This window comes from Mycobacterium aquaticum, assembly GCF_002086485.1.
GTDB classification, from domain to species: domain Bacteria; phylum Actinomycetota; class Actinomycetes; order Mycobacteriales; family Mycobacteriaceae; genus Mycobacterium; species Mycobacterium aquaticum.
Genome location: NZ_MVHF01000043.1, coordinates 1 through 57,671 on the forward strand (window position 1 = coordinate 1; position 57,671 = coordinate 57,671).

Genomic DNA, 57,671 nt, shown 5'->3' on the forward strand with positions numbered 1-57,671 from the left:
TTTATGTGTTACCCCCCCCGCCGCCCGCCATGTGCCCGGGGCCGAAATGCTCCCCCCCCTCAAACAGTTCCGAAGTTTAGGCCGAAAAAAAGGGCGATTCTCTGTCTGCTCGCGAGAGTCCGCGAGCGAAAAATCAGCCGGCGTTCTCCAGTGCCACCAGAGCGGCGGCGACGGCGAAGAACTTGTTGGCGCCCAGCTGGCGCACGGTCTTGATGTTGAACGCTTCCTCAAGGTGTTTGGCGTCGGCGTCGGTCACGCCGGCCAGCGCCGCGGGCGACGCATCCAGGATTTCCTTGAGGCTCTTCTCCTCATAGGCCTTGTCGAGCGATTTGGCCAGATCAACCGAGACTGCCATCGGGTTTCTCCCTAGGGTCGTTTGCTACAGATCGTCGAACGGGCGCCACCGTAGCCGGGCAACCTGGACATCGCCTGCCAGTTTCCTGGCAGGGTCACTACTCGGGTGTGTAACCGAACGGCAGCAGCACGCTCTTGGCCTGGCAGTACGCCTCGATGCCCTCCGGGCCGTTCTCCCGGCCGATGCCTGAATTCTTGTATCCGCCGAACGGCGCGCCCGGGTCGAAGGCGTACATGTTCACGCCGTAGGTGCCCGTGCGGATCTTGCTGGCGATCTCCATCGCCTTCGGGATGTTCGTCGTGTACACGCTGCCTGCCAGCCCGTAGACCGAGTCGTTGGCGATGCGGATGGCGTCCTCCTCGGTGTCGAACGGGATCACCACCAGCACCGGACCGAAGATCTCCTCCTGGGCGATGGTCATCGCGTTGTCGACGTCGGCGAACACCGTCGGCTGCACGAACCAGCCCGAATCCAGGCCCTCCGGCCTGCCGCCGCCCGTGACGATACGAGCGCCTTCCTCGACACCCTTCTGGATGTAGCCCTCGACCCGGTCGCGCTGCTTCTCGCTGATCAGCGGGCCGATCATGGCTGCCGGGTCGTCCGGCAGGCCGACCTTCATGGCCGCCACGCCCGCGGACACCTTCTCGACGACCTCGTCGTAACGCGACCGCGGTGCCAGGATGCGGGTTTGCCCCACGCAGGCCTGCCCGCAGTTCATGAGGCCAGAGAAGATGAGCATCGGCAGCGTCGAGTCCAGGTCGGCATCCTCCAGGATGATGGCCGCGGACTTGCCGCCGAGTTCCAGCGTGCACGGCTTGAGCCGTTCGGCGGCGACCTTGCCGATCTCCTTCCCGACGGCGCTGGAGCCGGTGAAGGTGAACTTGTCGATCTCGGGATTGGCGATCAGCGCGCGGCCGGTGTCCGGGCCACCCGGGACGACAGACAGCACGCCTTCGGGCAGTCCGGCCTCGGCGAACGCCCGGGCCATCGCGAAGACCGACAGCGGCGTCTCGGCGGCCGGCTTCAGCACGACCGTACAACCGGCCAGTAGCGCCGGGCCGAGCTTGTTGGCGGCCAAGAAGAACGGGACGTTCCAGGCCGCGACCGCGGCGACGACGCCGATCGGTTCCCGGGTCACCAGGGTCTGGCCGTAGATGCCGTCGCGGATCTCGCTCCAGCTGAATTTGTCGACCGCAGACGTGGCGTAGTAGTTGAACGACGACATCGCCGCGCCGTACTGCATCATGTCGACGATGCTGGCGGGCTGACCGGTCTCGGCGGCCAGCAGGAACTTCAGTTCGTCGGCGCGCTCTTCCAGGATCTTCACCGCGCGAGCGAGGATCGCGGCCCGCTCGGCCGGTTTCATCGTGGGCCAAGGGCCCTCGTCGAACGCGGTGCGGGCAGCGGCGCATGCGGCGTCCACATCGGCCTGGGTGGCCAGCGGTACCTTGCCGACCAGCTCACCGGTGGCGGGGGAGTGCACCTCGATCACCTCGGCCGTGGCCGGCTCGACCCACTGGCCGCCGATGAACAGCTTGTCCCACTCGGTCTGAAACGCGGTCGCGGATGAGCTCTGTGTCATGGAGGTCACATTACCCAGTTTCGGGAAAAACGAGAACATGTTCCAATCGGTGGATTCTCAGGGCTGCAGAACCAGCACCAGATTGCTCACCAGAAACTCTCGCAGCCGCGGTACCGACGTCATCCACCAGGCCCATCGTGGGTGGTAGCGGGGGAATGCGGCGACCAACGCCCCTGTGCTGGCCGCCCACTGCAGCCCGTCGGCGGCGGATACTGCGAACAACGACGACCCGTAGTCGTTCTTGGGCCGGTGGCCGTGTTTGCGGGTGTACCTCTCCGCGGCACGGGCCCCGCCGAGATAGTGCGTCAGCCCCATCTCGTGACCACCGAATGGACCGAGCCACACCGTGTAGGACAGCACCACCAACCCGCCCGGCCGGGTCACCCGCAGCATCTCGTTGCCCAACAGCCACGGTTGCGGCACATGCTCGGCCACATTGGAGGACAGGCAGATGTCCACGCTGCCGTCGGCGAAGGGCAGCGCCATCCCGGACGCACGCACGAACACACCGCCGTCGGCGTCCCCCGCGGGACCAGCATGCATTTCGCGGGGATCGGGTTCGACGCCGACGTAGTGCATCCTCGCGGCGTCGAACGCGGAGGCGAAGTAACCGGGCCCACCGCCGACGTCGACCACGGTCCGTCCTGCAGCGAGCTCACCGGTGCAACCGGTCCACAGATCGGTGACCATCGCGACCGTGTCCTCGGCCAGTGCGCCGTAGAACCTGGCCGGGTCGCTCTGCTCGAAGCGGAACTCGCTGAGCAGACGTACCGAGCGCCGCAGGCCGGCCCGGCGGGCAAAGAGTGCGGTGGGCTGCACCCGCCCAAACTACTCACCGGTACGCTCGACACGATGTCTGACCGTCCTGTCCGTTCTGTGCTCCTGCTGTGCTGGCGGGACACCGGACACCCACAAGGCGGTGGCAGCGAGGCCTACGTGCAGCGCATCGGCGCATACCTGGCCGCCCACGGTGTCGACGTCACATTGCGCACCGCCCGCTACCCGGGTGCGCCGCGCAACGAGGTCGTCGACGGCGTGCGGATCAGCCGCGCCGGCGGCCCCTACACGGTGTACATCTGGGCGGGATTGGCGATGGTGCTGGCGCGTATCGGTCTGGGACCGCTGCGACGGGTCCGGCCCGACGTCGTCGTCGATACCCAGAACGGCCTGCCGTTCCTGGCCCGCCTGGCCTTCGGCCGCCGGGTGGCGGTGCTGGTACACCACTGCCACCGCGAGCTGTGGCCGGTCGCGGGGCCGGTGATGGGCCGGATCGGGTGGTTCGTCGAATCGCGGCTGTCGCCGCGGCTGCACCGCCGCAATCAGTACGTCACGGTGTCGCTGCCCTCGGCGCGCGACCTCAACGAACTCGGTGTGGATTCCGGCCGAATTGCTGTGGTGCGCAACGGTCTTGACGAGGCTCCCGCGCAGAGTCTGGAATTGCCCCGCTCGGCCACCCCGCGCGTGGTGGTGTTGTCGCGGCTGGTGCCGCACAAGCAGATCGAGGATGCGCTGGAGGCGGTCGCGACCCTGCGGGCCGACATCCCGGACCTGCACCTGGACATCCTCGGCGGGGGCTGGTGGCAGCAGCGGCTGGTCGAGCATGCCGAGTTGCTCGGTATCGCCGACGCCGTGACATTCCACGGCCATGTCGATGACATGACCAAACACCTTGTGCTGCAACAGAGTTGGGTACACGTGCTGCCGTCCCGCAAAGAGGGCTGGGGACTTGCGGTGACCGAAGCGGCCCAGCACGGCGTGCCGACCATCGGCTACCGGGCCTCGGGCGGGCTGACCGACTCGATCGTCGACGGGGTGACCGGGTTGCTGGTCGAGGATCGGGACGGCCTGGTCGCCGGGCTCGGCCAGTTGCTCAGCGACGGTGTGCTGCGCGTGCAGCTGGGCAGCAAGGCGCAGGCCCGCAGCGACGAATTCTCCTGGGCGCAGAGCGCCGACGCGATGCGCACGGTGCTCGAGTCGGTGCACGACGGGCGCTACATCAACGGCCTGGTGTAGTCGGCGTCTACCCGAACGCCACGGCGGGGTAATCCGGCGGCGATGTCCGCTGGACGGCAGCCGTAGATGACGCACGCAATGCCCTCGGGTACCGGTGTCGGGCATCAGGGTTTGACCGCTTCGATCAGGTCGTGCGGGAGAGCGTGGCGCACTGCGCCGGTGGGGTGCAATCCCGCATCGGCCAGCAGGGCGGTGAGTTCGTCGGCCGAACGTTGCCGGCCACCATCGGTCAGGGCCAGCATCAACAGATCGGCGAAGGGCGCCAAAGGACTTGGTGTAGCGGGCTGTTGGAGGACCTCGACGAGGACGAGCCGGCCCCCGCTGGGCATGGCCGCGGCCACGGTGCTCAGGATCTTGCGGCAGTGTTCGTCGTCCCAATCGTGCAGGACGTCCTTGAGCAGGTAGACGTCGGCCGTTGCGGGGATCGTGCCGAACATGTCGCCAACCACCGCATCGATCCGGTCGGCGAGTCCGCGTGTCCGCAAGAAGGTGTGGGCTCGGGCGATGACGTCCGGGCTTTCGACGAGCACGCCGCGTAAACCGGTGGATGAGCTGACGATCTCCGCCACGAGCGTGCCGACACCGCCTGCGACATCACAGACCACGCCGTGATCCGGCCACGGGTATGCGGCGGCGATGATGTCGGCGCTGAGGGTGGTGCCCCGGCGCATCGCTTCGTCGAACACGCGGGCATCGGCGGGGTGCGTGTCGAACCAGTCCCATATCGACATGCCGTGCACGGCCACAAACGCGCTTCGGCCGGTTCGCACGGTGTCGGCCAAACCCGTCCACGCCTGGGTTTGCACGCGCGACCCGTGGGCCATGACCCATTCCCGCATCGAGTGCGGATGGTCCGAGCTCAGCCGCCGCCCGGTGCGGGTCAGCGTCACGGTCCCCCTGCGGCGGTTCATCCGGCACAACCCGCAGGTCGATGCGGTCCGCAGCAGGCGGTGGGTGGCGTCGGCGTCGGTGCCGAGCCGCGCGGCGATCTGCGCCGCGGTGTACGCACGGTCACCGACGACGTCGGCGATGCCCAGTTCGGCGAAAGCCGTCGCGACCTGGGTGACGCCCGTGCACGTGCTGATGTCGTTGACGGCGACCTCCGGCGGTACCAGGGCATCGGCGATCTGCTTGAGTCGTCGGCGAGCGGCCAGCATGGTCAGGACGACGCGGCGGGGAGGGAGTGCCATGGGATTGACCACCTGTCTGTTCTCGGGAATGTGACTGATGTCGAGTTCAGGATCGGGGGCTGCGGCGCAGAGATCGTCGGTCAAAGGACGTAAATCTCGGCCATCTGCGTCGTAGCTGGCGGCGCAATGTACGACCATGTGCCGATGTTTCTCGACGCCGACCTGGCACAAGCTGGTTAGCATGAGCGAGATTGACCCGCTGAACTGGAGCGATCCGGGTGTGACTGAGCTTGTGCCGACAGGAACGGTGACGCTGTTGCTGGCCGACGTCGAGGGTTCGACGCAGTTGTGGCAGACCCGTCCTCAGGACATGACCGCCGCGTTTGCGCAATTGGACACGACGCTCGCCGACTTGGTGGAAGCGCACCGCGGTGTGCGTCCGATCGAGCAGGGCGAGGGCGACAGCTTCGTGGTCGCATTCAATCGTGCGTCGGACGCCGTTGCCTGTGCGTTGGCGTTGCAGCGGGCACCGTTGTCGCCGATCCGGCTTCGGATCGGCATCCACACCGGTGAGGTACAGCTGCGGGACGAGGGTAATTACATCGGCCCGACGATCAACAGAACTGGGCGACTGCGGGACCTCGCGCATGGCGGCCAGACCGTCCTGTCGGCCACCACATCCGATCTGGTCGCCGAGCGGCTTCCTCACGATGCCTGGTTGGCCGACCTCGGCATACACCGCGTACGCGACCTGCCCCGCCCGGAGTGCGTCACGCAACTGTGCCATCCCGATCTGCACAACGATTTCCCTCCGCTGCGGACCGGGGAAGCGCTTGGGGCGCAGCATCTTCCGGCGCCGATGACGACTTTCGTCGGCCGCGAGGTGCAGATGGCCGAGGTGCGGGGTCTGGTCGGGCGGGACCGGCTGGTCACCCTGACGGGAGCGGGTGGCATCGGTAAGACCCGCTTGGCGGTACGGATCGCGACTCAGATGACGGCCGAGTTCGGCGACGGCGTGTGGTACGTCGATCTGGCGCCGATCAACGACCCGGCGCTGGTACCCGTTGCCGCCGCCCGTGCACTGGATCTACCCGACCAACCTGGTCGCACCTCGACCGACACCGCCATGAGCTTCATCGGTGATCGACACATGTTGATCGTGCTGGACAACTGCGAACATCTTCTCGATGCGGCCGCTGTGCTGACGACCACGCTGCTCGGAAGATGTTCTGCCTTGACAGTTTTGGCAACCAGTCGGGAGCCGCTGGGGGTACCGGGTGAGGCAGTATGGCGGGTGCCTCCGCTGTCGCTGGCCGATGAGGCGATCGAGTTGTTCGCCGACCGTGCTCGGCACGTCCGCAGTGATTTCGCCATTTCCGCCGACAGCGCCGACCTGGTGCAGGAGATCTGCCGTCGACTCGACGGTATGCCGTTGGCTCTCGAACTGGCGGCGGCGCGAGTGCGGGCCTTGTCGCTGCGCGATATTCGCGACAGCCTCCACGACCGCTTCCGTCTCCTCACCGGTGGCGCACGCAGTGCTGTGCGCCGTCAGCAGACCCTGCGCGCCTCCGTCGACTGGTCACATGCCCTGCTGACGGAACCCGAGCGCGTCATGTTCCGGCGACTTGCGGTGTTCTTCGGTGGGTTCGACCTACCGGCCGCCCAGGCTGTCGCCGGCGCCGGCGATCTTCACCGGCACCAGATCCTCGACCTGCTGACACTGCTCATCGACAAGTCTCTCGTGGTGGCCGAAAACTCTGGGGGCCACACGCGATACCGACTGATGGAAACCATCCGGCAGTATGCCCAGGAAAAGCTCGGCGAATCCGGCGAGGCGGACCAGGTCCGGGACCGCCACCGCGACTACTACACGGGCACGGTGGAATCGTTGGACGCGGCGATCTCGGCCGCGCACCAGCGGCCGGTCGAGCAAGCCGAAACCGAGATCGACAATCTACGAGCTGCTTTCGCGTGGAGTCGCGAGAACGGTGACACCGAGTCCGCCATGCTGCTGGTGTGCTCCCTGCAGCCGTTGTGGCTGTCCCGCGGGCGCATCATGGAGGGCCTGTCGTGGTTCGGCGCAGTCCACGACGATGCCGGCCACCCCGCGGTCGAGGTCAGCGCGGCGGCCCGTGCGCGTGCATTCGCCGACCAAGGGGTGCTCATGGCGGTGATCTCCGCACCCAACGACCCGGTGCAGCTCGGACACGCGTTGCGCACCGCGCGAGAGGTCGGCGAACCTGGCCTGCTGCTGCGGGTACTCCTCGCCTGCGGAGGCACCGCTGTCTTCGATTCGGACGTGGCGCGCCCGTACCTCACCGAGGCGCTCGCCCTGGCCCGCGCGTCAGGCGACGTGTGGAGGTTGAGCCAAGTCTTGTGGTGGCAGGCTTTCGTGGCGATCATCGCAGGCGAACCACATGCAGCACTCGAAGCCGGCGCCGAGGGGTTTCGGCTCGCCGATGAGATCGGAGACCAGTTCATTTCCCGGATGTGCCGGTTCTGGGGGATCGGCACAGCCCTCCTTGAGCAAGGGGATCTCGCCGCAGCGGCGGAACAGTTTCGCGGACTGCTCGCCGAGGCCGAGACGGCGCGTGATCCGTTCGGTCAGCTCGCCGCACTGACCCACCTTGCCCATACGTTGGCGCACTCAGGCGACATCGACGCGGCACAGGCGGCGGCTGCCCGCGCCGTCAAACTCGGCGGCGAATTCGGCGGATTCGTCGAGGGTCTCGGCTATTCGCAGCTGGCCCGCGCAGCGTTGGCCGCGGGCGACGTCGCGGCGGCCACCGAAGCCAGTGAGCTGGCCTGCCAACGGATGCGCGATATTCGAATTCCGGGGGCCAATGTGAACCCGATCGCCGAAATTGCCTTCGCCCGTGGTGATCTCAGCGCCGCGAGACGCAACGGAGATGAAACAGTGGCGCTGACGCGGGGCGTAAACCAGGCAGTCGCGTTGGTGGTCCGCGCTCGTGTGGCCCGTGCCCAGGGCGAACCCGGTCAGGCTGAACGCGACGCCCATCAGGCGCTCGCCGTCGCCATGACCGTCGACGCCCACCCGACGACACCGGAAGCCTTGGAGTGTCTGGCCGCCCTGGCCTGCGATGCGGAAAGCCACCGTGAAGCCGCCAGACTCTTCGCTGCCGCGGATACGCTGCGGCACGCTATGGGCGGGGTTCGGTTGAGCGTTTACGACGACGACCATCGGGCAGCGATTGCCGCGGTTCGTAACGCCTTGACCGACAACGAATTTGAGACTGCGTGGGCCGAGGGGGCGGCATTGTCCGCTGGTGAGGCGATCGCCTACGCGCAACGTGGCCGTGGCGAGCGTAAACGCCCGAGCAGCGGCTGGGAGTCGTTGACCCCGACGGAACGCGAGGTCGTTCGGCTCGTCAGCCAAGGACTCGGCAACAAGGACATCGCGACTCGGCTGTTCATCTCCCCGCGCACCGTGGCGACCCACCTCACCCATATCTACGCCAAACTCGGGCTCACCTCACGCGTACAACTCGCCCAGGAAGCCGCTCGCCACGCCGATCGTCGGTGTCGATGATCCACTCACCGGGACGGCGGACCCGTCGCGCGGTCAACCGTCCCTACCGTCAGCTGACTTCACAGGCGATGGTGCTGGATGCGTTCGGCGGGCCCGAGGTGGGCGAAGGCGTGACTGGTCTGTCCGTCGGTGATCGCGTGCTCACGGCGTCCAACACGGGCCGCGGGGAGCGCGGCACTCACGCCGAGACGTGACTTCCGACCGGGAACGCGTGGTCAGGTTGCCCGACTCGGTCCGGCTCGCCGAGGCTGCGGCGATGCCGACGGCCGGCTGCACCTGCTGGGAGGCGCTGTTCGACGTAGACCCGGGGCAGCTGGGCACGCAACAGGTCGCCGGGCACCCGAAATCACGGTGAGCTGGGCTAAGGCCGCCGACGCGCTGCGCGCACGGTCTGCGCCGCCAGCCCTACCCCTGCGCCGATCAACAACCCCAGCCACACCAGGTGCGCGACGATCAGCAGACCGCGATGCGTCGCCGCGGGCGCCGAGCCGCCGATCCGCTGTACCGCGACGTCGCCGTCGGTTTCCCGGACCACCCAGCCGACCCCGGCGTCGGCCAGCTGCTGCGGTGACGCACCCGAGAGCAGCATGTCCTGCACGGCGCGGGCGCGGGCGCCCTCGCCCGGCACGGTGTGCCCGCCGATCGACAGGTCACCCGTGCTGAGCACATCGGCCCGCACCCAGCGCGGCAGCGGGTCGAGCACCGGAGCCGGCCCCGACCAGGAGAATTGCCGCATCATGTCGGGCGGCAGCACCGCCACCGGCCGCGGATCGGCGTTGATCTGCGCGGCCGCGGCAGCCCAGCCGGCCGGATAGTGCACGGCCCGCATCTGGCCACCCAAACCCCACGCCAGATCGGGCAGCACGGCGATCAACGCCACGCAGCACACCGCGGCCGTCGCGGACGCGGGCAGCCGGCGGTGCAGGGTCAGCGGGGCAGCCGCGGCCGCAAGCGTGTACCCGGGCATCGCCAGGGCCACCCACTTCTGCCCGTCGCGCAGCACTCCCAGCCCCGGAATGGCCCGCACCGCGCTCTCCACGAACGCCAGGCCCGGCCCGGTGGCCAGCAACGCCGGGCCGATCACCGCGACGGCGGCCAGGACCAGCAACGGCAGCGTCATGCGTCTGGCAGGCGCACGCAACACGACCGGCAGGCCCGCCGCCACCACGCCGAGCAGCACCACCGTGGCCAGCACCGCGAACAGCGAGGCTCGCGAAGCCGGGGTGGCCGCACTGTTCCAGATACCACCGAGGCCGGCCAGGCTGCCGAGGGTGCCGAGCCCGGGTTCGGCCCGCGCGGCGAACGCGTGAATCCCGGCCGACGACTCCGCTGCCGACGCGTTCACGGCGCCGCCGAGCAGCGCGGCCGTCAACCAGGGCAGCGCGGCCAGCACGGCGGCGAGAAAGCCCACCGCAGCGACCCGGACGCGACCCCAGCCGTCGCCGGGCACCGCCACACAGGTCAGCGCCACCAGCAGGGCCAGCAAAAGGCCCGTCGGCGTCAGCCCGGCCACGGCGATCCAGAACGCCAGTGCGAAGGGCGATCCACAGCCCGTGCGCAACCGCACGACGGCGGTCGCCACCCAGGGCAGGCAGCCGTAACCGACCAGCAGACTCCAGTGGCCCTGCAGCAACCGCTCGGCGACGTAGGGATTCCACACGGCCAGCGTCGCGGCGATGAACTGCCCGGGCAGTCCGGCGGCCAGCACCTCGGCGGCCAGCCGGGCCGCGCCCCAACCGGCCAGCCACAGCCCGCCCACCAGCAGCAGCTTGACCACCACGCCGCCATCGAGCACCGCCGAGGTCACCGCGATGAAGAAGTCCTGCGGAAGCGCTCGCGGCGCGGCTTCGGACAGGCCGAGCGCGGCGTCGGTCAGATACGAGCGCGGTGTCGAGACCGCGTCGCGCAGCAGCAGGTAGCCGGGTCCCAGGACCGGCGCCGTCACCAGCAGCGACAGCACCAGCGCGTAGGCCGGCAGCCAGAACCGGGAGGAAATCAGACCGGTCGGTCCGGTGGCAGGTCAGAGGGACGCTGCGCGGGCAGCTTTTCGGTCTTGGCTTCCGCTCCAGGCACTTGGATGCCCTGGGTGTCGAAGAAGCCGTGGTCGGCGGTGTCGAGGCCCGGGTCGATCAGCGTCGACTCGGCGCGCAGCGCGAACGAGGCCAGAAGCGCTCCGCCGATCAGTGTCACCAGGCCCAGCGCGGTGAACGTGATGGGCAGGACGCGCGACCACAGCGACACCCGGTCGCGTTCGTCGCGGGCGGAGGCCACCTGCGACTCGATGGTGCTCTCGTTGGAGGTCACCTTGTAGTCGACGTAGGTGACCTCGGGTTTCAGCGGATCACGGGCGTAGTACTGATAACCGTGGTCGGTGGCCTTGACGATGGTGCCCGAGACCGGATCCACCCAGAACGTCCGCTGCGCCGCGTAGTAGCGGTTCATCGTGATCTCTTCGTCCGGCTCGCCCGGTACACCCCATACCGAGGCCCGCGCCTTCACGGTGCTGTCGACGTCATCCTCGTACAGCGAGGCGTACTTCACCGGCTCGACCAGCTTGCCGTCGGCGTCGTAGCCCACGTTCTGCGTGAACCGGTAGGTGGTCAGCCCGTTGACGTCTTCTTCGCCGTCGTAGTTCGCGTCGAACGGCTTCTGGGCGATCGGGTCGAACATCTGGTAGGTCTTTTTCTCCGTGTCGAACGGGAACCGGTAGGTCAGACCCTCGTGCGGCAGCGCCACGCTGGTGGGCGGCTTCTGGTCTTCCATGCCGCGGGGCTTCTGCACAGAGCCGCCCGGGTTGTTGTCCGACGACACCGCCAGCGCCGTGCTCCGGTTCATGGTGACGGTGTCGACCATCGCCAACAACAGACCGGTGTCTTGCTGGCGATCGGTCCGCCGCAGTGACGTGCCCACCTGCAGTGTCACCACCTCGGCGTTGGACGGCGATTCCACGCTCATCTGCTGTTGCATCGCCACCGGCACGTTGCGGTCCACCGAGAACTTCTCGGCCGACAACGACGCCGGGTCGAACGCGGTCCCGGTGCCCTCGCTGACCAGCGTGGTGTCCAGGTTGAGCGGGATCTTGGCGATCTTGCCCTTGGTATAGGTCGTCAGCAGCAGGGCGGCGATCAACAGGGCGGCACCCAGCCCCATCAATCCGCATGCCGCGATACGCAGCGCCACAGCGCGGTTCAAACCGGGCCTCCTTTGGTGTGGGCCAACTTGTCCTCAGGGCAAACCCGTTCGACCCTAACAGCACTATTTAAGGCCATCACTTACGACAAGGGCATCCTGTGGTGGCACTTCACCGTCCGTTTGGTGTGTTTGCGTCGTCCCGGCACACTGGTCGTCGTGGCGACCCGGCAATCGGACCCGAACTCCGAGGTCGGCGGGACGAGGAGCTTCCTGCCGGCAGTCGAGGGCATGCGTGCCTGCGCGGCCATGGGCGTCGTGCTGACCCACGTCGCGTTCCAGACCGGCCACACCGGCGGCGGCTTCTTCGGGCGGATCTTCGGCAGGTTCGACCTGGCCGTGGCGGTGTTCTTCGCGCTGTCGGGCTTCCTGCTGTGGCGCGGTCACGCTGCCGCTGCCCGCGGACTGCGCCCGCGGCCGCCGACGGGGCACTACCTGCGATCGCGGGTGGCGCGCATCATGCCGGGATACGTGGTGGCCGTCGTGGTGATCCTGCTGCTGCTCCCCGAGGCGAAGGCCGACTTCACGGTATGGCTGGCCAATCTCACGCTGACGCAGATCTACGTTCCGCTGACCCTGACCGCCGGGCTGACCCAGATGTGGAGTCTGTCGGTCGAGGTCACCTTCTACCTGGCGCTGCCGTTCCTGGCGCTGCTGGCTCGCCGGCTGCCGGTACGAGCCCGCATCGGGGTGATCACCGCGGTGGCCGTGCTGAGCCTGGCGTGGGTGTGGATCCCGTTCGACGGGAGCACCGGGCAGAACCCGTGGAACTGGCCGCCGGCGTTCTTCTCGTGGTTCGCCGGCGGGATGGTGCTGGCCGAGCTGACGGTCACCCCGTTCGGCCGGGCGCACCGGCTGGGCCGCAACCGACTGCTGATGGGGTTGGTCGCGCTGGTGGCGTTCGCGATCGGGGCGTCACCCATGGCAGGGATGGACGGGTTGCGCCCGGGGTCGGTTACGCAGGTGACGCTGAAGACGGCGATGGGCGCGGTGCTCGCCGCTGCGCTGCTGGCGCCGCTGGTACTCGACCGGCCCGACACCCCGCACCGGATCCTCGGCAGCCGCGTGATGGTCACCCTGGGCCGCTGGTCCTACGGCTTGTTCGTGTGGCACCTGGCTGCGCTGGCGATGGTGTTCCCGATGATCGGGGAATTCCTGTTCAACGGTGGCATGCCTGCGGTTCTGGTGCTGACGCTGGTGTTCGGTTTTGCCTTGGCCGCAGTCAGTTACGCCCTGGTCGAGTCACCATGCCGGGAGGCGTTCCGGCGCTGGGAGTATCGCCATCAGCGTCCGGTGCCGCCGCTGGACAGCTCGATCACCGACGAACCCGAGCCAGAACCCGAGCCGCAGCCCGCGCTGCGCTGAGGGCGCCGTCGGGCGGCCGTGCCTACTCGTTGACCAGGTAGGGGTTCGGCGTCGCGGCCCAGATCCGTTCTGCCGCGCGGCTGTCCTTGTCCTGCAACGCTTTCAGGAGTTTGTTGTGCAGGGCCAGCGCATGATGGGAAATTCCGTCGGTGACATCGGGCTGCTCGCGCAGCTGGGTCCTGACGGCGCTGCGCAACTCGCTGTAGAGGTCGACCAGCAGCACGTTCTTGGTGGCCGCCGCGATCTGCATGTGGAATGCGTAGTCGGCTTCGACGAACGCTTCCGGATCGTCGTGCTGCGCTGCGACCTCGCAGGCCTGCGCCGCTTCCTGCAGTTGTAGGAGATCTTTCTCGGAGCGGTTCCGCGCGGCCAGACCGGCAACCGACATCTCGAACGCGCGCCGCACATCGAACAGCTCGGCAATGCTCGCGCGCCTGATCTTGTCCGTCAGAGTGTCGCCCGCGCCGGGTGTCGCCGAGACGTATGTGCCGTCGCCGACCTGCACCCGCAGCACGCCGCTGTGTACGAGGGCCCGTACGGCTTCGCGCACCGTTGACCGCCCGACCCCGAAGCGTTCCATGAGGACTGGTTCCGGGGGTAGTCGGTCGCCCACCTTCAACTCACCGTTGGTGATCGCGGTCTGGAGCTCGCTGATGATCTGGTCGGCCAGTCGCAGCCGGCTCACCCGATTGACGTTGGGTAGGACCGAATCGGCCTTGCCGCCACCTTGTTTGGCGCGAGACACCACTGGCGGGCCCTCCATGAATTGGGGTGATGGTCTGACGTTTCCCTGTGGACGATACAACACCGCCTGCCCCGCTGCGGATCTCCGGGTGGGGATTGACAACGGAGCGACCACGAGTCAATGATCAGACGTCTGCTGATCTGATGGATATGGAGGAGCGAGGATGGCAAAGCGAGTCATCGTTGTCGGGGCGGGCAACGCTGCGTTGGTGGCGGCGCTGGCTGCGTCGGACGCCGGTGCGGACGTCACCGTGCTGGAGAAGGCGCCGCAGGACCAGCGCGGCGGCAACACGCGATACACGGCGGGCCTGGTGAGGTTCGCCTTTGACGAATTGTCCACCGTGGACGAGCTTTTGGGTAGCAACGCGGCAACCAGTGGTGCGGTGACGGTCGAGCCCTATACGGCCGAAACGTTCACCAGCGCGATCATGCAGACGTCCAGGGGCGAGGCGGACGCGGATCTCACCGACTGGCTGGTTTCGGAGAGCCAGGATGTCTTGCGCTGGATGAAGGACCATGGCATCGATTTCGAGTTCGCCCAATACCTGACCACGGCCGAGGGCGGCAAGACCGTCTACCGCAACGGGCTGGTGCTGCAGTCCGCAGGCGGCGGCGAAGGCCTCACCGCGATGGAGTTCGCGGCCGTCGAACGGGCCGGATGTGAAATCCGTTACGGCACTGCGGCAATCGATCTGATCAGAGACGACATCGGTGGGGTCGTCGGCGTCCGGATCCGCAACGATGCCGGATACACCGAAGACCTCTACGGTGAGGTGATCCTGGGCTGTGGCGGGTTCGAGGCCAATCCGGAGATGCGGACCAGGTATCTGGGCCCGGAATGGAACCTCGTGAAAGTGCGTGGCGTCCCGTACAACACGGGCGAATTGCTCGACGCGGCCTTGCGCGCAGGCGCCGCCACGTACGGGCACTGGGCCGATTGCCACGCCGCGCCGATCGACGTGAACTCGCCCAAGCAGGGGACTCTCGAAACGGGTGAACGGACCAACCGGACAAGCTTTCTGTTCGGCATAGCCGTCAACGAACAGGCCGAGCGGTTCATCGATGAGGGTCGGGACTGGGCGCCGCAGAACTACGTCGCCGTCGGTAAGGCGGTCCTCAAGCAGCCCAACGGCATTGGGTACCAGTTGTTCGACGACAAGGTTGCTGAACTCCTGGACCCACGTTATGGCGACGCAACGGTGTACCAGGCCGACAGCCTGCCGGAGCTAGCCCGGCGGGCCGGGCTCGACCCGGAGAAGTTCGCGCGGACGGTCCGTGAGTACAACGCAGCGGTCGATGACCTCGTCGCCTTCGACAGTACCGTCAAAGACGGTAAGGCGACGCGCGGGATCGATCCGCCAAAGAGCAACTGGGCGCAGCGAATCGATACGCCGCCGTACCGGCTGTACCCGTTCACCGGCGGCATCACCTTCACGTTCGGTGGCCTGCGGATCGACCGCGGGGCACGGGTTCTCGACGCGGGAACCGGGACGCCGATACCGGGCTTGTACGCGATCGGGGAAATGACCGGGGGATTCTTCTATCACAGTTACCCGGCGGGCTCGGGTCTGGTCTGTGGCTCGGTCACCGGCCGGGCGGCGGGCGCCGCAGCAGCTGCAGCGGCGCTGCGCGGAGTGACGGCCGCGGCAGTCTCTTAGGAGAGCTGCCCCGCACCCCTCCTCTCGGGGCAGCGACATGTCCACGCGCCGGATCCGCGTGGAGGCGGAGCCTTGCCGTCGACTTGAAACTGGCGACGGCAAGGCTCCGTGCTGTCTACGAAAAGCTCATAGGCGCAACGGAATTCGTCGAAATCGGAATGGCAAAACCGATTGACAGACATCAGACCATCTGATGATATTCCTCTGGTCCGGCCCCAGTGGCACACATCACAGAAGGAGCGCACAGGTCATGGACGAAACGCTCGTGAGTCAAAGACACGGCATCACCCGCAAGACGCCGATGCACGCCGCGCTGGCCAGCCTCGCCGGCACCGTGGTCGAGTGGTACGACTTCTTCATCTATTCGACGGCCGCCGCCTTGGTGTTCGGTCACCTGTTCTTCCCGAAGGCCAGCCCGACGGCAGGCCTGATGGCGTCCTTCGCGACCTTCGCGGTGGGCTACCTGGCGCGGCCACTCGGCGGCGTGATCTTCGGCCATTTCGGAGACCGGATCGGCCGCAAGCGCACCCTGGTCGTCACGTTGTCCATGATGGGCGGCGCGACCTTTCTGATCGGAGTGCTCCCGACCTACACCTCGATCGGAGTCTGGGCGCCCGCCCTGTTGGTCGTCCTCCGGTTCATCCAGGGCCTTGGGCTTGGTGGCGAATGGGGCGGCGCGGTATTGCTGGCCGTCGAACACGCCCCGTCCGGAAAACGCGGTCTCAACGGAAGCTTCCCGCAGATCGGAGCGCCGGTCGGGCTGTTACTGGCCACCGGAACCTTCGCGCTGCTGGGCGGACTGCCAGAGGATCAGTTCACGGCATGGGGATGGCGCGTGCCCTTCCTCTTCAGCGTCGTCCTGATCCTCCTCGGGTTGCTGATCAGAACCAGAATCGCCGAGACCCCGTCGTTTCAACGCGTCAAGCAAAATGACGAGGTGGCACGGATGCCCATCGTCGAGGTGCTGCGCACCCAGAAGCGAGAGGTGCTGCAGGCGCTGGGCATGCGTTGGGCCGAGAACATCTCGTTCTACGTCTTTGCGACACTGTTGATCAGTTACGCGACAAAGGAAGTGGGTTTCTCCCGCACCACGGCGCTCGTCGCCGTCACGGTCGCAGGCGGCTTCGGTATCGTCGCTCTGCCCTTCTTCGCCGCACTCTCGGATCGGGTCGGTCGACGCAGCGTCTACATCGGCGGCGCGATTGGCGTTGCAGCGGTGATCTTTCCGTTCTTCTGGCTGGTGCAGACCGGCCACCCCGGATTGCTGTGTGTCGCCGCGGTGCTGATGGCCACGCCGTGGGCAGCCATGTACGGACCGCAGGCAGGGTTCTTCGCTGAGATGTTCAGCGCCCGACACCGCTACAGCGGGATGTCGCTCGGCAGCCAGCTTGCTTCGACATTCGCAGGTGGTCCGACGCCGCTGATCGCCACCGCACTCATGGCAGCCGCCGGTGGATCGCCATGGCCTGTCTGCGTTTACGTCATCGCAACGGCGGCTGTGACGTTGTTCGCGGCAGCCTCGACCCGGGAAACCTATCGAGACGACAACGGATTCAGTGGCGTCAGATCTCCGGTTCAGGCGCGGAACAGCTAGTGGTAGGCCATTATTCGCACGTGACGAGATAGTGAGGAGCACTCTGCAGATGATCAATGACAGCCGACTGGACAGAACGATGGCAGACGGCCTGATGTCGCTCGCCGACGTTCTGATACCCGAGCAGGCACCCTGGCCAGCACCCTCGTCAACCGGACTCGCCGACTACTTCGTCGACGCGGTCCGGGTTCCGCAGGACCAACTCGAGCTGGGAGCGCTGCACGCCACGTGGCTGAACATCCCTCGTGACGAGCCGCTTCAGGCAGCGCGAGCGATCGAACAGCAGATGCCTGCGGCGTTCACGCTGTTTCGGCAGATCTGCTACCTGGGCTATTACGCGCAGCCCGAGGTCGTGCGAGTGCTGCAGATCGAGATGGACTGCGACTACCACAGTCCGCCGCAACCGCAGGGCTACGTCATGGATCTCGACGAAGCCATCCCGCCGCCAAAAGTCGGGCATTACACCCCCACCAACCATGTCCGAAACGTTCGTCTGGAGACCGTGTCATGATGCTGGTTACCTCGCCGAAAACCCCGACCGAAGATGTCGATGTCGTCATCGTCGGATCGGGCATGGCCGGCGGCGCGCTGGCCAAGCGACTGAGCGACGGTGGTCTGCGCGTCGTCTGTCTCGAACAGGGACGCCCGCTGCATCCGGCGGAACTGCGGCATTTCTCCGACACGTGGGAGTGGGACAAACAGCGGGAGTGGAACGTCCACCCGAATGTGCGCAAGTTGCCGCAGGACTACCCGATCGGCGGTGAGCCGCACAGCATCCGCAACCGCAACGATGTCGGCGGCAGCCTCAACCACTGGTCGGCCCACTGGCCGCGATTCAAGCCGGTCGACTTCCGGAAGGGCACTGAACACGGCCTGGCTCCCGACTGGCCCATCACCTACGAGGACCTGGAACCGTACTACGACATCAACGACCGGGAGATGGGCATCTCGGGCCGGCCGGGCGACCCCGCCTACCCGCCGCGCACCACCCACACCACACCGCCGATACCGCTCGGCACGTTCGGCCGGACCATGGCACGCGGCTTCGAGAAACTCGGCTGGCATTGGTGGTGGATGGACAACGCCATCATCACCAAGCCTCTGGACGGCCGGTTGCCGTGCAACCACTGCGGCCAGTGCATTCTGGGCTGCCCGCGGTCATCGATCTCCACTTCTGCAACCGGGTATCTGCCACGGGCCATGGCCAACGGTGCGCAACTGCGCACGGGATGCCGCGTCGAGCAGATCATCGTCGACGGCGACACCGCACGGGGTGTCATCTACGTCGACATCGAAACGGGCCGACGGTATCGGCAAGACGCCAAGGCGGTCATCGTCGCAGGCAACGGGATCGGCACGCCGCGGCTGCTGCTGGTGTCTGCCAACTCCAGCCATCCCGACGGATTGGCCAACAGCAGTGGACAATTGGGCCGCAACCTGATGTACCACCCGCAAGCCTTCGTCGAAGGGATCTTCGAGGAATCTCTCGACGGCTACAAGGGTGCGCGCGGTGCGCCGCTGTTCAGCCAACAGTTCTACGAAACCGATCCCAGTAGGGGTTTCGTCAATGGTTTCACCGCGCTGGTGGTCCGCGCCCCGGGAGCAGGCGTTGCCGCCAACGGGTATTGGACCCGGGAACCGGTCCCCTGGGGTCCGGACCACCACAAGGAGTTCGCGCGACTCTTCGGCCATCACGCCTGGATCATCGTCATGGCCGAAGAACTGCCGTCGCCGACCAACCGCGTGACCCTCGATCCCGAGCTCACCGACTCCACCGGCATGCCCGCACCCAAGGTCGAGTACCGGGTTCATCCCAACGACCGGAAGCTCGTCGAGTTCGGCATCGCCAGAAGCCGGGAAGCCATGACGGCGGCAGGCGCCTACGACGTCACCGATTCCGGGCTGCTCGATCCACCACCGGGATATCACCTGCTGGGAACCGCCAGAATGGGCACCGATCCGGCTGATTCGGTGACCAACCGATGGCATCAAGCCTGGGACATCCCCAACCTGTTCATCTGCGACGGCAGCTCGATGCCCACCAGTGCAGGCGTCAATCCCACCCCCACCATAGGTGCCATGGCGGTCCGGCTCGCTGACTTCCTGGTGCGGGAAGGCAACAGCCTTCTCGGCAGCGACAGACCCCGATTGGCCGACGACAGAATGGAATCCGTTCGATGACAACACTCTCCACCGAACCGACCGTCGAGACGCTCAAGATGCTGATCGGAGGTCGGTGGGTCGACGCGCAGGACGGGCGCCGCGCGGACAGCATCAATCCGTTCACCGGAAAGGTCTGGGCCACTGCGCCTTTCGCCGGAAACGAGGACGTCGACGCCGCGGTCCGCGCGGCCAGATCGGCATTCGCCGGGCCGTGGGGAGCCATGACCGGCGCCGAACGGGTCAAGCTCATGCTGCGGTTCGCCGATCTGCTCGAGACGCGCGCCGAAGAGCTGGCGGTCACCGAATCCACCGACAACGGCAAGCTGATTCGTGAGATGGGCGCTCAGATGAGGGCCTTGCCGGGTTACTACCGGTATTTCGCCGGCTACGCCGACAAGATCCACGGCGAGACCATCCCGACCGAGAAGCCCAACTTCTTCACCTACACGACGCGTGAGCCGCTCGGCGTCGTCGGCGCGATCCTGCCGTGGAACTCGCCGCTGCTGCTGCTCACCTGGAAGCTCGCCCCCGCGCTGGCGGCGGGCTGCACGGTGGTCGCCAAAGCGGCCGACCAGACTCCCGCATCGGTCCTGAGATTCGGTGCGCTGTTCGAAGAGGCCGGTTTCCCACCGGGTGTGTTCAATGTGGTCACGGGCGACGGCCCGACCACCGGCGCCGCGCTCGTCAGCAACCCGGGCGTCGACCGGATCTGTTTCACGGGTTCGAACGCCACCGGAATCCAGGTGATGAAGAACGCGGCCGACAACATCACCAGGGTGACGTTGGAGCTGGGCGGAAAGTCACCCAACATCGTGTTCGCGGATGCCGACCTCGATGCGGTCACCAACGGTGTGCTGGCCGGCATCTTCGCCGCCACGGGCCAAACCTGCGTCGCGGGGTCGCGGCTGCTCGTGCAACGTGAGATCTACGATCAGCTGGCAGAACGACTCATTCAGCGCGCCAAGGACATTCGGCTGGGCGATCCGCTCGATCCCGCCAGCGAGATGGGTCCGGTGGCGTTCCAGGCCCAGTTGGACAAGATCCTGGAGTACATCCGGATCGGACAGGCCGAGGGTGCGGTGCTCGCCACCGGGGGCGACCGTCCGACGGCGCCGGAACTGGGCAATGGGCTGTTCGTCAGCCCGACGATCTTCACCGGAGTGGACAACGCCATGAGGATCGCCCAGGAGGAGATCTTCGGCCCGGTGCTGTGCATGATCCCCTTCGAGACCGAAGAGGACGCAGTGAAGATCGCGAATGCCACGCCGTTCGGCCTGGGCGCCGGAGTGTGGACCCTCAATGTGCAGCGCGCGCACCGTATGGCTCGTGCGCTGCGGGCGGGCACCGTGTGGGTGAATGCCTATCGCACGCTGTCGTGGGCGGCACCGTTCGGAGGGTTCAAAGGCAGTGGCATCGGCCGTGAACTGGGCCTGGAATCCCTGCATGAATTCACCGAGACGAAGTCGGTGTGGATCGAGACGTCAGGCGCTTCCCAGGATCCGTTCCGAATGGGGTGAGGTGATCAGTACCCGCCCTGGCGATCGAAGATCCTGCGCGGGTTGTCCACGAGCATCGTGGTGATCTGCGCATCGGTGACCCCGCGCTCGCGCAGCGCGGGCAGAACATCGTTGTGGATGTGCAGGTATCCGGTGTTGGGCAGGACCGTGGTGGTGAGCTCGTCGGGCAGTGCGTCGAAATAGCACCAGGTGTCGTGCGAGAGCACCATGCGGTCGGCGTGGCCACGCTCGCACATGGTCGCGACGGTCGCCACCCGGTCCTCGAACGGTAGGTAGACGTCGACGCCGAACCGGTCCATGCCGATGTAGGAGCCGTTGGCGATCAGCTCCTCGAGATAGCCGATGTCGGTGGTGTCGCCGGAGTGGCCGATGACCACCCGCGACAGGTCGACGCCTTCCTCGGCGAAGATGCGCTGCTGTTCGAGACCGCGGCGGGTGGCGGCATGGGTGTGGGTGGAGATGGGCACGCCGGTCTCCCTGTGGGCCTGTGCGACGGCCCGCAGCACTCGCTCGACACCGGGGGTGACGCCGGGTTCGTCGGTGGCGCACTTGAGGATTGCGGCTCTGATCCCGGTGTCGGCGACGCCCTTCTCGATGTCGTGGACGAACATCTCGACCATCGGGTCCGGGCCGGCCAACGCCGTGCCCGGCCCGCGGAACCAGAACGCCATCGGGATGTCGTTGTAGGTGTACAGACCGGTGGCGACGACGATGTTGAGATCGGTGGCCGCCGCGATCCGCGCGATGCGGGGCAGATAGCGTCCGAGCCCGACGACGGTGAGGTCGACGATGGTGTCCACACCACGGGCTTTGAGCTCGTTGAGTCGCGCGATGGCGTCGGCTTCCCGACGCGTCTCGTCGCCCCAGCTGTCCGGGTAGTTCGCGGTGAGCTCGCTGGTCATGATGAAGACGTGCTCGTGCATGAGCGTGGCGCCGAGTTCGGCTGTATCGATGGGACCATGTGCGGTGTTCACTGTCGGCACGGCTCCGATGCTAGGCCCGAAAAGCGTTGCGCGAGCGTGAATCCTCTGCGGGAATTCGGCGAATTCGTCGCAGAGACTTCACATTCGGTGCCGGATCGGCCGGTTCACCTGTGGGTCGCCGCTTCGACCGCGGCGATGGCCTCGGGGGTGACCGGGTCGAGGATGTCGTCGAAATCGTGGTGCTGCTTGACGTACTTGGCCACGTACGGGCACACCGGGACGATGCGCTTGCCCGCCGCGCGGGCATCGGTCAACGCCGCGGACACCAGTTCGCCGGCCAAACCCTGGCCGCCGAACTTGTCGTCGATCTCGGTGTGGTAGAAGATGCGCTGGTCGCCCGAGTCGACGTACGCCTCCAGGCCGGCATGCTCGCCGTCGACGGTGATCTCGTAGTGGTGCGCTGCGGGAATGTTGCGAACTTCAGCCATGTCTTCACTATGCCGCAGCGACGCTGGCACGATCGGGTAGATGGCCGTGCCAGCAACGTCGACGTGGGCGCCGCTGGCGTCGCCGATCTACCGGGCGCTGTGGATCGCGCAGTTCGTCTCCAATCTGGGCACGTGGATGCAGACTGTGGGTGCCCAGTGGATGCTGGTCGGGGATCCGCGGGCGCCGGTGCTGGTGCCGTTGGTGCAGACCGCGACGACGCTGCCGGTGATGCTGCTCGCCCTGCCGTCGGGTGTACTCGCCGATCTGGTGGACCGGCGCCGGTTGCTGGTCGCCACTCAGGGGGCGATGGCGGCCGGGGTGGCCGCGCTCGCGACACTGACCGGCGCCGGGCTGGCCACCCCGACCGTGTTGCTCACCCTGCTGTTCCTGATCGGTTGCGGGCAGGCGTTGACTGCCCCGGCGTGGCAGGCGATCCAGCCGGACCTCGTTCCTAGAGAACAGATTCCGGCCGCCGCCGCACTGGGCAGCATGAGCATGAACGGGGCACGGGCCATCGGCCCGGCCGTCGCGGGCGCACTGGTGTCCCTGTCCGGCCCGACGTTGGTGTTTGCGCTCAACGCGGTCTCGTTCGTCGGCATCGTGGTGGTGTTGCTGCTCTGGCGCCGCCCCGCCGCCGAGCGGTTGTTGCCCGCCGAACGACCATTGGCCGCGTTGAACGCAGGCGGTCGGTTCATCCGCAGCTCACCGATCATCCGGCGGATCCTGCTGCGCGCGGTGTTGTTCATCGCGCCGGGCAGTGCGCTCTGGGGTCTGCTCGCCGTCGTCGCCCAGCGTCAACTCGGCTTGTCGTCATCGGGGTACGGTCTGTTGCTCGGCGCACTGGGTGTGGGAGCGGTGCTCGGCGCCTTCGTGCTGGGCCGGCTGCAGTCGACCTTCGGCCTGAACAAGCTGCTGATCGTCGCGGCGCTCGGATTCGCCGGGGCCACCACGGTTTTGGCACTGGTCCACAACTTCGGTGCCGTGCTGGCCGCTCTCGTCATTGGCGGCACGTCCTGGCTGCTGGCGTTGTCGACGCTGAACGCCTCGATGCAGTTGAGCCTGCCCGCATGGGTGCGTGCGCGTGGGCTGTCGGTGTACCAGCTGACCTTCATGGGCGGTCAGGCCATCGGCTCGCTGGTGTGGGGTCTGGTCGCGGGCGTCACCAGCAGCGTCACCGCACTGTTGATCAGTGCGGGGTTGCTGGTGTTCTGCGCGGTGTCGGCCTGGTGGTGGCCACTGCACGCGCGCACCGGCGATCTCGACCTGACTCCGTCGGCGCACTGGCCGGAGCCGGCCCTGGTGTTCGAACCGGAACCGCCCGACGGGCCCGTGCTGGTGCTCATCTACTACCGGGTCGAACCAGACGACGAGACCGGGGTTTTCGCCGCGATGGCGGTGCTCGGCCGGTCGCGGCAGCGCACCGGGGCAGCGCAATGGCAGGTGTTCCGCAGCGGCGAGGAGCACAGCACCTTCGTCGAGGCGTTCGTGGTGCGGTCGTGGGATGAGCATCTGCGTCAGCACCGCACCCGTCAGACCGGGCAGGATCTGGTCATCGAGCAGGCCGTCGCGCGCTGGGTGCAGGGCGAGCCGGTGTCGCAGCATTTGATCGCCGTGAAGACGTCTTGACTGTGAGGGGCATCACAGTAATATGACCAGTGGTCATCAAGCCTTGGAGGGTAGATGCCAACGGTCACCTGGGCCCGCGTGGATCCCGCTCGTCGAGCGGCGGTGATCGCGGCCGCCGAAGCGGAATTCGGTGCCCACGGCTATTCGCGGGGCAGTCTCAATGTCATCGCGCGGCGAGCCGGTGTCGCGAAAGGCAGCCTGTTCCAATACTTTGCCGACAAGCGCGACCTGTATGCGTTCATCGCCGATGTCGCCAGCCAACGTGTGCGGTCCCATATGGAAGGCCGCATACGCGAGCTCGACCCCAGTCGCCCGTTCTTCGAATTCCTCCCGGACCTGCTCGACGACTGGGTCGCCTACTTCGCCGATCACCCCAGGGAACGTGCGCTGCACGCCGCCGCCAGCTTCGAGGTCGACGCCGACGCCCGGGTCAGCGTGCGCGCCGTGGTTCACCGTCATTACCTCGACGTACTGCGACCCCTCGTGCACGACGCGCGGACCCGCGGTGACCTGCGAGCCGACTGCGATGTCGACGCCCTGCTGTCGCTGATGCTGATGATCTTCCCGCACCTGGCGCTCGCGCCGTACGTGCGTGGAATGGACCCCGTCCTGGGCTTGGATGAGCCCAGTCCCGAGCAGCCGGCGTTGGCCGTGCGAAGACTCGTCGCGGTGTTGGCGGCCGCGTTCTCGCCGACACCCCAAGCAGCCCACCAGATCTGAGGAGGTCAGATGTCACACACACATTTCGGCTCGTTGAGCAAGGGTGGTCTCAACTGGGACAGCGTGCCGTTGCGGTTGTTCTCCGGGGGCAATGCGAAGTTCTGGAATCCGGCCGATATCGACTTCTCCCGGGACCGGACCGACTGGGAGGCGCTCACGGAACGAGAGCGAGAATATGCCACGCGGTTGTGCGCCGAGTTCATCGCAGGCGAGGAAGCGGTCACCAAGGACATCCAGCCGTTCATGAGCGCCATGCGGGCCGAGGGCCGGCTCGGCGACGAAATGTACTTGACGCAGTTCGCCTTTGAGGAAGCCAAGCACACCCAGGTGTTCCGCATGTGGCTGGACGCCGTCGGGGTCACCGAAGACCTGCACAAGTATTTCGACGACGTACCGGCGTATCGCGAGATCTTCTATGAAGAGCTTCCGGCGTCGCTCGAAGCTCTGTACACCGATCCGTCGCCCGCGGCCCAGGTGCGGGCCTCGGTGACCTACAACCACATCGTCGAAGGCATGTTGGCGCTCACGGGATACTATGCGTGGCACAAGATTTGCGTCGACCGCGGCATCCTGCCGGGCATGCAGGAGCTGGTCCGGCGCATCGGCGACGACGAACGCAGGCACATGGCGTGGGGTACGTTCACGTGCCGCAGGCACGTCGCCGCCGACGACGCCAACTGGGCGGTGTTCGAAGCCAGGATGAACGAATTGATCCCGCTCGCACTGCGTCTCACCGAGGAGGGCTTCGCCCTCTACGCGCCCGACATCCCCTTCGGCCTGGTCGAGGACGAGTTCCTGCAGTACTCCACCGACAAGGGCATGCGCCGTTTCGGCACGATCAGCAGCGCGCGCGGACGCCCGCTCGAGGAGATCGATCTCGACTATTCACCGCTGACGTTGGAGGACACCTTCGCCGACGAGGATGCCGCGGCGCTCACGTCGGCCTGAGTTTCCGCGCGTGCGGTACGCGGCCGGAACGCCACGGTCGACGTGGCGACGACGGCCACCGAGATCAGCGCGAGCAACTGCACCCACGGCGAATGCCCGACATATCCGTCGACCGAGCGCCACGGATGCTGCGACAGGGCGGCCCCCGCGATGATCAACCCACCGGCCGACAAGCCGAGTGTGAGCCGATCGCACCAAGATTCACGATTGCGCAACAAGTAGCGCACACCCAGGGCGGCCGCGACGACGAGCACTCCGGGCACCCCGGAGATCGCCGTGCCGACCGCGAGCACGCCCAGGCTGGTCAGCACCGGACCGGGCCGCCACGGCCGGGCCGGTGCCGACTCGGCCGATGGGCGTCGGGCCGGCAGCAGTGCCAGCAGTGCGAGTAACGGCAGCAGCGCGAGCCCACCGATCAGGCCGACGCGGTAGGGCCGGTTGGAGTCGAACGACAATGTCACCGTGCCCGAGGTCGCGGCCGGGACCACCCAGCCCTGCTGCCAACCGTTGACGGTCACCGGTTCGAGCCGGGTGCCCGCCGCGTCGCGGGCGATCCAGCCGGGGTTGATGCTCTCGGGGACCACCAGGATCCGCGAGGTCGGCGCGGGCGTCACCCGCACCTCGCGGCGATCCGGTCCCCATTCCGATGTATCGGCGAGAGTCGTTGTCGCCGTGGGTAGTTGGTCCTTGGGTGTGGACAGGGCGATGCCGTCGACGACGAACGCTGCCCCCGGGCTGACGAGCAGCTCCTGCTGACCGGCAGGCAGGGATATCGGGTCGGTGCGGCACGGCTGGGCCGGGATCGGGTCGCCGTCGAGCAGCGCCGCGACCGTGGTGCGGACCGAGGTCTGGATGAACTGTCCTGCCACGCCGATGATCGGGCCCTGCCCGCAGGGCAGCGAGACGACGCGGGCGCGGTTGGCGGCGGCGTCGGCCGCGCCGATCGGCCGGCCATGCGCATCGAATACCGAGATGTCGGCCAGCCCAGGCGGTTTGAGCTGATCGAAGCCGAGCGATGTGCGGTCGATGATGTCGTTCCACGCCAGCAGGGAAACGGTGATGGTGTCCGTCACCCGCGGTTTGAGCTTGAGCGTCTGCGGTTCGAACGTGCCCGGCAGCTGGTGCACCTGCGGGCCGTCGCCCAGGTCGATCGACACCAGCGTCGGGTGCGCAGGCGGCTCGGCCTCGCCCGGATTGATGCGCAGCGCGCCCACCTCGGTCGGGGCGGGCAGCTTGAGGGTCAGCGTGGGTGGCGACTTGAACTGAACCACCCGCTGCGGAGCCGTCCATGATGTGCGGGGATCGCCGTCGGTGGCCGCGAACGACGAGCCGAGCACGTCGATCGGGTCGGCGTCACCGAACGCCCGGGTGGTGCCCGGTTGGGCGACCAGATCGGCCAGCTTGGGTCCCTGGCGGGCCCGTACCCACACCGTCGGGCGTACCTCGGTGGACTCCGGAACGGTCAGCGTGCGGCTGAGGTTCACCGGCTCCTCGGAGGCCAGGGCCATCGCCGCCGCGCATCGCACCCCGACGGGGCTTTCCGCGCAGCCGGGCCGCCCCAACAGCTCGGTGCCCAGATCCCATTGCGCCACAGGCGAACTCGCGGGCGGACCGGGCACCTCGACGGTATGCCGCAGATTGATGGGATGGGCGTAACCCGATGCGTCGTACTGGGTGACGGCCAGATCGGTGATGCCGAACTGCACGCCAGGAGATCCGTCGTCGGTGGCCACCGCGGTGACCCGGACCCACGGGGATTCCCCGACCGGCAGCGGGACGGTCAGCGGCTTACCCGCGGTCTCGAACCGCAGCGTGCTGGTGCCGGTGGCGGTGGCCACCTCGATGCGGCGCACCTGCGCGCCGACCGCGGTGGCACTCGGGGTGATGGTCAGGGTGGCGTTGGTGATCGGATGGTCGAAATCGACCTGGAGCCACTGGCCGACGGCGGCCTGCAGGGCGTTGGACACCCATGCGGTCGACGGGTCGGCATCGATGGCCGCGGCCGGTCCCGTCGCGGGCGCGACATTGGGCAGCGCCGTCGAATCCGCCGCCGAGCTCGACACCGTCACGCGTCCGCCGCCCCACCGCCCGTACACCGGGTCGGTCCCGCGGGACGGATAATCCGGCACCCGGTTGTAGGTATGCCGCGCATCGTCGGGCGTCCGGATCGCCGAGGCATGGTCGTCGACCCGGCCGTAGTCGATCTCGCGGGCCTGCGGGGTGTCGGTCACCACCACGCCGTGGCCGTCGACGGTGATGGGCAGCCCGGCGCGCTGCGCATCGGCGGTCAGCAACATGGGCCCCAGCGGCGGCAGGCCGGACAGCCGCCGGCGTTCGTCGATACGCAGCAGCGCCTCAGGTGCGCCGTCCACGCGGGCCATGGTGTCTGGGTCGACCAGATACGGTTTGCCCGCCGACGCGGCGCCGTCGACCCGGTAGATCTGCACCGCGGGATAGCGCGGCCGCAACCCGCTGTCGGCGATGAACCCTTCCAACGTGCCCGGTCCGACCGGGTCGCCGAACTCGGCTACTTTCGACAAACCGGGCGAGCCTTCTATCGAACGGTGCACCAGCACCGGGCGGGCCGACCGCGACGTGTCCGGGTCCAGATCGTTACGCACCACAACATACGAAATACCTTGCCGGGCAAGGGTATCGGCGAGCCCAGCGGAGGGCCGGCCGGCGGCGAACAAGCGCTGCACCGAATCGAGCGCCCGGATGGTCTCCGGCGGGGTCAGCGGGATCGAGTCACGCACCCCCCACGGGCTGCTGCCCAGCACCTGCAGCGGTTCGTCGTGGCTGGTGCCCCACACCTGGGTGGCGAACGGGGCGCCCGGCGCCACCAGCACGCGGCCGCGCTCGGTGTTGTGCTCGTCGAGCCAGTCGGCGGCGTCGTGCCAGTACTGCGGGATTGCGCTGAACGTGCCCGGCGGCGCGATGCGGCCGGTCCAGGCGAGCGCCGTGCCCGCGGCGAGCGCCGCCAGCACCACGATGCTGACCGCGACCCGCCGGTCCCGCTCCGGATGGGCGTACGCGCTCACCCACACCGGACGCGGGACAGTGCCCGGCAACGGAACCCGGCCCAGCAGATGGGCCAGGCCAAGGGCCAGCGGCAGCCGGATCACCGGTTCGAGTTTGTGCAGGTTGCGTAGCGGGGTGCCGGTGCCGTCGAGGAAGGCCTGCACCTGATGCGCGACGGGGGAGCCCAGGCCGCCGGAGTAGCCCAGGCCCAGCAGCACGATGCCGATCAGCAGCATGGTGATCAGCCGGCCGCGGGCGGGCATCGAACGCAACGCCAGCCCGGCCAGGCCCGCAGCGGCCACCAACGTTGTGGCCAGCACCGCCACCGTGCTGGTCACCAGCGATGCGGCGGCCGTTGCGTTGGGCGCGACGAACGGGGTCCAGCTGTCGGTGCCGCGCAACATCTCGGTCAGCGAGGTCCACTGCGTGGTGACGCCGGAGGATTCGATGAAGTCGAGGAACGGCGGGCTGATCCGGCCCAACATCACCAACGCGATCACCCACCAGGTGACAGCCAGCGCCGTGCAGCCGAACCACCACGCAGTGAACCGCAGCCACAGCTTGTTCGGCCGGTGACAGGCCCACCAGATGAGCGCGGCCAGGCAGCCGGTCAGGGTCGCGACGGCGTTCACCGCGCCCATCAGGGCGACCGCTCCCGCGGATCGCGCGGCCATCAGCCGGACATTGTGGTGTCCCCGTAACGCCAAAATCACCGGCACCAACACCCACGGCGCCAGCATCATCGGCAGCGTCTCCGACGAGATCGCGCCCAGGGTGGTCAGCACCCGCGGGCACAGCGCGAATGCGAGCGCGCCGAGTACCCGCGAGCTGGTGCTGCCGATACCCAGGATCTCGGCGACCCGCAGCAGGCCCCAGAACCCGACGACCAGCAGTAGCGCCCACCACAACCGCTGGGTGATCCAGCCCGGGATGCCGAGCTCATGGCCGATGAGAAAGAAGGTGCCGTGCGGGAACAGATACCCGTAAGCCTGGTTTTGCGCCTGCCCGAACGGCAGGTCGCTGTTCCACAGGTTGAACGCGCGGGTCAGGAACCGCAGCGGGTTGGCGGTCAGGTCGAGCTTGGTGTCGGGCGAGATCTGTCCGGGTGACTGCGCGAAAGTCAGGGCCAGAGCGACCGCGGTGACCAGCCATAACCAGCGCCGCGACAGCGGCGCGGCGGGACTACGTTCGGCGTGCAGGAGCGGAGCGACCGAGTTTTAAGTACGGTCGCCGTACTCGACCCGGTTGAGCACCGATGACGCCGGATCACCCGCCTGCAGCGGAGGCTTCGTGTCCTGTTGCACCATCAACGTCACACCGAAGACGGCGGCCGCGCCCAGCAACAGACCGACAACGACGCTGGCGGCAGACGGGACGACGAACCGATTCACCCGGCCAACCTAGCACGCGTGGGCCTCGGCACCCGATCGCGTGACGTCACACTAGGTAGTACAGCTTGGCGTCTTCCTCGGCTGCTTCGGCGGTGAGGCGGGCCTGCGCGTACCGCACGGCCCGCAGCGTCGCGGAGAACTCGACCTCCTCCTCGGGGAACACCTGCTCGGCCGGGAACCAGTTGAACAGTCCGACGTTGGTCAGTGCGGCCAGGGTGTCGGGCCGCACGCCGGCCAGCAGGACAGTGGCGCCGTGATCCTCGCGCAGGAAGTGTTCGAGCCGCTCGATGCACACGGCGTCGGGGTGGCGCACCCGCTTGAGCCGCAGCACCACGAACTTGACCTCACCGGCGCGGATACGTTCGCGCAGGGCGTCGAAGTAGCGGTCGAGTTCCGGGGCGGCTCCGAAGAACAGCTCGCCCTCGAGGTCGTAGATCACGATCGACGGGTCGACGGGGTCGTCGGGAACCCGCTCGCGGACCACGCGCTCGGGCGTCACGGTCAGCTCGGCGGCCTTGAGCTTGGCCGCTCGCGGCACGAACAGCAGGATCGACAGCGCGATCCCGAGCAGCACCGCCTTGTCGAGGTCGACGAGCACGCCGGTCAGCGCCGTCACGATCACCAGCCCCGCGTCGTAACGCGACGTCTTCACCGTGGTGATGAGCCGCCGAAAGTCGACCAGCCGGGCCGCGGTGACCAGCAGCAGCCCGGCCAGCGCGGCCTGCGGGATGTAGTGCAGCAGCGGCGCGAACAGCAGCAGGGCCACGGCCACGGCGGCGGCGGCGAGGATGCCGGAGAACCGGGTGACCGCACCCGCCTGATGGTTGATCGCCGAGCGGGACAGTGACCCCGAGCCGGGCAGGCTCTGGAAGAACCCGCCGGTCAGGTTGGCCAGCCCCTCCGCCAGGATCTGGCGGCTGTAGTCGATCTTCTGCTGGGTCTGATGCGCGATGGCCTTGGCGATCGACAGCGCCTCGATCAGGCCGATGAACGCGATGGCCAGCGCGCCCTGCGACAACTGGCCGAGCGAGTGCAGGTCGACGGTGGGGATGTGGAAACCGGGCAGGCTCTGCGGCACCTTGGCGGCCAGGTTCACCGCGGTCTTCCCGTCGGTGCCCGGCGTCGACCACCCGGCCAGGAAGGCGATCACCCCGGCCACGATCAGCACGGTCAGCAGATCGATCTGCGGCAGGCCGTAGCGCTTGACCAGCCGGCGCAGCAGCACCGCGATCACCACCGCCGAGACACTGAGGAAGACGGCCTTCGGGTTGATCTTGTCGCCGTGGAACACCGTGAGATACACGTTGGTCAAGATCGGGGTGTGGGCGTCGCCCTTGCTCTTCACACCCAGCGCGTTGCCGATCTGGCCGAGGGCGAGGATCAGCGCCGCCGCCGCCATGAATCCGATGATCACCGACTCGGAGATGTAGCGCGTCAGGTCACCCAGCTTGAGCACCGCGATGAGAATCTGGATGGCACCGACGAGGATGCCCAGCAGGAACAGCGCCTCGAAGAGCACCGTGCGGTTCTCCGGGTCGATGAACGCCAGCGAGCTGAACACCAGCAGTGAGATGGCGCTGGTCGGTCCGTTGATCAGGTGCGAGGACGACCCGAACACCGAGGCGACGGCGGTGACGACGATCGCCGAATACACGCCGTACTTCGGGTCGACCCCGGCGATCAGCGCATAGGCGATGCCCTGTGGCAGCGCGACGGCGGCCACGGTGAGTCCGGCGATGAGGTCGCGACGGCCGGTGAGGGCGAGTGAAGCGGCGGGGGGAATCCGGGGCCAGGTGTAGTTCATCAGGACGCCGCCTTTGCCGGAGAAGCGATGTTGTCGTAGATCCCGTTGTCGCCGTAGAACTTCTGCCGGGCGTCGTTCCAGTCCTTGGCGATCGCGGTGATCGGGAACAGCGAGATGGCAGGCAGCGTGTCGGCATGCTTGGCGAGCACGTCGGGCAGCACCGGGCGATACCCGTACTGCGCGAACAACTCCTGCGCGGGTGGTGTGAACAGATATTGCAGATAGGCCTTGGCGGCGGCCGCGGTCTTGGCGTTCGTGTCGTTGGCGTCCACCCACGCCACGGCGGGCTCGGCCTTGATGCTCACCGGCGGGTACACGACCTCGAATTCGTCCTTGTTGGCCGCGACTTCGCGCAGTGCCTCGTTCTCCCACGTCAGGTGCACGTCGCCGATCTTCTGGTCGGCGAAGCTGGCGGCCGACGTGCGGGCGCCGGCGTCGAACACCGCGACGTGGCGGTACAGCTGGCGCAGGTAGTCCTGCGCCTGTTCGGGGGTGCCGTTGCGGGTGGTCACCGAACCCCAGGCGGCCAGGAAGCTCAGCTGACCGTTACCGGATGTCTTCGGGTTCGGGGTCACCACCGAGACGCCGTCATGCACCAGGTCGGGCCAGTCGTGAATGCCCTTCGGGTTGCCCTTGTGCACGACGAACACCACCGTCGACGTGTACGGCACCGAGTTGTTGGGCAGGCGCTTCTGCCAGTCGTCGGCGATCAGCCCGCGCTTGCGCAGGGAGTCGACGTCGCTGATGAGCGCCAGGGACACCACATTGGCCGGTTCGGTGCCGTCGATGACGTTGCGGGCCTGCCTGCCCGAGCCGCCGTGAGACTGCTTGATGTCGAGTGTGATTCCGCTCTGGGTGCGGTACTGCGCGACGAACGCCTTGTCGAGCGCGGCGTAGACCTCACGCGTCGGGTCGTAGGAGACGTTGAGGATCTGGTTGGGCGTGTGGTCGGGCAGGTTCTTGACCGTCACCAACACCGCGGCCAGCACGACCGCGGCGACACCGAGGATGCGCAGCCACGGTCGCGTCCGCGGCGCTGACGTGTCTGCCATGGGCAACCCCTTCGTCCGGCGTTTGCTGTGGATGCTGATAGCGGTCAGACATTAGTGATTCACCAGCCGGAAGGCAGTAGCGAAAATCTGACTGATTATTAACTCGCCGGGTGCGACGGGCGGGCGGCGCCGAGACCGAGGTCCGGTCGCGGCCGCCGCTGTGACTACTCTCAGAACACATGCCCCGCGTTCTGAGTGTGCTTGTCGCGCTGTCCGGACTGTTGCTGGCGTGTTCGCCATCCACGCAGACGTCGTCGGATCACCAACAGGTGAGCAGCAGCAAGCCGCTGCCCAAAGCGCCCGTCGCGCAGAGCTGCGACCTGACCGCGCTGCCCACCCGGGACAAGCTGGCCCAGTTGCTCACCGTCGGCGTGACCGACGGTGACGACGCGCGCAAGGTCGTGAGTGAACAGCACGTCGGCGGCATCATGATCGGCAGCTGGACTGATCTGTCCATGTTGTCCGACGGCTCGCTGAAGGAGATCGCCGACGCGGCAGGCCCACTGCCTCTCGCGGTCAGCGTCGACGAGGAAGGCGGCCGGGTGTCGCGCCTCGCGTCGATCATCGGCAAGCAGCCGTCGCCGCGGGTGCTGGCGCAGACCAACACCGCCGACGAGGTGTACGGCATCGCGCTCGAGCGCGGTAAGAAGATGCACGATCTGGGCATCACCGTGGACTTCGCCCCCGTCGTCGACGTCACCGACGCCCCGGACGACACGGTCATCGGTGACCGGTCCTTCGGGGACGACCCGGCCAAGGTCACCGAATACGCCGGGGCCTATGCGCGCGGTCTGCGCGACGCCGGAATCCTGCCGGTACTCAAGCACTTTCCCGGCCACGGCCACGGATCCGGTGACTCGCACACCAATTCGGTGACCACGCCTCCGCTGGCCGACCTGCAGACCAACGATCTGGTGCCCTATCACACTCTGACCACCGCGGCCCCGGTCGCCGTCATGGTCGGGCATCTCGAGGTTCCCGGCCTGACCGGCACCGACCCGGCCAGCCTCAGCGCACCGGCCTACGAGCTGCTGCGGTCCGGCAATTACGGCGGCCCGCCGTTCAACGGCCTGGTCTACACCGACGACCTGTCCAGCATGGCCGCCATCAACGAACGCTACGGCGTGTCCGCGGCGGTGCTCAAGGCCTTGCAGGCCGGCGCCGACAACGCACTGTGGATCACCACCAAGGAGGTGCCCGCGGTGCTGGACGGACTCGAAAAGGCTGTGGCGGCAGGCGAACTGTCGATGGACAACATCAACGCCTCGCTGCAGCGGAACTCCGCGATCAAGGGCCCGGTGCGCTGCGGCGGCTGACCGTCACCGAACCACCTTGACAGCCCCGAGTTTCGGATCGGATGCGCTGATCGGGTTCCCTGCATCGCGCAGCGCGCGCAGCACGTCGATGACCTCGCCGGTGAGCCGTTCGCCTGGCATGACCAGGGGTATGCCCGGCGGGTAGGGCGTGATCGCCTCCGCCGCAACCAGTCCGGTCGCATCGGTGAGCGCCACCGTGTCGGTTTGCGCGAAGAACGCCTCCCGTGGGGTCAGCACCGTGGGGCCTCGCAGCGCGAGCAGATCGGTGGTCAACGTGTCACTGCCGCCGGTGGTGTCAGCACGTCCGGCCCAGTCGGCAACCTCGGTGAACCCGGCGACCAGCCGATCCATATCGGTATCGGTATTGCCGATGGTCGAGATGCACAGGACGTGGCCAGGGCCGCTCAGTTCCGGCTGCACCCCGTGCACGCGGTTGAGTCGCGCGACGATGTCCTGTGCGTCGGCGGCCAGTCCCGTTGTGCCGATGAGCAGTTTGGTCTCATCGAGCTGATGAAAGCCGGTGCCCGCGCCGGACGCGTCCTCGGGGCGTAGCACCCGCAGGCCCGGTATCGCGGCCAGCCGGTCGCCTGCGTGCCGCGCCCGCTGCAGTGCGCGGCCCAACAGATCTCGGCCGTCGATCATCATCTGCCGACGGGCCAGATCGATCGAGGCCATGATGGCGAAATGCGGGGTGGTGGTCTGGATCAGCTGCAGTGCCCGTCGCGCCGTCGCCGGATCTATCGCATCTGGATCGATGTGCAGGAGCGCGGCTTGGCTGAGGCCTGAGAGCACCTTGTGCACTGACTGCACGGTGGCCGCGGCACCGGATTGCTCGGCGGGCACCGGCAATTCGGGGTGGAATGCGAAATGCGGCGAGTGCGCGCCGTCGACGAGGAGTCGAGCACCGAACCGCAGGCACAACTCTGACAGCGCGCTGATGTCGGCCGTGGTTCCGTAGTAGGTGGGGTGCAACATCCACAGTGCCGACGCGCCGCTCGCAGCGAGGGCGCGTTCGACCACGTGGGCGTCGAGCCCGTGGGCGATACCGAACTGCGTGTCCCACCGCGGCTCGAGCCACACCGGCAGCGCGCCGACCTGCACCAGGCCGGCCAGCACCGACTTGTGTGCGTTGCGCTGCACCAGAACCGGCTCACCGGGACGCAGCGCGGACAATGCCACCGCGATGTTGCCGCTCGTCGAGCCCTGAACCAGGATGAAGCTCTGCCCGACACCCCACGCGTCGGCGACCAGTTGCTCGGCCTGCAGGATGGGCCCCTCCGGGCAGTGCAGTGTGTCGGTGTCGGGCAGGTTGTTGAGGTCAAGGGCTGCAATGTTTTCCCGGAACCAGGGGTCGAGCGTGCGGCCGCCCTTGTGGCCCGGACTGTAGAGCGGCGCCTGCTCCCGCTCGACGAATTCTCGGATTGCCTCGAACAACGGCGCCGCGGTGTGATTCACAGTGAGTACACCCGGGCGGCGTTGTGCACCCCGATCATGTCGACGATTCTGATCGCATCGGCCTCGGCGCAGTCGCCTGACCGAATCCATTGGCCGAGAACCAGTCCCATGGCGCGGCGCCACAGCACCGAGCCCAGCAGATGCAGTTCGGGCGGGCCGAACGCGTCCGAGGAGAACAGTTGTTTGGCGAACGGGGCGGTCTCCATGGCCTCGGCGACCAGGCCGGTCGACCGGACGCCGAGATAGTTGATGCCAAGGCCCACATCGAAATTCACGTGGTCAAAGGCTTGCGCCAGATAACCGGACTGCCGGTGAAACGGATAGCAATGCAGCAGCAGCACCGGAACCGGTGTCATCGATCGCAGCAGCGGTAGCAGCAACATGGGATCGGTGCGGTGCAGATCAAGATCCCGGTCGCCGAAGCCGACGTGCACCTGGATCGGCAACCCGTGCGCGGCGGCCTCGTGCACGCCGAACGCGATCAGCACCGGGCTGTCCACGCGTTGCGACGGCCGGGCCGCCAGCGCCCGCGCATGCTCGATCACCTGGCCGTCGTCCGGTCGCGACCAGTCGATGTCGAATCCTGTGCGATAGGCCGCAATCGTCTTGGTGCCCACGGTATCCGGCGCTCCTGCCGCGGCCTGCAATGCGGCCCTGAAAGCGGCGGGAAACTCCTGCGCAGCGATGCCGGATTCGAGGAGATCCTCGGCGAGACGCTCCAATCGCAGGATCGATGACGACGGGCTGCCGCTGAGTTCGGTGAGCCGTTCGGGCGTCGCGATGAGGTCACCCTGGAAACCGGTGTCCACGACCCAGCGTTCGATGCCGGCGAGAGGCAACATGACCGCAGCGAGTTCGTCGGGGGTGAATTCGCTGCGCCGCTTCCAGTACTCGTCGGCGTCGGCGTGGGGCTGTAGCCCCAGCACCGGAGCGCACCAACGCCGGATGGACAGTCCCAGCGGCGAATCGAACTGGGTCATGAAATCCGGTATGGGATCGGTGGATCCCTCATTGATCGACGCCTCGAAACCGGCCCGGTCGACGGGCTGGTTGAAGCTGCCGTGCACATGGTGGTCGATCAACCGGACCGTGCGCAGGTGTTCGGCGAGCGCGTCAGGTACTTCGGTCTGGACCCCGTCGAACACGTCCGCGAGTTCACCATCCGGCATAGCGTGCGACCTCCTGTGCGTCGACCTTCCCTGCGGCCGCGTCCGCGATTGCCGTCCCGATGATCTCGGCGCCGCGGGCCGCTTCGGCCTCGCTCAGTATCAGCGGTGGCGTGATCTCAAGAACGTTGCCGCCGACGTAGTACACCACCGCGCCCAACTCCCATGCGCGGTACACCACCTGCGCGGCGAGTCGCGGGTCGCGTTCCCCGGTGGCCGGATCGACCAGCTCCAGACCGATGGCCAACCCGCGCCCACGCACCTCGCCGATGGTGTCGGAATCCAATGCTCGCAACGCTTCCTGCAGTACCGCACCGACTTTCGCCGCGCGTTCGGGTAGCTGCTCGCCGACGATGGTGGCCAGCACCGCACGGCCCGCGGCGGTGCACACCGGATTGCCTGCGGTGGTGAGCAGCGCAGCGGCCGGCGGATTGTCGAGCAGTTCTGCGGGGCCCACGGCTGCCGACAGCGGCAGGCCGCCGCCGAGTACCTTGCCGAACGTCACGATGTCGGGCACCACGCCGTCGTGCTCGAACGCGTGCAGGGTACCCGGCCTGCCCAGCCCCATCTTGACCTCGTCGCAGATCATGGGCACGCCGTGGCGGCGACACACCTCGTGCAACCGGGCCAAGAAGCCGTCCGGTGGCACGACGAGGCCCCCGTCGGACAGGATGGGCTCCACGATCAGGCACGCGATGGAGCCGGTCGCCAAATGCCGTTCGGCGAGGGCAAGGCAGGCGGCGACGTCGGCGTCGATGCCGGCGGATGTGGGCCGGAAAGGGTTGGGATAGGGCAGGAACACGACGTCGGGGTCCGGCGCGGCACCGGCGTCGACGTGCACCCCGGACACGCCCATCGCGACTCCGACGCCGCCGTGGTAACTGTGCTCGAACGCGATCACGGTGTGGCGCCCGGTGGCGTGGCGGCATGCGCGCAGCGCGACGTCGTTGGCGTCCGAACCGGCATGCCCCAGATAGACCCGCCGCTCACCGCTGCCGGGAACCAATGCGAGCAGGTCCTCGGCCAGACCCACCGAGTCGGGATGCACGGCGGACAGTCCACCGGACCCGGGCGCGGTCCGCACGGCCCGGCTGACCGCCTCGGCGATCGCCGGATGCCCGTGTCCCAGACCGCTGGCGGTCCAGGTCGCCGAAAGGTCCAGCAGCTCACGGCCGTCGGGGGCCACCAGGGTGCTGCCGTGACCGGAGACCACCTCCAGCGGGAAGAACCTCAGCTTCTCGATACCGGCGATGACCGCTTCGTCGCGTTCGTAGAGCGTGCTCACTTGGCCTCCGCCTGTACCGGTGGGGTGAGATCCAGTTCGCGTGTCAGCGATTCACCCACCCGTTTCGCGATACCCGATGCGGCCAGGGCGATGACCAGGCCGACGGCACACCAATACAGGCCCAACAGTGGTGCGGCCAGCCAGGTTTCGGCGTCCTTGACGTTGAACCACAGCACCACCAGGATCACCACGGCACCCAGCAGCGGCAGTATGAGGCCTGGCGCCTTGCCTTGACCGCCGTGTACGGCGACGAACTTGGGGGCACCGACGAACCATGCCGCGGCCACCTCAACCAGCAGGTAGCACACCATCAGACACACCGAACCGGCCACGGCGAACAGGAAATACGTGTCGATGGCGGCGTTGCCCGTGCCCATCACCGGCCAGCCGGTCGCCCCGCAGATCAGGTCGACCACCAAGGCGAGGCCGACAACGAGCCAGGTGGCCCGGCGCGGACCCCCGGTGGCTTCGTGGATATGCGCGAGCGCCTTGGGGCCGAAGCCGTCGCGGCCGAACGCATACAGCATGCGGCCTGACGTCGCAGCTGTTGCCATGTGGCACCCGAACGCGGCGACCGTTGCTGTGAAGATGATGATCAGTGAGAACCACTGACCGATATAGCGACTACCCAAGTCGCCCAACGTGTTACCCGAACTCTGGAACGCCGCGAGCCCGGCCTCGTCGGTGCCGAACCCAATGACCTGAGCGAACATCACCACCACGAACAGCACACCGGTGAGGATCAGCGTGCCGGCCAGCGCTCGCGGAATGTTGCGGCCCGGGTTGTCGGTCTCTTCGCCCATCGAGGCACAGGCCTCGAAACCCGCCCAGGACAGGAAGGCGGCCACCACGCCGCTGAGCACCGCGGACGCGGACACACCGCCGGAGAAGGAGAACACGCTGAGGTCGAACCCGGTGGAATCGGCACCGCCGCGGGCGAATATCGCGATCACGAGGATGATCATCGCCACGATGCCGACGCCTTCGATGCCGAGCAGAATCTTGGCCAACAATCTGATGTCGCGACCGGCCAGCGCGAACGAGATGATCGCGCCCACCACCACGACCGCCATCCACGGAAGCTGATATGGGTGTTCGTTGCCCGGTTGCAGTTGTGCGACGAACGCATTCGTGAAGGCCGCCGTCAAAGCCAGTGTGCCGATGGAGAATCCGACGTACGCGCCGAGCATGGCGAATCCGGAGAAGAACCCGGCCCGCGGACCGACGGTGCCACCCACCAGTGCGTAGGCGGAACCGGCGTGATTGAGGTGCCGGGTCAGGCGCACGAAGCTGTAGCCGACCAGGGACACGCCGATCAGGCCGATGAGGAACACCAGTGGGATGGCCTTGCCCACGGTGGCGATGAGGCCCTGCCCATTGCCGGACATGGCCAGGGTGGGACCGACCGTCGCGACCGACAGTGCCAGCGCTACCCAGAACGGCAGGCGCCGGTGCGGTAGTTGATCGGTGTCATTGGTGGCGCTAGTGGTCATCGATGTCTCCCTTCCATTTTTGTGCTCCTCGCGTGCGGTCAACAGCTCCAGGCCAGACGCAGCGCCTGGCAGATCTCGGTTGGCGGCCGATCGCCGTAGGTGACCAACTCGTGGTTGCGCACGGCGGCAACACCTTCGATGACCGCAGGCGTCAGCAGCTCGGCAGCCACAGCGGAGGTCTGCAGAGTCTTGAGCACTGTGCGCTGGTCGGTGGGCAGTGGTTGAAGATCGGCTGTCTGCGCCGGATCGTCGGCGATCTCGGCGGGCAGTTGCAGGCCGAGGTCGATACCGCGCAGCGCGCTGCGCAGGAAGGCTGCCGCCGCGAGATACGGGTTGGCGCTGGGGTCGATGAGTTTCAGTTCGACATTGGCGCCGTGGGGATTTCCGGGTGTCGCGGCGATGAACCTGACCGCAGCCTCGCGGTTCTCCAAGCCCCAGCATTTGGCGGCCCCCGCCCAGTTGCCGGGCTTGAGCCGTGCAGCCGACAAAACCGAACCCGCGTACACGCCAAGGAGATCCGGCAAGGTGTCCAGAACTCCCGCGATCGCGGACTGCCCCGCCTGCCGCATCCCGTGCGGGCCGTCGCCTCCGGACAGCAGGGGACCGGCGTCGTCGGCGAACGACAGGTGCAGGTGTGCGCCGTTGCCCGCCTCCCCGGCGAACGGTACGGGGGAGAACGAAATCTTCAGACCGTGGCGGGCTGCGGCCCGGCCGATCACGATCCGCGCCAGGATGACGGCGTCGGCTGCGGCCACCGGCGTCGTCGGCGCCAGCGCCACTTCGAGTTGGTCATGGCCGTACTCGGTGTGGAGCTGGTCGATGACCAAGCCGGCACGTTCGGCGCTCGTCATGAGGTCGACCAGGAACGCGGAGCGGTCCAGGGATGTGCGCATGCCGTAGGGCGACCAAGGCTCGGCGGATGCGTGCTGCGTGTCCGGAGCCAGCATCGTGCACTCCAGCTCGGCGCCGATCTTTGCCGTCAAGCCTTGTGCGGCTGCCGCTTGTTCTGCGCGGGCCAGCAGCGTGCGGGTACACAACGGAGCCGGTTGGCCGTACTGGTCGTACAGGCTCGCGGGCGCCCAGGCCACGCCCTGTTCCACCACCTGCAGTTCGGTCGGATCGATCCGGATCCGCAGGTCCCCGACCACGCCGATGTCCGGTGTGAAGGCGATGCCGCTGTCGACGCAGAACACGCTCCACGAAGGTGAGACGCCCATGCCTGCGGACTGGAACGAGGAGAGGCGTCGCAGCGGCACGTACTTCGCGCGCGTCACCCCTGCGAGGTCGGTCAGCGATCCGGCGACGATCTCGACGCCGTCAGCGCGTAGGTCATCGATCTGCGGCGTCATGGCTCCTCCTGGCTTCCCAAGTCTGCGAGCACGCTATGTCATAAATGTTTCATATTCTTTAATATGAGCGCCAGAGGTTCGATTCATAAAATTTTTTCGAGTTCCAAGAGGGGTGGGTCTCATGTGTCGCTTGCTCGGTGTCGTGTCGGCTGTACCGATCTCCGTCGCCGACGCGGTCGGCGCGCACGTGTTGAAGGACTTCGTCGCGCTCACCAAGGTGCACGGTGATGGTTGGGGCATCGCCCACGTCGACGAGCCGGGCGGCGAACCCCGAGTCGAGGTCTCGGCGGGCAGTGCGCTCGACGACCCGGCCTTCAACGCGGCGGTGGAGGACCAGCGTCTGACGGCAGGCATGGTCCACCTGCGGTGGGCCACCAACGGCCTGGCCGTGCAACCGCAGAACTCGCACCCGTTTGTCGTCGGCGGAGTTGCGATGGCGCACAACGGATCCATCAAACCGACCGGCCCGCTCGACGAGCTCGTCGAGCCGGGTATCGCCGCCTCGCTGCGCGGCACCACCGACAGCGAGCGGTACTTCGGGGTGATCCGCCAACATCGCCGGACCTCACCGGATCTGCCCGAGGCGGTGCGCCGCGCGGTGGCTCAGCTGCGCGCGCTGTATCCCGCCGCGAGTCTCAATGCGCTGGTGCTCGGCGAGGGGCAGTTGATCGCCGTACACGCGCACGCCCACAGTCAGCTGCCCGCCGAGGACATCGAGGAGATCACTGCGGCCGACCTGCCGACCGAGCATCTCGAGGACTACTTCGCGTTGCGGTGGGCCCGGGCCGGCGACGGCGCCCTGGTGGTGGGCTCGACCGGCTTCGGCGACCTGGACTGGCAACCGTTGCCTCCGGAGAGTGTCACCGCAATCTCGATGGCTGACCTGTCGATGAATTCGGTGCCGGTCATGGCAGATTGAGAACTGTGTCAGAGGACGCTGCGGAGACGGTGGCAAATGTCTCGACGACCGTGGAGGCCAGGGCCACCGCGGCGCTGCCCACGCTCAGCAAGGCTGAGCGCAGAGTGGGGCGCGCGTTGCTCGGCGACTATCCGAGCGCCGGGTTGGCCAGCGCAGCCCGGTTGGCCGAACGCGCCGAGGTGAGTCCGCCGACCGTGCTGCGGTTCGCCCAGTCCCTCGGCTACGACGGGTTCGCTGATCTGCAGGTGGCGTTGCGCGCAGAGCTCTCCGCGCGGTCGAACGGCCCGATCACCCGGCTGCCCGACGCTCCGGCCGCAGGCAGCCTGCTCGACCGGCTGCTGCAGCAGGGGCGTGCACAGAACGAGCGGGCCGAGCAGACGTTGGCGCTGCTCGCCGAACCCGCGCTGGAAGCCGCCGTCGCGCTGCTCGCCGACGCCGGACGAACCGTTTATCTGCACGGCGGCCGCTTCTCACATCTGCTGGCCCTGCACCTGGCCGCCCACCTCGAACAGCTGCGGCCGGGTATTCGCGTGCTGGGCGACCCGACCGGTGGAGATCTGGGTGCCCTGCTCGAACTCTCCCGCCACGACGTCGTCGTACTCTTCGACTATCACCGCTACCAGCGCAGCGCCGCCGAGTTGGCACAACGCGTGCACCGTGCAGGCGCGACCGTCCTGCTCGTCACCGACGATCTGAGCTGCCCGGTGGCGCCGGACGCCGAGGTCGTGCTGGCCGCGTCGAGCACCGTGGGCACCACCTACCAGAGCATGGCGGCCGGATTTCTGCTGACCGAACTGCTGATCCCGTTGGTCATGGACGCGATCGGGGAGCCCGCGCGGACCCGGATGGCGCTGTGGGAGGAACAACGGCGCGCTGAGCTTCTGCCCTGACAGTTACCCTGATCGGATGGCAGGTGGAACCAAACGGCTGCCGCGTGCCGTCCGAGAACAGCAGATGCTCGACGCCGCGGTCCAGATCTTCTCGGTCAACGGCTATCACGAGACGTCCATGGACGCGATCGCCGCGCAGGCCGAGATCTCCAAGCCGATGCTGTATCTCTACTACGGCTCCAAAGAAGAGCTGTTCGGGGCGTGCCTGAACCGAGAGCTGACCCGCTTTGTCGACGTGGTGCGTGGACAGATCGATTTCAGCCAGAGCCCGAAGGACCTGTTGCGCAACGCCGTACTGGCGTTCCTGACCTACATCGACGCCAACCGGGCCTCGTGGATGGTGCTCTACACCCAGGCCACCAGTTCGCAGGCGTTTGCTCACACGGTCCGCGAAGGCCGCGAGCGCATCATCGATCTGGTGGCCCGGCTGCTCAGCACCGGCACGCGTAACCCTGCGCCCGACAGTGACTTCGAGATGATGGCCGTCGCGCTGGTGGGCGCCGGCGAGGCCATCGCCACCCGGGTGAGCTCCGGCGACGCCGATGTCAACGAGGCCGCCGAGCTCATGATCAACCTGTTCTGGCGCGGCCTGAAAGGCAAGCCGTCGGAGGCCGGGTCTCAGTCGGCGGTCGGTTAGCGCGCACGCCACTGACTCTGCGGTGACGGCGCGGTGCTCTCGCACTTTTGCGACATACGCGCAGAGTCAACAGAAGGCGCGCGGTCGTGGGCATTGGCTCTGCGGTGACGGCGCTCGCCACTCGCTCGTCCGCGACATACACGCAGAGTCAACAGGAGGCCGATCGTCGCGGGCACTGGCTCTGCGGTGACGGCGTGGTGCTCTCGCACTTCCACGACGTACACGCAGAGTCAATCGGCTAAACCGCGAGGCCCTGCACGAGGCTGAACGGTGACGCCGTCGCAACCACCTCGGTGAGTCGGAAACCCGCTTGCTGGTACAACTTTCGGTATTCGTCCTCGGTGCGCTCGCGGGCGGCGATGCCGATCAGCATCTCCATGTCGATCCACTTGGCGAGGAACTCCCGATCATGTTCTGGGATAACAGCTTCCACGAGAAGCAGGGTGACGCCCGGCTTCGCAGCAGCGCGGATATTCCGCAGGATCGTCAGGGCCTGCTCATCGGGCCAGTCATGGATGATGTTCTTCATGATGTAGAGGTCGGCGCCGGCCGGTGCGCTGTCGAAGAACGAGCCGGGCACGATCTCCACCCGGTCGGCAGTTCCGTACTTGGCCAACAGTTTTGGTGCACCCTCGACCACTTGGGGTAGGTCGTAGAGGATGCCGCGGGCCGCGGGTGCCGCTTCGAGGATGGCCGAGAGCAGCCGCCCATGGCCGCCGCCCACGTCGGCGATCGTCGCGAATCGGGTGAAATCGAAACCCGCCACCACCGGGGCGATCGCGAGCTCAGAGACGCTGGTCATGGCGTCGTTGAAGATCTCGCCGAGCTCGGGATCGGAGTTCAGATAGTCGAATGCCGGCAAGCCGCGCATCTTGGGGATGACGGCCTCACCGGTTCGCACCGCCTCGCCGAGTTGGCTCCAGTGTTCGCGGTGTTGCGGTGAGCCGACGAATCGCGCCATTCCGGCGATCGAGACCGGAGCATCGGTGCGCAGCGGGTCGGCCAGGGCGTTGAGGGCGTAGCGCCCGTCGCGGGTGCGCCGGAAGATGCCTTCGCTGACCAGGGCCCGCATCAGCCGGTTGAGGGTGTCGGGGTTGGCGTCGACCCGGCGGGCCAACTCCTCGGGGCGCAGCGGGCCGTCGGCGAGCGCGTCGGCAACGCCGAGTTGGACCGCTGCGGTGATCCCCTGGGCCACCCAGGCTTGCAGAATCCTCTCCAGCAGTACGGCCGGTGGCGGAGCCGACCGCTGGTGCAGTTGGCGCAGGTGATGACGGATGCGATCGACGGCACGGACCAGCCCTACGGGGGGCACCTTGGCGGAAGTCACCGCCAGACTGTAGACAAAATTTGCCGCGTTGGGCGCGTTCGTAGCTATGTCAGGGTGGACGTGTGCTGAAGAAACTGTCGGTGCTTCCGATCTTGCTGTGTGTTGCTGCCCTGATGACCGCGACGGTGGCGTCAGCCGATCCGGTTTCGGCAGTACCCGACGGGCTCGCCATCGCAGCGTCTGCCGTCGCCGACGTGACCAAGCAGCTCGGCAAGCCCGCCAAGCTCAATGTCTCCACGCTCAACGAGTCGCAGGGCTGGGCCTTCGTCTGGGCCAAGATCACCGATCCCAGCGGCAGGCCCATCAGCTACGACAACACTCCGTTCGCCGATGCCGCGGCCGAGGGCGGCAAGTCGAAGAGCTACGCCGGTCTGTTCCACTCCGACGGCGGTGCCTGGAAGCTGGCCACCAGCAGTGTCGGCCCGACCGATGTCGCATGGACATCGTGGAGCAGCGAATACTCCGCTCCGGCGTCGATTTTCAACCTGTCGGGGTCGTAACCGAATTTGCCTGGGCGGGTCGCTCGTAGGTGGGTTTGTGCACGTCAGCGGTGCGAAATTCATGCAATGACCGGGCTGTGAGTTCGGGTAGCATTCGCCTAGCGACGTATCGAGGGGGTTGTGTTGATCGTGGGTGCGCCTTACCTGTCATCAGGGTCTTCGCTTGAATTCGCGCGTTGGACGCTGAGACAGGGCAGGTGACCACGTGACCGAAACCTTGCGGGTCGACACCGCGCTGGTGAGCGCCGCGGGCAGCAAGCTCGCGGGGATTGCTGGCGAGCTCCCGTCTGCCCCGGCCGTGACGAAGCCGACCGGTTCCGATGCGCTGTCGGCAGCGATCGCGGAAAAGATGCCGTCGGTGGTCGATCCGGTGGTGGCCAAGCTGCCCCAGGTCAAGCAGGCCCTGACGAAGTACGCCGACAACGTGACGAGCGCCGCCAGCAAGTACGAGACCACCGACGAGCAGGCCGCCCAGACCGTGCGCAAGGCATTCGGTCTGGTGGACGACGCGGCAGGCCAGGGCGGCGGCTCTCCTACAGCGCCTGGTGGCGGAGGTGGTTCTTCGCCGGGCGGTGGCAGTGGCGGTGGCGGCCAGAAGTCCAGCGGCGGTGGCAAACATCATCGCGGCGGCACGGGCGACGGCAAGACGGCGTCGGGTTCCGCACCCGACGCGGCCGGGGCGAATCCGGCGGCTGCCGCGCCTGCCGGTGGCGACCAGTCGGGCATGGGGCAGATGGGCCAGATGATGCAAATGCCGATGCAGATGGCGCAGCAGGCCGCTCAAGTGCCGACGCAGATGATGGGCGCGTTGGGACAGATTCCGCAGACGGTGCTTCAAGGTGTGCAGGGCATCGTGGAAGCTGCCAAACAAGGGGCAGACAAGCCCGGCGAGGACGGCGCCGACAAGGACAAGCAGGCTGAGGATCAGAAGCAGAAAGATCCCGCTGCCGAGCACAAGCCCGACGGAACGCCCGCAGGCCCGCCCAAACCCGCCGCGCCCACAGCTCAACATCCGCCTCAGGCCGTGGGACCGACACCCGGTTCCAGCGCTGAGCGGGCGCCTGTGACGCCCAGTGCGCCGCGCCATGCTCGCCCGGAGTCGAGTCCGGAGATTTCTTTGTGATTGATCGGTTTGTTGGTGTTGTTCGGACTGTAGGGGTCGCTCGATGACATTGCCGCCACCGCCGGGTAATTCGCCGCAACCGCCGTATGGCGGCGGTGGCGGTGATCCGTTCGGACCACCCCACGGTGGACCGGGCGGGTCCTATCCGGGTCCGCCTCCGGGAGGCCCGGGTGGCACATATTCCGGTCCGCCGCAGCAATCCGGGCCGCCACAGCATCACGCACCGTCCTGGCAGCCGCCGCAGCAGCAGGCCCCACAAGGGCCTCCGCAACCACATTGGGCCGGCGCCCCTGCCGGACCTCCCGGTCAGCCGCCGAAAAAGGGTGGCAACGGCATGAAGTGGGCGCTCGGCGGTGTCACCTTGATCGCCGTCATCGCGATCACCGCGGCGGTCTCCATTGCCCTTACGAAGGGCAGCGGTGGCGGCGGCAATGGCACGCCCAGCGCATCTGCGTCACCGTCCGCGTCTGCTTCGGGAACTGCGAGCAATAGCGGCGGCGAGATTGCCAGCGCTAATGACACTGGGCCGGTCAATATCATTACTGAGGAACCGACGTGTTCGGCTCGTCGGCCTATCAACGACAGCTTCGTCCAGGCACAGAAGAAGACAGGCTGGGTCAATAGAGATCCGTCGATTCCGGCGACGAGTTGGTCTCCTGAAGCGCGCGCCCAATATGAACAAATGGGCCAAGCTATGCGAACGGCTGCCGACCAAATGGTGCCGCTAGTAAAGGTAACTCCGCACAGGGTGGTCCGGGAGCTTTATCAACAGTTTATTGCTTATGCCCGCGCCTACAGCGACTCGATTCTCAATTATGTTCCAAGTGACGATAATCTCGCAGGTGTTGCTCTAGCTAGTGCTACGACTCTGGTTGACATATGTACTGCAATAGACAAGAAGTCTGCCGAGGCTCGGTTGCCGTTAGTTAATCAGCCAGCCCCTCCGTCGCAGGTTGCAGAGATCGGGGACATTGCTAATCCTGCACGCATGATGGATTCTGCCGACTCCACATGTGGTGATTGGGATCAACTGCTGAAGCAATATGATGCAAATGCCACTGTGGTCGAATGGGGACAGATTGACCCAAATCTTCCGGCTACAGAATGGAAGCCTGACCAGCGCGCCCTCAACGATGCTGTTGTGCCGATTATGACTAAGGTCGCAGACGACGTAGAGCACCTGGGTAGGTCCAGCTCCAACCCAGTAATTCAGGATCTGGCAGTTCTCTCTGCCCAGTACCGTCGCGCATATGCTGCTGCGATCCCGACGTATACTCCTGCTGATTCTTGGCTCAATAGCACGGCAGGTCGGAGCGCCGCGGTGTTCTTCTGGGCTTGTAAAGCGGCTGGGGGGTAACCCGTGGGCATCGGGAAGCCGAGTGATCCGCATGGCTTAACAGAGCCGGCGGCGTGGCCAGAAATAGACGAAGATGTCTTGAGGAATTGCGCAGATGCCTTTGACAAGGTAGCCAAAACCATTGCGGACCAGTTGGACGCGGCGAAACATCAGAAAACTCAAATGTTCGATGGAGTCGGGATCTGGTCGGGTGGCGCTGCCGGCGTCGCATCGGGTGTTCTCGATGCGCGTATATCCGAACTGGATTCGTTGAAGACAGCACTGGCCGCTGCCATAAAATTCTTTAACGATGCGTACGACGCTGTGGTAAAAGCTAAGAATAAAATAGCGGAAAACGTTGCGAACGCCAATAGTGCGATTGATGCCATCAATGGAAATGACAAAATCGACAACAAAGACGACGCAATACAAGCCATTGTAGACATGGCGCGTAAAGCAAACTCGGCGATAATTACCTCTGAAGCTGCGTTCATTTCTGGAGGCGCCCCCAGCGGAGAAGATCAGCAGCCTGACTTTGTGGTGAATCCGGCGGGCTTTAGGGGAGAAGGCCCTGGAGGTGACGCCGACGGAAAAGGCGCGGGCGGATTTGGCAATCACCTTGTCGGCAGTCGCGGTGATACTCCTGGCTCAGGGGGCGGAGACGCAGATGCCAAGGGAGGAGGAGACGCCGACGCCAAGGGCGCAGGCAATAATGCGGACCATCAGGGCGGCAGCGGTGGCGACAGCAACGACTCCGGGGGCAGTAGTAAAGAGGGAGATACGAAGGGCTCGGGGGAAACCACCACAGAGCAAGGTGGCAGCGATGCAGATAACAACAATTCACACGGCACCCCTGGCACACAACTTCCACCGGTAACTATTCCGGGCCCAGGCGTCCCAGGCCCACCCACACACCACGTCCCAGGCGTTGGCGCACCATCGGTCGTCCCGGTCGGCGGTGCACCAGGCGGTCCCGGCGCGCCGAGTATCGGATCGCCGGGCGGGACGCCGAGCACGCCGTCTTCGCCGACGACACCCGGCAGCCTGAACCCTGCAGCGCTGAATCCGCAACAGCAGCAGCTCAATGACTTCACCAAGGCGATGAGCGATGCGGCGTCGAAGGTTACTCAGCCGTTGACGCAGACCGGACCTCCGGTGAATCCGACTGCGGCAGCATCGACGCCGTCGACACCGCTGCAGGCCCCGCCGCCGGCAGCTGCTCCGCCTCCACCTGCGGTGTCGGCTCCGGCCGCGTCCGCGTCGTCGTCGGGCGGTGGTTCGGGTTCGGCGCCGGTGAATGCGAATGTGAACGTCAACTCGGCTCCGTCGTCGCCGATGCCGCTGGCGCCGGCACCGTCGGTTCCGTCGGCGGGTCCCTCTGCTCCTGCCGGATCGACCGGTGGTCCGATGGGCCCCGGCGTGATGCCGACTGGCGCGTCGCAGGGCGCAGGCGCGGGTGCGGTTCCTCCGCCGCCTGCTCCGGTACCGGTCTCGGCGGCGCGCATGGAACGCGACGCCATCGCCGTGTCGTCGACTGCTGCTGCGCTGCAACGCAAGCAAGCTGGCAATGACCCGTTGGCGGTCGCACGGCGTATCGGTGCTGCGCTCAACATGGGGCACTCGAAGGACCCCGGCTTCTACTGGGTCACCGGCCTGACGAAGGACGGCGCCATCGTGGTCGCCAATACCTACGGGCTGGGCTACATTCCGGATGGAGTAAAGCTGCCTGAGTCGGTGAAGCTCGCGAGCGCCGACGAGTCAATCCCGGCCGGTGTGCGGGGGAGCTGGGCGACGTATCCGATCGTGGCGCTACACGGTTGGGCGCAGCATCACGACACCACGCTGCGCGCGGTGATCGCCACCGAGGACCAGTTCAAGGGGTTCGATCCCGGCGCGGCGCCAATCATCTTGCAGCCCGACGATATTCCGGAGACTGGCCAGATGCAGGGTCGGGACCGGCTGACGGTCATCTCACCTGACGTATCGGCGCGCCTGATGAAGATGAGCGATGCCGCGCTGATGGAATTGCTGCCACCGGCCTCGGTGGATGTCGAAGGGCCGCAGAACCGTCGAGTTGAGTTGCTGCTGGAGGTGTTCCGCCCGCTGCTCAGCAGCGATCCCGGCCGCATCCCGGTGCAGCTGGAGGCGATGGTCAGCTATGCCGACCACATGCAGGAACTGGCGATCCACAGCGCGCACACTGCGGCTGACGGCGAGGCGCAACGCTCGGCGATCGCCGACTGGCTGTACTGGCAGCACTTGGGTGTGCTGACCTCCGATGCGCTGGCAGGCGCGAGTTGACGCTGCCGTTCGACGAGGACGATTCCCTGCGGTACCCGCCAACGCCGGTGATGCCGGAATTGTTCGTCGATCTGGATCTGCAGCTGTTCACCGCAGCCGACGAGACCGCACGGTGGGCGGCCCTGGTGGCAGGCACCCGTGAGGTTCTGGACAGGTTCGCGCACCTCGCGTCGCCGAAGGTGCGGGTATCCACCGGGCCCGAAGTGGTGCTCAGTCGACTCGACGCGTGCGTACAGGGTTTCGGCGCCAACGGCGCTGAACGGTTTGCGCAGTGGCTGCGGACCGTCGTCGATGTGCTGGAAGCCCATGCGTCCCTGCAACATCGGTGCATACAAGACATCCGCGCGGCAGGCAACGAAGAGGATGCGACCGCCGCGATCATCGACGCTGCGGAGTCGATCAATTCAGCGGCCGACGCGATGGCCGAGTATGCGTTCGCGGCATTTCCACCCCGGCCCGACGGGCCTCCCAACTACGCGCTGATGGCCCAGGCCGGACTGTGCCTGGCTGCAGAGACTCACCGGGTTCCCCTCCGTACCCAGCTGGACGGCGCGGGCGGGGCATCGGGATCCGCCGAGTTCAATCCCTTTGTGGCAGCGCTGTTCCGGTTGGAGTTGGCGACGCATCGCCGGTTGTATCGGCTGTTCTACGACCTGTGCTTCCACGTAGGTTTCGATTTGCATGACAACCCCGACGTGCGGTTTGACACACCCGATGGTGTCGACCGTCAGGGCCTGTGACGAGAGGAAGGTGAGCGATGGGGAACGTTCATGTCGATACGACGGTATTGACCAGCCGCGCAAGCCAGGTGCTGGCGATGTCCTGGAAGACCAATGTGTCGCAGGCCCAGGCTCCGGACAGTGTGCCTCTGTCGGTCACGGCTGTGGCGAACCTCAACGCCTGTGCTAATTCCCTGATGGCGTACCAGAACTGCGGCAAGCTGCAGAGCGAGCGGCTTGCGGGAATGCTCAACGACACTGCGAAGCTGTACGACGACGTCGACAGACAATACGCAGGGAAGATGGGAGACCCTGGACGACTGTCCGCCGTCGACGCCATCCCGGCGCCGCAGTCGTCGACACCGCCGCCAACGCTGCCGGATGCACCGACGCCACCAGCGATGGTAAGCGCGGCGGGATACAGCACCGTCGAGCAGAACGATCAGCAGCTCAATAGTGGTCCAGGTATCGGCGCGTTGGACTCCGCCAGCACGGACTATAAGGATGCGGCGAACATGCTTGCCAAGGTGGAGGCGCCGCATTTCGAAAACTGGGAAGGCACCGCAGCCACCGCAGCAATGGACCGGTTCAAGGAGCTCTACACCTGGTTGGGTGAGCTGAGCAGCAAATGGACTGCGTTGGCCGCGGCTGCCGACCAAATCAAAGCGGCACATAACAGGGCGGTAGACGAGCACGCGCCGATCCTCCAGTCGTACAACGAGTACCTGCGCAAACTGCAAGAGCTTATGAATGATCCGAACGCTGACCCGGCGCTAATCGACTTGATCGCTCGCACATTGACCAAGCTGCAGCAGGATTCCAACGATGTCCTGGAAAAGTACGCCAGGAGTGCGTCGTTCAGCCCGCCCAACGTGTCCGATCCGCCATTCGCTTCAGGACGCACAGGCAATCCGTCTGCCGGTCCCGGCGGCGGAAAAGAAGGCGGCTCGAAAGGCGGCGGCGGCGGCGGAGACAGCAAGGACTCCAAGGGCGGCAGCCCTCAGGTATCACCTGCGAGCGCTGATCCGAATGCGGCACAACAGAAATCGGGATCGCCTTCCGGTGGAGGATCACCCGCGGGCGGAGGTGCGCCGTCTGGTGGGTCACCGGCGGGAGCCGGTGCCGGAGGGGCGCCGTCGGGCGGTATGCCCGGGGGAATGCCCAACGCGGGCAAGCCGACTTTGCCGAAGCTCAACGAGCCATCTCTGAAACCGGCCAGCCTGGGCGGCGGTGGCGGCGCCAAGGGTGGCGGCGGTGGTGGAGGCGGAGGCGGCATGCCCAAGATGCCGCTCGGGCCGGCGGTCGGATCGGAGTCCGTCGCCCCGACTCCTGCCGCTGCAAAAGCGGGCGGCCCGGGTGCCGCTGGCCCGGCGCCCGCGGGTGCCGGCATGGGCGGCGGTGGCATGGGTGGCGGCGGTATGGGCCACGGCGGCGGTCAGCAGGGAAAGGAAAAGCGTCGCGACCCGAACCTGTCGCCCGACGAGGATCTGTACAAAGAGGATCGCGCGTGGACAGAACCCGTCATCGGCCGCCAGTCCCCGCAGCGGCGCAAAGCTCCCGACGGCAAGGACAGCGGCAGCTGACGACAGTGAGCTGACGCTGCTGATTGGGGCTCGTAGCATGGGGGCGTTGCCGTGACACCACGTAAGACATTGCGCGCCAGGATGATCGTCGTGCCGATGGTGCTACTCGTTGTCGCGCTTGCGGCGTGCGCCCCGACCGCTCACCGCCCTCAGCAGAGAGACGCCTCGATGAAGGCTCCGGCGAGCAAGACCACTTCCAATCCGGTTCGGCACGACCTTGAGCCGATCACGAAGCGCTTCCCGGTGCTCGGCTCACTGATGTCGGGTGCGTGGGTGAGCGGAGACATGGGTGATCCGAGCGTGCCGGGACCGTCGCTGTACTGGATCGACGCGGTCGTCGAGCTGACGGCAGAAACGGCAAACGATCTGAAGCAGCAATACCAGCCGGTCCCGACGACGGCAGTGCCGAAGGTGTGGAACACCTTGACCGAATTGCTACCGAAAGGTGGCTATCTCGCCAGCGATCAGCTGGATGCGGCCTTCACGACGACGAAGCTGAAGTCGAAAGCGTTCGTGGCAGCGGATGCGCCGGTTGTCGTCATCAGTGCCATCGGGGAGTAGCCGAAAGCCCCCGCCGCGAAAGCGACGGGGGCCCAATGCGACACCTCAGAGTGCGGAGACTGTCCCCGTCAGATGCGGGTAGCCCTTCGACAGGTTGCGCAGGGTCAGTTCCCAGCCGTCGGTGTCCCGTGACACGTAGAGCCCCGCGTTTGCGGGCAGAATCACGGGCTTGGCGAATCGGACCGAGTACTTCACCGCGTTTGGCAACTGTCCTTCGATGTTGGCCAGAACTGCTGCCGCGCTGAACATTCCGTGTGCGATCACGGTGGGGAAGCCGAACAGCTTGGCCGCGATGGCGTTGGTGTGGATCGGGTTGTGATCCCCGCCGACGTCGGCGTAATGGCGGATCTGCCCGGGCGTGATGCGCAGGATGGCATTCGGCGGGCCGAGCTTGGGCTGCTTCTGTGGCGGCGGTTTCGGTTCGTCGGACAGGCTGGTGCGCTGCTGATGCAGGAACGTCGTCACCTGATGCCAGGCCAGATCATTGCCGACCTTGAGATCGGTGACGATGTCGACCAACAGTCCCTTGCGGTGCTCCCGCAGGTTCTCCGCATGTACGGCGGCGCTGACGGTGTCGGTGACGGCGATCGGCCGGTACTGGGTGATGTGGTTCTCGGTATGCACCGAACCCATTGCGGCGAACGGGAAATCGAAACCGGTGACCAATGACATCACCGTCGGGAACGTCAGTGCGAACGGGTAGGTCAGCGGCAGCGTATCGCCGAACCGCAGCCCGGTCACCTGTGCGTATTCCGCGACGTTGGCCGGGTCGATGGCAAGGTCGTCTACGGTGATGGTGCGGGTGGGCAGGGTATCGGAGCGGGGGACGAAAGGTAACGCCCCCACCACGGCGCGGAGCATGTTGTTCACGCCGTCACGCCCCCAGCATGGCCTGGCCGCACACCCGGATCGTGTTGCCTGTCACGGCATTCGACGCGGGATTGGCGAAGTAGGCGATCAATTCTGCGACGTCCACGGGCTGACCACCCTGGAACAGGGAGTTGAGTCGTCGGCCCACCTCGCGGGTCGCCAGCGGAATCGCCTCGGTCATCTTGGTCTCGATGAAGCCGGGGGCCACCGCGTTGATGGTGATGCCCTTCTCGGCCAGCACCGGGGCCAGCGCATCGGTCAGCCCGATCATGCCGGCCTTGGTGGTGGCGTAGTTGGTCTGGCCGCGGTTGCCCGCGATGCCTGCCATCGAGGACAGGCCGATCACGCGGCCACCCTCACCCAGGGCGCCGGCAGCCACGAGGCCCTCGGTGAGCCGCTGGGGCGCAAGGAGATTCACGGCGATGACGGCATCCCAGCGGCCCTCGTCCATGTTGGCGAGCAGTTTGTCGCGGGTGATGCCGGCATTGTTCACCAGTACGTCGACCTTGCCGCCGTCATGCTCGGTGACGTGCGCGACGATCTTGTCGACCGCGTCCTCGGCGGTGACGTCGAGCGTCAGCGCGGTTCCGCCGACCTTCTCGGCCACCTTCTGCAGGTCCTCTGCGGCCGGCTCGACGTCCACAGCCACCACAGCCGCGCCGTCACGTGCGAACACCTCGGCGATGGTCGCCCCGATGCCGCGCGCTGCGCCCGTCACAACGGCGACCTTGCCGTCGAGCGGCTTGTCCCAGTCTGCCGGCGCAGTGGAGTCCGCCGCGCCGACCCGGAACACCTGTCCGTCCACGTAGGCCGACTTCGCCGAGAGGATGAAGCGCAGCGTGGATTCCAGACCGGTGGCGCCGGGCTTGGCGTCGGCGGCCAGGTACACCAGGGCGACTGTGGCGCCGCGGCGCAGCTCCTTGCCCAGCGACCGGGTGAAGCCCTCGAGCGCCCGCTGGGCGATCTGCTCATGCACGCTGCCCGCCTGCTCGGGCGTGGTGCCGACGACCACGACTCGTGCGCACGGGGCCAGGTTGCGCAACACGGGCGTGAAGAACTTGTACAGCTCCTTGAGGCCCGCGGCGTCGGTGATGCCGGTCGCGTCGAGCACGACGCCACCAAACGAGTCGGCCCAGCGGCCGCCGATGTTGTTGGAGACGACGTCGTAGTCCTCGGCGAGCGCGGCGCGCAGAGGTTCGACGACGCGGCCGCTACCGCCGATCAGCAGCGACCCGGGCAGCGGTGGGTCGCCGGCACGGTAGCGGCGCAGGGGCTCGGGCTGGGGCACACCCAGCTGCTTGGCCAGGAAGGATCCCGGCCCGGAGTTCACTATCTGCGAGAGCAGGTCGGTAGCCATACATACGAACTTACTCCAGAGTAAGAACAGTGGGTAATATGGCCCGGGACAACCCGACAGTGGAGGGCAAACAGATGGCCAACAACACGACCCGGCGACGCGTTGCCGTATTGGGTGGCAACAGGATTCCGTTCGCGCGGTCCGACGGCGCTTACGCGAACGCCTCCAACCAGGACATGTTCACCGCGGCGCTGGACGGCCTGATCGACCGTTTCGGCCTGGCGGGCGAGCGGCTCGGCGCGGTAATCGGCGGTGCGGTGCTCAAGCACAGCCGCGATTTCAACCTCATGCGCGAGTGCGTGCTGGGCAGTGCGCTCTCGCCGTACACTCCCGCATTCGACGTGCAGCAAGCCTGTGGCACCGGCCTGCAGGCGACCATCGCCGCCGCCAACAGCATCGCGCTGGGGCAGTACGAATCGGCGGCCGCCGGTGGCGTTGACACCGCCTCGGACGCCCCGATCGCCTTCGGCGACGACCTGCGCCGCGTGCTGCTCGGGCTGCGTCGCGCCAAGTCGAACGTCGACCGGCTCAAGCTGGTCGGCAAGCTGCCGGCATCGGTCGGGGTCGAGATCCCGGTGAACAGCGAGCCGCGCACCGGCAAGTCGATGGGCGAGCATGCCGCGATCACTGCCAAGGAGATGGGCATCAAGCGCGTCGACCAGGACGAACTGGCTGCCGCGAGCCACCGCAACATGGCCGCCGCCTACGACAGCGGCTTCTTCGACGACCTGGTCACACCGTTCCTCGGCCTGTACCGCGACAACAACCTGCGCGCCGATTCGAGCCCGGAGAAACTGGCCAAGCTCAAGCCGGTGTTCGGGGTGAAGCTCGGCGACGCCACGATGACCGCAGGCAACTCGACCCCGCTGACCGACGGCGCCTCGGTGGCGCTCTTGTCCAGCGAGGAGTGGGCTCAGTCGCACGGACACGAACCGCTGGCGTATTTCGTCGACGGCGAGATGGCGGCCGTGGACTACGTCAACGGTCCCGACGGTCTGCTGATGGCTCCCACTTACGCCGTGCCGCGTCTGCTCGCCCGCAACGGCCTGACGCTGCAGGATTTCGATTTCTACGAAATCCACGAGGCCTTCGCATCGGTGGTGCTGGCCACGCTGACGGCGTGGGACTCCGAGGAGTACTGCAAGGGCCGGCTGGGCCTGGACGCCGCTCTGGGCACCATCGACCGGTCCAAGCTCAACGTCAACGGCTCATCTCTGGCCGCCGGGCACCCGTTCGCGGCCACCGGTGGGCGCATCGTCGCCCAGCTGGCCAAGCAGCTGGCCGAGAAGAAGAAGCAGACGGGTCAACCGGTGCGCGGCCTGATTTCGATCTGCGCTGCCGGCGGGCAGGGCGTTGCAGCCATCTTGGAGGCCTGAACCGTCCTGACCTGGGTTTTTACCCGCCACGAAAACATTCGAAAAGTTTGTTTTCTGGGTGTGTAACGGCCCGCCCTGGGACGTCGATACACGGGTAGCTCCGTGTTGCCGTCTGACCCCCCGACCCGACGGCAACACGGGGCCACCTTCAAACTTCCCTTGAATTCCGGTCGAATTTTCCTCTGGTCTGAGGGGTACTCGAGGCGTAGGCTCGACCGTACGACGGGTTCGGGAGTGACTGATCCGAAGAGTCGGTCGAAGGGGTGAAAGACCGGCGGCGCGAGACCGATTGAGACGCCCCCAAGTGTCCTCCCGAACCCGCCTTTTTTGTCTCCGCCCGCTTAGCGTTGAGACCATGCAAACCAGCATCATCGGCTCTCTCAGCGATACCCGCGGCCGTTCCCCGATCGACGCCACCGTAGAGAATCTGGCGCAGCTGCGCGACGAGGGTTTCCGGCGGGTGTGGATGACCCAGATGCCGTATGAACCCGATCTGCTGACGGTGCTCGCAGTGGCGTTCCGTGAAGTCAGCGACATCGAGGTCGGCACCGGCGTGATTCCCATCCAGAACCAGCATCCGATGCTGCTGGCCCAACGCGCCCTCACACTCAATCTGATCGCCGATGGCCGGTTCATCCTGGGCCTGGGCATGACCCATCAGGCGGTCACCGAAGGCATGTGGGGCATCCCGTGGGACAAGCCGGTCCGGCGCCTGCGTGAGTACCTCGACGGTCTGCAGCCGCTGCTCGCCGGGGAGGCCGCCGATGCGCCCGGGGAAACCGTCACGACCCGCGGTTCGCTGCAGATCCTCGGTGCGCCCGCACCCGACATCTACATCGCCGCCTTGGGTCCGCAGCTGTTGAAACTGGCCGGGCGTCGCACTGCGGGCACCATCACGTGGATGACGGGCCCGACCACGCTTGCCCAGCATGTGTCACCGACGCTGCGCGAGGCCGCGCAGGGCCGCCCGGTGCGCGTCGTCGCCGCGTTGCCGGTCAGCGTCACGGACGACGTCGCGGGTGCCCGCGCGCAGGCCGCCAAGCAGTTCGCGATGTACGGGCAGCTGCCGTCCTACCGCGCAATGCTCGACCGTGAGGGATACGCGGGACCGGAGGACGCCGCGATCATCGGCAATGAGGCCGAGGTCGCCGAACGCATCGAGGCGCTCGCCGGTGCCGGGGTGGACGAGTACGTCGGCGTGGTGTTCGATGCGTCGCCCGAGGCCAGGGCCCGCACCCGCGCATTGCTGCGCTCGATCGACAACTGAGGTGTGG

At 66.8% G+C, this 57,671-nt stretch carries 48 protein-coding genes and 1 pseudogene; 26 read left to right on the forward strand and 23 right to left on the reverse strand.

The genetic code is table 11. From position 1 onward, the window contains the following. Positions 1-133 precede the first annotated feature (133 nt). From BST13_RS29640 to BST13_RS29650, 3 genes are all read right to left on the reverse strand, one after another. Complete coding sequence (locus BST13_RS29640) at positions 134-355, reverse strand: hypothetical protein (protein WP_062832312.1); 222 nt, start codon at positions 353-355, stop codon at positions 134-136. Positions 356-452: 97 nt separating this feature from the next. After that, positions 453-1,937: an aldehyde dehydrogenase gene (locus BST13_RS29645; protein WP_083168657.1), complete on the reverse strand. Its 1,485-nt coding sequence runs from the start codon at positions 1,935-1,937 to the stop codon at positions 453-455. Between the two features lie 57 nt (positions 1,938-1,994). Then, the gene (locus tag BST13_RS29650; RefSeq protein WP_083168597.1) at positions 1,995-2,756 is read right to left on the reverse strand and encodes a class I SAM-dependent methyltransferase; all 762 of its coding nucleotides are present in this window, start codon (positions 2,754-2,756) and stop codon (positions 1,995-1,997) included. Positions 2,757-2,789: 33 nt separating this feature from the next. Here BST13_RS29650 and BST13_RS29655 point away from each other — a divergent pair, with 33 nt between their 5' ends. Beyond that, positions 2,790-3,950: a glycosyltransferase family 4 protein gene (locus tag BST13_RS29655; protein ID WP_083168598.1), complete on the forward strand. Its 1,161-nt coding sequence runs from the start codon at positions 2,790-2,792 to the stop codon at positions 3,948-3,950. Between the two features lie 104 nt (positions 3,951-4,054). On the opposite strand, the gene BST13_RS29660 is transcribed toward BST13_RS29655, so the two are convergent. Beyond that, positions 4,055-5,224 (reverse strand): methyltransferase, encoded by a 1,170-nt coding sequence (locus BST13_RS29660; RefSeq protein ID WP_158087213.1) that lies wholly within the window; start codon positions 5,222-5,224, stop codon positions 4,055-4,057. Between the two features lie 97 nt (positions 5,225-5,321). Here BST13_RS29660 and BST13_RS29665 point away from each other — a divergent pair, with 97 nt between their 5' ends. The 3 genes from BST13_RS29665 to BST13_RS39520 are packed head-to-tail and all read left to right on the forward strand — an operon-like array spanning position 5,322 to position 8,985. Further along, positions 5,322-8,630 (forward strand): LuxR family transcriptional regulator, encoded by a 3,309-nt coding sequence (locus BST13_RS29665; protein WP_083168601.1) that lies wholly within the window; start codon positions 5,322-5,324, stop codon positions 8,628-8,630. After that, on the forward strand, positions 8,627-8,824 hold the full coding sequence (locus BST13_RS39515; RefSeq protein WP_211296210.1) for a hypothetical protein: 198 nt from the start codon (positions 8,627-8,629) through the stop codon (positions 8,822-8,824). Before BST13_RS29665 ends, BST13_RS39515 begins: the two co-directional genes overlap by 4 nt. Then, positions 8,821-8,985, forward strand: coding sequence for a hypothetical protein (locus tag BST13_RS39520; protein WP_211296211.1), 165 nt, complete (start codon positions 8,821-8,823; stop codon positions 8,983-8,985). Before BST13_RS39515 ends, BST13_RS39520 begins: the two co-directional genes overlap by 4 nt. Before the next feature lie 6 nt (positions 8,986-8,991). Here BST13_RS39520 and BST13_RS29675 read toward each other — a convergent pair whose 3' ends face one another. Both BST13_RS29675 and pgfA read right to left on the reverse strand, forming a co-directional pair. Next, positions 8,992-10,608 carry an MmpA family trehalose lipid delivery protein gene (locus tag BST13_RS29675; RefSeq protein ID WP_211296214.1) on the reverse strand — a complete coding sequence of 539 codons (1,617 nt, stop codon included), beginning with the start codon at positions 10,606-10,608 and terminating at the stop codon, positions 8,992-8,994. 17 nt (positions 10,609-10,625) lie between these two features. Beyond that, complete coding sequence (gene pgfA, locus BST13_RS29680) at positions 10,626-11,822, reverse strand: cell envelope lipid trafficking protein PgfA (protein WP_083168603.1); 1,197 nt, start codon at positions 11,820-11,822, stop codon at positions 10,626-10,628. Between the two features lie 228 nt (positions 11,823-12,050). On the opposite strand from pgfA, the gene BST13_RS29685 reads away from it, so the two are divergent. Continuing rightward, complete coding sequence (locus BST13_RS29685) at positions 12,051-13,184, forward strand: acyltransferase family protein (protein ID WP_083168660.1); 1,134 nt, start codon at positions 12,051-12,053, stop codon at positions 13,182-13,184. 22 nt (positions 13,185-13,206) lie between these two features. On the opposite strand, the gene BST13_RS40220 is transcribed toward BST13_RS29685, so the two are convergent. After that, positions 13,207-13,947 (reverse strand): FadR/GntR family transcriptional regulator, encoded by a 741-nt coding sequence (locus BST13_RS40220; RefSeq protein ID WP_083168604.1) that lies wholly within the window; start codon positions 13,945-13,947, stop codon positions 13,207-13,209. Between the two features lie 145 nt (positions 13,948-14,092). Between BST13_RS40220 and tcuA the strand changes: the two genes are divergently transcribed. From tcuA to BST13_RS29715, 5 genes are all read left to right on the forward strand, one after another. Continuing rightward, the gene (tcuA, locus tag BST13_RS29695; protein WP_083168606.1) at positions 14,093-15,586 is read left to right on the forward strand and encodes an FAD-dependent tricarballylate dehydrogenase TcuA; all 1,494 of its coding nucleotides are present in this window, start codon (positions 14,093-14,095) and stop codon (positions 15,584-15,586) included. A gap of 250 nt (positions 15,587-15,836) precedes the next feature. Further along, entirely contained in the window at positions 15,837-17,180 is a 1,344-nt protein-coding gene (locus BST13_RS29700; RefSeq protein WP_083168607.1) for an MFS transporter, read from the forward strand. Between the two features lie 49 nt (positions 17,181-17,229). Then, on the forward strand, positions 17,230-17,691 hold the full coding sequence (locus BST13_RS29705) for a hypothetical protein (protein ID WP_083168609.1): 462 nt from the start codon (positions 17,230-17,232) through the stop codon (positions 17,689-17,691). Continuing rightward, on the forward strand, positions 17,688-19,361 hold the full coding sequence (locus BST13_RS29710; protein ID WP_211296212.1) for a GMC family oxidoreductase: 1,674 nt from the start codon (positions 17,688-17,690) through the stop codon (positions 19,359-19,361). The genes BST13_RS29705 and BST13_RS29710 overlap by 4 nt, the downstream gene beginning before the upstream one ends. Beyond that, positions 19,358-20,860, forward strand: coding sequence for an aldehyde dehydrogenase (locus BST13_RS29715; protein WP_083168610.1), 1,503 nt, complete (start codon positions 19,358-19,360; stop codon positions 20,858-20,860). Before BST13_RS29710 ends, BST13_RS29715 begins: the two co-directional genes overlap by 4 nt. A 5-nt stretch (positions 20,861-20,865) precedes the next feature. Here the strand turns inward: BST13_RS29715 and BST13_RS29720 are convergent, their stop codons facing one another. Further along, the gene (locus BST13_RS29720; RefSeq protein WP_083168612.1) at positions 20,866-21,843 is read right to left on the reverse strand and encodes a phosphotriesterase family protein; all 978 of its coding nucleotides are present in this window, start codon (positions 21,841-21,843) and stop codon (positions 20,866-20,868) included. Positions 21,844-21,947: 104 nt separating this feature from the next. Then, complete coding sequence (locus BST13_RS29725) at positions 21,948-22,271, reverse strand: GNAT family N-acetyltransferase (protein ID WP_083168614.1); 324 nt, start codon at positions 22,269-22,271, stop codon at positions 21,948-21,950. Between the two features lie 40 nt (positions 22,272-22,311). Here BST13_RS29725 and BST13_RS29730 point away from each other — a divergent pair, with 40 nt between their 5' ends. The 3 genes and pseudogenes from BST13_RS29730 (at position 22,312) to BST13_RS29740 (ending at position 25,566) form a co-directional block, all read left to right on the forward strand. Next, positions 22,312-23,898 (forward strand): MFS transporter, encoded by a 1,587-nt coding sequence (locus tag BST13_RS29730; protein ID WP_083168615.1) that lies wholly within the window; start codon positions 22,312-22,314, stop codon positions 23,896-23,898. Between the two features lie 54 nt (positions 23,899-23,952). Next, positions 23,953-24,655, forward strand: a pseudogene (locus tag BST13_RS29735) (TetR/AcrR family transcriptional regulator). Next, positions 24,628-25,566 carry a R2-like ligand-binding oxidase gene (locus BST13_RS29740; RefSeq protein WP_083168618.1) on the forward strand — a complete coding sequence of 313 codons (939 nt, stop codon included), beginning with the start codon at positions 24,628-24,630 and terminating at the stop codon, positions 25,564-25,566. Before BST13_RS29735 ends, BST13_RS29740 begins: the two are co-directional and overlap by 28 nt. Here BST13_RS29740 and BST13_RS29745 read toward each other — a convergent pair. From BST13_RS29745 to BST13_RS29760, 4 genes are read right to left on the reverse strand one after another with little or no spacing between them, the layout of a single operon-like run. Further along, a complete protein-coding gene (locus BST13_RS29745) occupies positions 25,500-29,786 on the reverse strand; it encodes an alpha-(1->3)-arabinofuranosyltransferase (RefSeq protein WP_245839859.1) in 4,287 nt (1,428 codons plus the stop codon). The genes BST13_RS29740 and BST13_RS29745 overlap by 67 nt on opposite strands. 18 nt (positions 29,787-29,804) lie before the next feature. Continuing rightward, positions 29,805-29,978, reverse strand: a complete 174-nt coding sequence (locus BST13_RS29750) for a DUF2613 domain-containing protein (RefSeq protein ID WP_064941712.1) — start codon at positions 29,976-29,978, stop codon at positions 29,805-29,807. Between the two features lie 46 nt (positions 29,979-30,024). Beyond that, the gene (locus BST13_RS29755; RefSeq protein ID WP_083168622.1) at positions 30,025-31,782 is read right to left on the reverse strand and encodes a SulP family inorganic anion transporter; all 1,758 of its coding nucleotides are present in this window, start codon (positions 31,780-31,782) and stop codon (positions 30,025-30,027) included. Continuing rightward, positions 31,782-32,834 (reverse strand): sulfate ABC transporter substrate-binding protein, encoded by a 1,053-nt coding sequence (locus tag BST13_RS29760; RefSeq protein ID WP_083168624.1) that lies wholly within the window; start codon positions 32,832-32,834, stop codon positions 31,782-31,784. The genes BST13_RS29755 and BST13_RS29760 overlap by 1 nt, the downstream gene beginning before the upstream one ends. 179 nt (positions 32,835-33,013) lie before the next feature. Between BST13_RS29760 and BST13_RS29765 the strand changes: the two genes are divergently transcribed. Continuing rightward, complete coding sequence (locus tag BST13_RS29765) at positions 33,014-34,150, forward strand: glycoside hydrolase family 3 N-terminal domain-containing protein (protein WP_083168626.1); 1,137 nt, start codon at positions 33,014-33,016, stop codon at positions 34,148-34,150. Positions 34,151-34,153: 3 nt separating this feature from the next. Here the strand turns inward: BST13_RS29765 and BST13_RS29770 are convergent, their stop codons facing one another. The 5 genes from BST13_RS29770 to BST13_RS29790 are packed head-to-tail and all read right to left on the reverse strand — an operon-like array spanning position 34,154 to position 40,898. Further along, the gene (locus BST13_RS29770; RefSeq protein ID WP_245839855.1) at positions 34,154-35,605 is read right to left on the reverse strand and encodes an aminotransferase class I/II-fold pyridoxal phosphate-dependent enzyme; all 1,452 of its coding nucleotides are present in this window, start codon (positions 35,603-35,605) and stop codon (positions 34,154-34,156) included. Beyond that, complete coding sequence (locus BST13_RS29775) at positions 35,602-36,774, reverse strand: amidohydrolase family protein (RefSeq protein WP_083168629.1); 1,173 nt, start codon at positions 36,772-36,774, stop codon at positions 35,602-35,604. Before BST13_RS29775 ends, BST13_RS29770 begins: the two co-directional genes overlap by 4 nt. Further along, complete coding sequence (locus BST13_RS29780; RefSeq protein ID WP_083168630.1) at positions 36,761-38,056, reverse strand: aspartate aminotransferase family protein; 1,296 nt, start codon at positions 38,054-38,056, stop codon at positions 36,761-36,763. Before BST13_RS29780 ends, BST13_RS29775 begins: the two co-directional genes overlap by 14 nt. Further along, complete coding sequence (locus BST13_RS29785; RefSeq protein ID WP_083168632.1) at positions 38,053-39,549, reverse strand: APC family permease; 1,497 nt, start codon at positions 39,547-39,549, stop codon at positions 38,053-38,055. Before BST13_RS29785 ends, BST13_RS29780 begins: the two co-directional genes overlap by 4 nt. Positions 39,550-39,587: 38 nt before the next feature. Then, positions 39,588-40,898: a type I glutamate--ammonia ligase gene (locus tag BST13_RS29790; RefSeq protein ID WP_083168633.1), complete on the reverse strand. Its 1,311-nt coding sequence runs from the start codon at positions 40,896-40,898 to the stop codon at positions 39,588-39,590. Positions 40,899-41,019: 121 nt separating this feature from the next. On the opposite strand from BST13_RS29790, the gene BST13_RS29795 reads away from it, so the two are divergent. The 3 genes from BST13_RS29795 to BST13_RS29805 are packed head-to-tail and all read left to right on the forward strand — an operon-like array spanning position 41,020 to position 43,344. Continuing rightward, positions 41,020-41,817: a class II glutamine amidotransferase gene (locus tag BST13_RS29795; RefSeq protein ID WP_083168663.1), complete on the forward strand. Its 798-nt coding sequence runs from the start codon at positions 41,020-41,022 to the stop codon at positions 41,815-41,817. 5 nt (positions 41,818-41,822) lie between these two features. After that, complete coding sequence (locus BST13_RS29800) at positions 41,823-42,707, forward strand: MurR/RpiR family transcriptional regulator (RefSeq protein ID WP_245839856.1); 885 nt, start codon at positions 41,823-41,825, stop codon at positions 42,705-42,707. Between the two features lie 16 nt (positions 42,708-42,723). Next, complete coding sequence (locus BST13_RS29805; protein ID WP_083168635.1) at positions 42,724-43,344, forward strand: TetR/AcrR family transcriptional regulator; 621 nt, start codon at positions 42,724-42,726, stop codon at positions 43,342-43,344. Positions 43,345-43,582: 238 nt separating this feature from the next. Here the strand turns inward: BST13_RS29805 and BST13_RS29810 are convergent, their stop codons facing one another. After that, a complete protein-coding gene (locus BST13_RS29810; protein WP_083168636.1) occupies positions 43,583-44,671 on the reverse strand; it encodes a methyltransferase in 1,089 nt (362 codons plus the stop codon). Between the two features lie 62 nt (positions 44,672-44,733). Between BST13_RS29810 and BST13_RS29815 the strand changes: the two genes are divergently transcribed. From BST13_RS29815 to BST13_RS29825, 3 genes are all read left to right on the forward strand, one after another. Next, on the forward strand, positions 44,734-45,171 hold the full coding sequence (locus BST13_RS29815) for a hypothetical protein (protein WP_245839857.1): 438 nt from the start codon (positions 44,734-44,736) through the stop codon (positions 45,169-45,171). 205 nt (positions 45,172-45,376) lie between these two features. Then, positions 45,377-46,294 (forward strand): type VII secretion target, encoded by a 918-nt coding sequence (locus tag BST13_RS40225; protein ID WP_142282864.1) that lies wholly within the window; start codon positions 45,377-45,379, stop codon positions 46,292-46,294. A 334-nt stretch (positions 46,295-46,628) separates the two neighbouring features. After that, on the forward strand, positions 46,629-47,651 hold the full coding sequence (locus BST13_RS29825) for a hypothetical protein (RefSeq protein WP_211296213.1): 1,023 nt from the start codon (positions 46,629-46,631) through the stop codon (positions 47,649-47,651). Between the two features lie 36 nt (positions 47,652-47,687). On the opposite strand, the gene BST13_RS38800 is transcribed toward BST13_RS29825, so the two are convergent. Continuing rightward, positions 47,688-48,248 (reverse strand): hypothetical protein, encoded by a 561-nt coding sequence (locus tag BST13_RS38800; RefSeq protein ID WP_142282865.1) that lies wholly within the window; start codon positions 48,246-48,248, stop codon positions 47,688-47,690. A 509-nt stretch (positions 48,249-48,757) separates the two neighbouring features. Beyond that, positions 48,758-49,150 carry a hypothetical protein gene (locus BST13_RS39895; RefSeq protein WP_142282866.1) on the reverse strand — a complete coding sequence of 131 codons (393 nt, stop codon included), beginning with the start codon at positions 49,148-49,150 and terminating at the stop codon, positions 48,758-48,760. On the opposite strand from BST13_RS39895, the gene BST13_RS29835 reads away from it, so the two are divergent. The 4 genes from BST13_RS29835 to BST13_RS29850 are packed head-to-tail and all read left to right on the forward strand — an operon-like array spanning position 49,134 to position 52,794. Continuing rightward, positions 49,134-49,931 carry a secretion protein EccK gene (locus BST13_RS29835; protein WP_095533759.1) on the forward strand — a complete coding sequence of 266 codons (798 nt, stop codon included), beginning with the start codon at positions 49,134-49,136 and terminating at the stop codon, positions 49,929-49,931. The genes BST13_RS39895 and BST13_RS29835 overlap by 17 nt on opposite strands. Beyond that, positions 49,928-50,671, forward strand: a complete 744-nt coding sequence (locus tag BST13_RS29840; protein WP_083168639.1) for a hypothetical protein — start codon at positions 49,928-49,930, stop codon at positions 50,669-50,671. Before BST13_RS29835 ends, BST13_RS29840 begins: the two co-directional genes overlap by 4 nt. Before the next feature lie 17 nt (positions 50,672-50,688). Beyond that, a complete protein-coding gene (locus BST13_RS29845; protein WP_142282867.1) occupies positions 50,689-52,233 on the forward strand; it encodes a PPE domain-containing protein in 1,545 nt (514 codons plus the stop codon). Between the two features lie 51 nt (positions 52,234-52,284). Continuing rightward, a complete protein-coding gene (locus BST13_RS29850) occupies positions 52,285-52,794 on the forward strand; it encodes a hypothetical protein (RefSeq protein ID WP_142282868.1) in 510 nt (169 codons plus the stop codon). Between the two features lie 45 nt (positions 52,795-52,839). On the opposite strand, the gene BST13_RS29855 is transcribed toward BST13_RS29850, so the two are convergent. Further along, the gene (locus BST13_RS29855) at positions 52,840-53,655 is read right to left on the reverse strand and encodes a MaoC/PaaZ C-terminal domain-containing protein (protein WP_083168672.1); all 816 of its coding nucleotides are present in this window, start codon (positions 53,653-53,655) and stop codon (positions 52,840-52,842) included. A 13-nt stretch (positions 53,656-53,668) separates the two neighbouring features. Beyond that, entirely contained in the window at positions 53,669-55,021 is a 1,353-nt protein-coding gene (locus BST13_RS29860) for a 3-oxoacyl-ACP reductase (protein WP_083168644.1), read from the reverse strand. 74 nt (positions 55,022-55,095) lie between these two features. Here BST13_RS29860 and BST13_RS29865 point away from each other — a divergent pair, with 74 nt between their 5' ends. Both BST13_RS29865 and BST13_RS29870 read left to right on the forward strand, forming a co-directional pair. Continuing rightward, entirely contained in the window at positions 55,096-56,397 is a 1,302-nt protein-coding gene (locus tag BST13_RS29865) for an acetyl-CoA C-acetyltransferase (protein ID WP_083168674.1), read from the forward strand. A gap of 355 nt (positions 56,398-56,752) precedes the next feature. Beyond that, a complete protein-coding gene (locus BST13_RS29870) occupies positions 56,753-57,664 on the forward strand; it encodes a TIGR03564 family F420-dependent LLM class oxidoreductase (protein ID WP_083168645.1) in 912 nt (303 codons plus the stop codon). The last annotated feature ends 7 nt before the right edge of the window (positions 57,665-57,671 follow it).

Excerpts from the sequence above, each read along its gene's own strand:
- BST13_RS29640 (WP_062832312.1), bottom strand. The coding sequence starts at position 355 with ATGGCAGTCTCGGTTGATCTGGCCAAATCGCTCGACAAGGCCTATGAG.
- BST13_RS29645 (WP_083168657.1), bottom strand. The coding sequence starts at position 1,937 with ATGACACAGAGCTCATCCGCGACCGCGTTTCAGACCGAGTGGGACAAG.
- BST13_RS29655 (WP_083168598.1), top strand. The coding sequence starts at position 2,790 with ATGTCTGACCGTCCTGTCCGTTCTGTGCTCCTGCTGTGCTGGCGGGAC.
- BST13_RS29665 (WP_083168601.1), top strand. The coding sequence starts at position 5,322 with ATGAGCGAGATTGACCCGCTGAACTGGAGCGATCCGGGTGTGACTGAG.
- BST13_RS39515 (WP_211296210.1), top strand. The coding sequence starts at position 8,627 with ATGATCCACTCACCGGGACGGCGGACCCGTCGCGCGGTCAACCGTCCC.
- BST13_RS29685 (WP_083168660.1), top strand. The coding sequence starts at position 12,051 with ATGCGTGCCTGCGCGGCCATGGGCGTCGTGCTGACCCACGTCGCGTTC.
- BST13_RS40220 (WP_083168604.1), bottom strand. The coding sequence starts at position 13,947 with ATGGAGGGCCCGCCAGTGGTGTCTCGCGCCAAACAAGGTGGCGGCAAG.
- tcuA (WP_083168606.1), top strand. The coding sequence starts at position 14,093 with ATGGCAAAGCGAGTCATCGTTGTCGGGGCGGGCAACGCTGCGTTGGTG.
- BST13_RS29700 (WP_083168607.1), top strand. The coding sequence starts at position 15,837 with ATGGACGAAACGCTCGTGAGTCAAAGACACGGCATCACCCGCAAGACG.
- BST13_RS29705 (WP_083168609.1), top strand. The coding sequence starts at position 17,230 with ATGATCAATGACAGCCGACTGGACAGAACGATGGCAGACGGCCTGATG.
- BST13_RS29710 (WP_211296212.1), top strand. The coding sequence starts at position 17,688 with ATGATGCTGGTTACCTCGCCGAAAACCCCGACCGAAGATGTCGATGTC.
- BST13_RS29715 (WP_083168610.1), top strand. The coding sequence starts at position 19,358 with ATGACAACACTCTCCACCGAACCGACCGTCGAGACGCTCAAGATGCTG.
- BST13_RS29725 (WP_083168614.1), bottom strand. The coding sequence starts at position 22,271 with ATGGCTGAAGTTCGCAACATTCCCGCAGCGCACCACTACGAGATCACC.
- BST13_RS29730 (WP_083168615.1), top strand. The coding sequence starts at position 22,312 with ATGGCCGTGCCAGCAACGTCGACGTGGGCGCCGCTGGCGTCGCCGATC.
- BST13_RS29740 (WP_083168618.1), top strand. The coding sequence starts at position 24,628 with ATGTCACACACACATTTCGGCTCGTTGAGCAAGGGTGGTCTCAACTGG.
- BST13_RS29755 (WP_083168622.1), bottom strand. The coding sequence starts at position 31,782 with ATGAACTACACCTGGCCCCGGATTCCCCCCGCCGCTTCACTCGCCCTC.
- BST13_RS29760 (WP_083168624.1), bottom strand. The coding sequence starts at position 32,834 with ATGGCAGACACGTCAGCGCCGCGGACGCGACCGTGGCTGCGCATCCTC.
- BST13_RS29765 (WP_083168626.1), top strand. The coding sequence starts at position 33,014 with ATGCCCCGCGTTCTGAGTGTGCTTGTCGCGCTGTCCGGACTGTTGCTG.
- BST13_RS29775 (WP_083168629.1), bottom strand. The coding sequence starts at position 36,774 with ATGCCGGATGGTGAACTCGCGGACGTGTTCGACGGGGTCCAGACCGAA.
- BST13_RS29785 (WP_083168632.1), bottom strand. The coding sequence starts at position 39,549 with ATGACCACTAGCGCCACCAATGACACCGATCAACTACCGCACCGGCGC.
- BST13_RS29790 (WP_083168633.1), bottom strand. The coding sequence starts at position 40,898 with ATGACGCCGCAGATCGATGACCTACGCGCTGACGGCGTCGAGATCGTC.
- BST13_RS29795 (WP_083168663.1), top strand. The coding sequence starts at position 41,020 with ATGTGTCGCTTGCTCGGTGTCGTGTCGGCTGTACCGATCTCCGTCGCC.
- BST13_RS29805 (WP_083168635.1), top strand. The coding sequence starts at position 42,724 with ATGGCAGGTGGAACCAAACGGCTGCCGCGTGCCGTCCGAGAACAGCAG.
- BST13_RS29825 (WP_211296213.1), top strand. The coding sequence starts at position 46,629 with ATGAAGTGGGCGCTCGGCGGTGTCACCTTGATCGCCGTCATCGCGATC.
- BST13_RS29835 (WP_095533759.1), top strand. The coding sequence starts at position 49,134 with ATGGAACGCGACGCCATCGCCGTGTCGTCGACTGCTGCTGCGCTGCAA.
- BST13_RS39895 (WP_142282866.1), bottom strand. The coding sequence starts at position 49,150 with ATGGCGTCGCGTTCCATGCGCGCCGCCGAGACCGGTACCGGAGCAGGC.
- BST13_RS29845 (WP_142282867.1), top strand. The coding sequence starts at position 50,689 with ATGGGGAACGTTCATGTCGATACGACGGTATTGACCAGCCGCGCAAGC.
- BST13_RS29855 (WP_083168672.1), bottom strand. The coding sequence starts at position 53,655 with ATGCTCCGCGCCGTGGTGGGGGCGTTACCTTTCGTCCCCCGCTCCGAT.
- BST13_RS29860 (WP_083168644.1), bottom strand. The coding sequence starts at position 55,021 with ATGGCTACCGACCTGCTCTCGCAGATAGTGAACTCCGGGCCGGGATCC.
- BST13_RS29865 (WP_083168674.1), top strand. The coding sequence starts at position 55,096 with ATGGCCAACAACACGACCCGGCGACGCGTTGCCGTATTGGGTGGCAAC.
- BST13_RS29870 (WP_083168645.1), top strand. The coding sequence starts at position 56,753 with ATGCAAACCAGCATCATCGGCTCTCTCAGCGATACCCGCGGCCGTTCC.